General features: G+C 69.0%; 46 protein-coding genes and 2 pseudogenes (2 of these 48 running past the window's edge). 12 read left to right on the top strand and 36 right to left on the bottom strand.

All coding sequences use genetic code 11. The features are described 5' to 3' along the window. Both BpN12_RS04555 and BpN12_RS04550 read left to right on the top strand, forming a co-directional pair. Positions 1 to 135, top strand: partial view of a hypothetical protein gene (locus BpN12_RS04555; RefSeq protein WP_246794114.1) — the 3' portion only. 24 nt of this gene lie to the left of the window's left edge; 135 of the gene's 159 nt are visible here — the last part of the coding sequence; the start codon falls outside the window, past its left edge; the stop codon is at positions 133 to 135. 254 nt (positions 136 to 389) lie between these two features. Next, positions 390 to 2,252, top strand: a complete 1,863-nt coding sequence (locus tag BpN12_RS04550; protein WP_246794113.1) for a peptidoglycan D,D-transpeptidase FtsI family protein — start codon at positions 390 to 392, stop codon at positions 2,250 to 2,252. Positions 2,253 to 2,349: 97 nt separating this feature from the next. Here the strand turns inward: BpN12_RS04550 and BpN12_RS04545 are convergent, their stop codons facing one another. Beyond that, entirely contained in the window at positions 2,350 to 3,033 is a 684-nt protein-coding gene (locus BpN12_RS04545; RefSeq protein WP_246794112.1) for a DUF4336 domain-containing protein, read from the bottom strand. A gap of 134 nt (positions 3,034 to 3,167) precedes the next feature. Between BpN12_RS04545 and BpN12_RS04540 the strand changes: the two genes are divergently transcribed. Then, positions 3,168 to 3,704 carry a TetR/AcrR family transcriptional regulator gene (locus BpN12_RS04540; RefSeq protein WP_246794111.1) on the top strand — a complete coding sequence of 179 codons (537 nt, stop codon included), beginning with the start codon at positions 3,168 to 3,170 and terminating at the stop codon, positions 3,702 to 3,704. Positions 3,705 to 3,772: 68 nt separating this feature from the next. On the opposite strand, the pseudogene BpN12_RS04535 reads toward BpN12_RS04540, so the two are convergent. Both BpN12_RS04535 and BpN12_RS04530 read right to left on the bottom strand, forming a co-directional pair. Continuing rightward, a pseudogene (locus BpN12_RS04535) lies at positions 3,773 to 3,985 on the bottom strand (DUF3820 family protein); the annotation flags it as partial. A gap of 20 nt (positions 3,986 to 4,005) precedes the next feature. Further along, positions 4,006 to 4,320 carry a helicase gene (locus BpN12_RS04530; RefSeq protein ID WP_246794110.1) on the bottom strand — a complete coding sequence of 105 codons (315 nt, stop codon included), beginning with the start codon at positions 4,318 to 4,320 and terminating at the stop codon, positions 4,006 to 4,008. 449 nt (positions 4,321 to 4,769) lie between these two features. Here BpN12_RS04530 and BpN12_RS04525 point away from each other — a divergent pair. Next, positions 4,770 to 5,807, top strand: a pseudogene (locus BpN12_RS04525) (TolB family protein); the annotation flags it as partial. A gap of 220 nt (positions 5,808 to 6,027) precedes the next feature. On the opposite strand, the gene BpN12_RS04520 reads toward BpN12_RS04525, so the two are convergent. From BpN12_RS04520 to BpN12_RS04500, 5 genes are read right to left on the bottom strand one after another with little or no spacing between them, the layout of a single operon-like run. Continuing rightward, positions 6,028 to 7,308 (bottom strand): hypothetical protein, encoded by a 1,281-nt coding sequence (locus tag BpN12_RS04520; RefSeq protein ID WP_246794109.1) that lies wholly within the window; start codon positions 7,306 to 7,308, stop codon positions 6,028 to 6,030. 28 nt (positions 7,309 to 7,336) lie between these two features. Then, a complete protein-coding gene (locus tag BpN12_RS04515) occupies positions 7,337 to 7,906 on the bottom strand; it encodes a Biofilm PGA synthesis auxiliary protein PgaD (RefSeq protein ID WP_246794108.1) in 570 nt (189 codons plus the stop codon). Beyond that, positions 7,899 to 9,152: a poly-beta-1,6-N-acetyl-D-glucosamine synthase gene (gene pgaC, locus BpN12_RS04510; RefSeq protein WP_246794107.1), complete on the bottom strand. Its 1,254-nt coding sequence runs from the start codon at positions 9,150 to 9,152 to the stop codon at positions 7,899 to 7,901. Before pgaC ends, BpN12_RS04515 begins: the two co-directional genes overlap by 8 nt. Further along, positions 9,149 to 11,233: a poly-beta-1,6-N-acetyl-D-glucosamine N-deacetylase PgaB gene (pgaB, locus tag BpN12_RS04505; RefSeq protein WP_246794106.1), complete on the bottom strand. Its 2,085-nt coding sequence runs from the start codon at positions 11,231 to 11,233 to the stop codon at positions 9,149 to 9,151. The genes pgaC and pgaB overlap by 4 nt, the downstream gene beginning before the upstream one ends. Positions 11,234 to 11,257: 24 nt before the next feature. After that, the gene (locus BpN12_RS04500) at positions 11,258 to 13,522 is read right to left on the bottom strand and encodes a PgaA family protein (RefSeq protein ID WP_246794105.1); all 2,265 of its coding nucleotides are present in this window, start codon (positions 13,520 to 13,522) and stop codon (positions 11,258 to 11,260) included. Between the two features lie 828 nt (positions 13,523 to 14,350). Here BpN12_RS04500 and BpN12_RS04495 point away from each other — a divergent pair. Together BpN12_RS04495 and BpN12_RS04490 are read left to right on the top strand one after the other, a co-directional pair. Continuing rightward, a complete protein-coding gene (locus BpN12_RS04495) occupies positions 14,351 to 14,869 on the top strand; it encodes a hypothetical protein (protein ID WP_246794104.1) in 519 nt (172 codons plus the stop codon). A 121-nt stretch (positions 14,870 to 14,990) separates the two neighbouring features. After that, the gene (locus tag BpN12_RS04490; protein ID WP_246794103.1) at positions 14,991 to 15,554 is read left to right on the top strand and encodes a hypothetical protein; all 564 of its coding nucleotides are present in this window, start codon (positions 14,991 to 14,993) and stop codon (positions 15,552 to 15,554) included. A 252-nt stretch (positions 15,555 to 15,806) separates the two neighbouring features. Here the strand turns inward: BpN12_RS04490 and acnB are convergent, their stop codons facing one another. The 7 genes from acnB to BpN12_RS04455 all read right to left on the bottom strand — a co-directional run bounded on the left by acnB (position 15,807) and on the right by BpN12_RS04455 (position 24,143). Further along, positions 15,807 to 18,392, bottom strand: coding sequence for a bifunctional aconitate hydratase 2/2-methylisocitrate dehydratase (gene acnB / locus BpN12_RS04485; RefSeq protein ID WP_246794102.1), 2,586 nt, complete (start codon positions 18,390 to 18,392; stop codon positions 15,807 to 15,809). Positions 18,393 to 18,672: 280 nt separating this feature from the next. After that, positions 18,673 to 20,430, bottom strand: coding sequence for a cation:proton antiporter domain-containing protein (locus BpN12_RS04480; RefSeq protein ID WP_246794101.1), 1,758 nt, complete (start codon positions 20,428 to 20,430; stop codon positions 18,673 to 18,675). A gap of 134 nt (positions 20,431 to 20,564) precedes the next feature. After that, a complete protein-coding gene (locus tag BpN12_RS04475) occupies positions 20,565 to 21,311 on the bottom strand; it encodes an SIR2 family NAD-dependent protein deacylase (RefSeq protein ID WP_246794100.1) in 747 nt (248 codons plus the stop codon). A 102-nt stretch (positions 21,312 to 21,413) separates the two neighbouring features. Next, a complete protein-coding gene (locus tag BpN12_RS04470) occupies positions 21,414 to 21,800 on the bottom strand; it encodes a hypothetical protein (protein ID WP_246794099.1) in 387 nt (128 codons plus the stop codon). Between the two features lie 13 nt (positions 21,801 to 21,813). After that, complete coding sequence (locus tag BpN12_RS04465; protein WP_246794098.1) at positions 21,814 to 22,722, bottom strand: 5'-nucleotidase; 909 nt, start codon at positions 22,720 to 22,722, stop codon at positions 21,814 to 21,816. A 176-nt stretch (positions 22,723 to 22,898) separates the two neighbouring features. Continuing rightward, positions 22,899 to 23,918 carry a helix-turn-helix transcriptional regulator gene (locus BpN12_RS04460; protein WP_342346199.1) on the bottom strand — a complete coding sequence of 340 codons (1,020 nt, stop codon included), beginning with the start codon at positions 23,916 to 23,918 and terminating at the stop codon, positions 22,899 to 22,901. A gap of 81 nt (positions 23,919 to 23,999) precedes the next feature. Further along, the gene (locus BpN12_RS04455; protein WP_246794096.1) at positions 24,000 to 24,143 is read right to left on the bottom strand and encodes a hypothetical protein; all 144 of its coding nucleotides are present in this window, start codon (positions 24,141 to 24,143) and stop codon (positions 24,000 to 24,002) included. 214 nt (positions 24,144 to 24,357) lie between these two features. Here BpN12_RS04455 and BpN12_RS04450 point away from each other — a divergent pair, with 214 nt between their 5' ends. Then, positions 24,358 to 24,747: a hypothetical protein gene (locus BpN12_RS04450; RefSeq protein ID WP_246794095.1), complete on the top strand. Its 390-nt coding sequence runs from the start codon at positions 24,358 to 24,360 to the stop codon at positions 24,745 to 24,747. A gap of 41 nt (positions 24,748 to 24,788) precedes the next feature. On the opposite strand, the gene BpN12_RS04445 is transcribed toward BpN12_RS04450, so the two are convergent. The 10 genes from BpN12_RS04445 to BpN12_RS04400 all read right to left on the bottom strand — a co-directional run bounded on the left by BpN12_RS04445 (position 24,789) and on the right by BpN12_RS04400 (position 39,116). Continuing rightward, positions 24,789 to 25,205, bottom strand: coding sequence for an SMI1/KNR4 family protein (locus BpN12_RS04445; RefSeq protein WP_246794094.1), 417 nt, complete (start codon positions 25,203 to 25,205; stop codon positions 24,789 to 24,791). Positions 25,206 to 25,231: 26 nt separating this feature from the next. Beyond that, entirely contained in the window at positions 25,232 to 25,831 is a 600-nt protein-coding gene (locus BpN12_RS04440; protein WP_246794093.1) for an HNH/ENDO VII family nuclease, read from the bottom strand. Continuing rightward, positions 25,821 to 29,099: an ATP-binding protein gene (locus BpN12_RS04435; RefSeq protein WP_246794092.1), complete on the bottom strand. Its 3,279-nt coding sequence runs from the start codon at positions 29,097 to 29,099 to the stop codon at positions 25,821 to 25,823. The genes BpN12_RS04440 and BpN12_RS04435 overlap by 11 nt, the downstream gene beginning before the upstream one ends. 4 nt (positions 29,100 to 29,103) lie before the next feature. After that, positions 29,104 to 30,045, bottom strand: a complete 942-nt coding sequence (locus tag BpN12_RS04430; protein ID WP_246794091.1) for a hypothetical protein — start codon at positions 30,043 to 30,045, stop codon at positions 29,104 to 29,106. Between the two features lie 12 nt (positions 30,046 to 30,057). Continuing rightward, positions 30,058 to 32,307 (bottom strand): dynamin family protein, encoded by a 2,250-nt coding sequence (locus BpN12_RS04425; protein WP_246794090.1) that lies wholly within the window; start codon positions 32,305 to 32,307, stop codon positions 30,058 to 30,060. Next, complete coding sequence (locus tag BpN12_RS04420; protein WP_246794089.1) at positions 32,308 to 33,303, bottom strand: dynamin family protein; 996 nt, start codon at positions 33,301 to 33,303, stop codon at positions 32,308 to 32,310. Positions 33,304 to 33,978: 675 nt separating this feature from the next. Beyond that, entirely contained in the window at positions 33,979 to 35,031 is a 1,053-nt protein-coding gene (locus tag BpN12_RS04415; protein WP_425306285.1) for a FecCD family ABC transporter permease, read from the bottom strand. Further along, a complete protein-coding gene (locus BpN12_RS04410) occupies positions 35,032 to 35,991 on the bottom strand; it encodes an ABC transporter substrate-binding protein (protein ID WP_246794622.1) in 960 nt (319 codons plus the stop codon). It abuts the gene before it with no gap. Between the two features lie 55 nt (positions 35,992 to 36,046). Then, positions 36,047 to 36,832, bottom strand: a complete 786-nt coding sequence (locus tag BpN12_RS04405) for an ABC transporter ATP-binding protein (RefSeq protein ID WP_246794088.1) — start codon at positions 36,830 to 36,832, stop codon at positions 36,047 to 36,049. Positions 36,833 to 36,848: 16 nt separating this feature from the next. Beyond that, complete coding sequence (locus BpN12_RS04400; RefSeq protein WP_246794087.1) at positions 36,849 to 39,116, bottom strand: TonB-dependent receptor; 2,268 nt, start codon at positions 39,114 to 39,116, stop codon at positions 36,849 to 36,851. A gap of 876 nt (positions 39,117 to 39,992) precedes the next feature. Between BpN12_RS04400 and BpN12_RS04395 the strand changes: the two genes are divergently transcribed. Next, positions 39,993 to 42,074, top strand: a complete 2,082-nt coding sequence (locus BpN12_RS04395) for a putative bifunctional diguanylate cyclase/phosphodiesterase (RefSeq protein WP_246794086.1) — start codon at positions 39,993 to 39,995, stop codon at positions 42,072 to 42,074. A gap of 47 nt (positions 42,075 to 42,121) precedes the next feature. On the opposite strand, the gene BpN12_RS04390 is transcribed toward BpN12_RS04395, so the two are convergent. From BpN12_RS04390 to BpN12_RS04380, 3 genes are all read right to left on the bottom strand, one after another. Further along, positions 42,122 to 42,541: a VOC family protein gene (locus BpN12_RS04390; RefSeq protein ID WP_246794085.1), complete on the bottom strand. Its 420-nt coding sequence runs from the start codon at positions 42,539 to 42,541 to the stop codon at positions 42,122 to 42,124. Between the two features lie 218 nt (positions 42,542 to 42,759). Continuing rightward, positions 42,760 to 43,692 (bottom strand): carbon-nitrogen hydrolase family protein, encoded by a 933-nt coding sequence (locus BpN12_RS04385; RefSeq protein WP_246794084.1) that lies wholly within the window; start codon positions 43,690 to 43,692, stop codon positions 42,760 to 42,762. Between the two features lie 56 nt (positions 43,693 to 43,748). Next, a complete protein-coding gene (locus BpN12_RS04380) occupies positions 43,749 to 45,062 on the bottom strand; it encodes an MFS transporter (protein WP_246794083.1) in 1,314 nt (437 codons plus the stop codon). 97 nt (positions 45,063 to 45,159) lie between these two features. On the opposite strand from BpN12_RS04380, the gene BpN12_RS04375 reads away from it, so the two are divergent. Beyond that, positions 45,160 to 46,179, top strand: coding sequence for a LysR family transcriptional regulator (locus BpN12_RS04375; RefSeq protein ID WP_246794082.1), 1,020 nt, complete (start codon positions 45,160 to 45,162; stop codon positions 46,177 to 46,179). Positions 46,180 to 46,237: 58 nt separating this feature from the next. Continuing rightward, complete coding sequence (locus BpN12_RS04370; RefSeq protein WP_246794081.1) at positions 46,238 to 46,993, top strand: TrmB family transcriptional regulator; 756 nt, start codon at positions 46,238 to 46,240, stop codon at positions 46,991 to 46,993. 95 nt (positions 46,994 to 47,088) lie between these two features. Here BpN12_RS04370 and BpN12_RS04365 read toward each other — a convergent pair whose 3' ends face one another. Then, on the bottom strand, positions 47,089 to 48,300 hold the full coding sequence (locus BpN12_RS04365; RefSeq protein WP_425306284.1) for an MFS transporter: 1,212 nt from the start codon (positions 48,298 to 48,300) through the stop codon (positions 47,089 to 47,091). A gap of 65 nt (positions 48,301 to 48,365) precedes the next feature. Then, entirely contained in the window at positions 48,366 to 49,289 is a 924-nt protein-coding gene (locus BpN12_RS04360; protein WP_246794079.1) for an alpha/beta fold hydrolase, read from the bottom strand. Between the two features lie 196 nt (positions 49,290 to 49,485). Between BpN12_RS04360 and BpN12_RS04355 the strand changes: the two genes are divergently transcribed. Next, positions 49,486 to 50,397 (top strand): LysR family transcriptional regulator, encoded by a 912-nt coding sequence (locus tag BpN12_RS04355; RefSeq protein WP_246794078.1) that lies wholly within the window; start codon positions 49,486 to 49,488, stop codon positions 50,395 to 50,397. A 219-nt stretch (positions 50,398 to 50,616) separates the two neighbouring features. On the opposite strand, the gene BpN12_RS04350 is transcribed toward BpN12_RS04355, so the two are convergent. The 4 genes from BpN12_RS04350 to BpN12_RS04335 all read right to left on the bottom strand — a co-directional run bounded on the left by BpN12_RS04350 (position 50,617) and on the right by BpN12_RS04335 (position 52,974). Next, positions 50,617 to 51,282: a glutathione S-transferase family protein gene (locus tag BpN12_RS04350; RefSeq protein WP_246794077.1), complete on the bottom strand. Its 666-nt coding sequence runs from the start codon at positions 51,280 to 51,282 to the stop codon at positions 50,617 to 50,619. A 323-nt stretch (positions 51,283 to 51,605) separates the two neighbouring features. Continuing rightward, a complete protein-coding gene (locus tag BpN12_RS04345) occupies positions 51,606 to 51,950 on the bottom strand; it encodes a hypothetical protein (RefSeq protein ID WP_055140083.1) in 345 nt (114 codons plus the stop codon). Between the two features lie 122 nt (positions 51,951 to 52,072). Further along, positions 52,073 to 52,573: a hypothetical protein gene (locus BpN12_RS04340; RefSeq protein WP_246794076.1), complete on the bottom strand. Its 501-nt coding sequence runs from the start codon at positions 52,571 to 52,573 to the stop codon at positions 52,073 to 52,075. Between the two features lie 5 nt (positions 52,574 to 52,578). Beyond that, positions 52,579 to 52,974 carry an aggregation-promoting factor C-terminal-like domain-containing protein gene (locus BpN12_RS04335; protein ID WP_042627533.1) on the bottom strand — a complete coding sequence of 132 codons (396 nt, stop codon included), beginning with the start codon at positions 52,972 to 52,974 and terminating at the stop codon, positions 52,579 to 52,581. A gap of 388 nt (positions 52,975 to 53,362) precedes the next feature. Between BpN12_RS04335 and BpN12_RS04330 the strand changes: the two genes are divergently transcribed. Then, a complete protein-coding gene (locus BpN12_RS04330; RefSeq protein WP_246794075.1) occupies positions 53,363 to 54,547 on the top strand; it encodes an iron-containing alcohol dehydrogenase in 1,185 nt (394 codons plus the stop codon). Between the two features lie 102 nt (positions 54,548 to 54,649). Here the strand turns inward: BpN12_RS04330 and BpN12_RS04325 are convergent, their stop codons facing one another. Then, the gene (locus BpN12_RS04325; RefSeq protein ID WP_246794621.1) at positions 54,650 to 56,089 is read right to left on the bottom strand and encodes a cytochrome c; all 1,440 of its coding nucleotides are present in this window, start codon (positions 56,087 to 56,089) and stop codon (positions 54,650 to 54,652) included. Between the two features lie 101 nt (positions 56,090 to 56,190). Continuing rightward, positions 56,191 to 56,607, bottom strand: partial view of a GMC family oxidoreductase gene (locus BpN12_RS04320; RefSeq protein ID WP_246794620.1) — the final stretch only. The gene runs 1,362 nt beyond the window's last position; the window shows 417 of its 1,779 coding nt (coding positions 1,363–1,779); its start codon lies beyond the right edge, outside the window; the stop codon is at positions 56,191 to 56,193.

The raw sequence follows: 56,607 nt of genomic DNA, 5'->3' as shown, positions 1-56,607 counted from the left end.
CCGGACCTGCCCGCCGATCCGACTCGCGATCCGGCCCCCGACACCGGCGAGCCCGCGCCGCCCGGCCATCCGCCCGGCCATCGCGACAGCCCGCAGTTGCCGCGCGACGCGCCGCCGGACAAGGACCCGGTCTAGATCCACCGGCTTTCCGCGAGCCGCAGCGGCAAAGCCGCCGGTTGCGCGCGCGGCCGGCCTGCCCCGCACCGGTGATCGTTCGCATCCCTGACGATGCGAGGCACACCGCCCGTCGGCACGCCGCCACGCACGGCCCCGGCCGCATCGCAAGCCGTCGTGCGCCGCCGCAAGCCCGCTCCAGATTCGCATCGACATTCATTACAAATCACCTTATATTCCTTTCAAATACCCCCACCTCCCTTCCGCTCGCCTTCATGCCGCAACGAAACAAGCCGAAATCCGCCGATCCTTACGTCGCCGTCGCGCGCAGCCCGATGCTCGGGTCGAGCCTGCCGATGTGGCGTTCGAAGTTCGTCGTGATCGTCATGTTTCTCGCGTTCGCCGCGCTGATCGCACGCGCGTTCTGGGTGCAGGTCGCCAATCAGGACTTCTATCTCGGCCAGGGTGAGAAACGCTATCAGCGCACCATCGAGCTGGACGCGATGCGCGGGCGCATCGTCGATCGCAACGGCGCGATGCTGGCCGTGAGCCTCGCCACCTACGAGATCTGGGCCAACCCGAAGCAGGTCGATGCGGCCGCCTACGGGCCGCTCGCGAAGCTGCTCGACATGCCGCACGCCGAACTCGCGCGACGCCTGACGGCCGACAAGAGCTTCGTGCTGCTGAAGCGGCAGATCGATCCCGACACCGCCGCGAAGATCGGCAAGCTCGACCTCGAAGGCATCACGCAGATCGCCGATTCGAAGCGCTTCTATCCGGAAGGCGAATCGGCCGCGCACGTGGTGGGCTTCACCAATATCGAGGACCGCGGCCAGGAAGGCGTCGAGCTGGCCGCCAACGACCAGCTGCTCGGCACCGCCGGGCAGCGCGAGGTGATCCGCGACCGGCTCGGCCGGATCATCTCCGATACGCGCCCGCTCGTGCCCGCGCGGCACGGCGCCACCGTCGAGCTGACGATCGACCGCCGCGTGCAGCAGCTCGCCTATGCGCAGCTGAAGGCCGCCGTGCTGGCCAACCATGCGAAGGCCGGCAGCGTGGTGGTGCTCGAGGCGCGCTCGGGCGATATCCTCGCGCTCGCCAACTACCCCACCTTCGATCCGAACGACCGCAGCCGCCTGACCGGCGCGCAGCTGCGCAACCGCGCCGTGATCGACACGTTCGAGCCCGGCTCGACCGTCAAGCCGCTGGTCGTGGCGCTGTCGATCGACACGGGCAAGGTCGGGCCGCAGACGCTCGTCAACACCTCGCCCGGCACCTGGAAGATCGGGCCGGCCGTGATCCACGACACCTCGAACCACGGCGTGGTGACGGTCGCGCAGGCGCTGCAGAAGTCGAGCAACGTCGCGCTCGCGAAGCTGGCGCTGAACCTGCCCGCGCAGACGATCTGGGACAAGTATCAGGAATACGGCATCGGCCACGCGCCGGAGCTGACGTTTCCCGGCGTCGCCTCGGGGCGGCTGCGGCCCTACCAGCGCTGGCGGCCGATCGAGCAGGCCACCATGGCCTACGGCTACGGGCTGTCGATGTCGCTGCTGCAGATCGCGCAGATGTACACCGCCTATGCCGGCGACGGCACGATCCATCCCGTCTCGCTGCTGCGCGACGGCAACGACGCCGGCCGCCAGGGCCATCGCGTGACGCGGCCAGAAACCGCCGCCGCGATCCGCTCGATGCTGGAGATGGCCGTCAGCGAAGGCGGCACCGGGCGCGCGGCGCGCGTGGACGGCTACCGGATCGGCGGCAAGACCGGCACCGCGCGCAAGCAGGAAGGCGGCACCTATGCGAAGGGCAAGTACCGCGCCCTGTTCGCCGGCATGGCGCCGATGAGCGACCCGCGCGTGATCGTCGCCGTGATGATCGACGAGCCGGGCGGGCGCGGCTATTACGGCGGGACCGTGGCGGGGCCGGTGTTCTCGTCGGTGATGGGGGGAACGCTGCAGCTGCTGGCGGTGCCGCCCGACGCGCCGGTCAAGCCTGATGCGGTGAAACCGGCTTCGGCCGGGGCGGTGGCGAAGCCGTCCGCGCGCGCCGTCGTGCATGCGCCGGGCGCGAAGGAGGCACGGCCGCGCGTGATGGCCGATACGCAGGCCGACGCCGGAGGCGCGGCGCGCTCCTGACGATTCATTCGCGGGCGCCGGTTCATGCAGGCGCCGTTCGGCCTGCCACGTTCAGTGCGTTGCACGCGTGCGCCGCGCCAACGCACCCGCTACCTAATCAGCGCGGCGCAAACACCCGGAACGCCTGCTCGACCAAGCGATGCGCGTCCACCTCGACGATCGAATCGTGGGCCATGACGACCCGCGTGAACGGCAACGCGAGGATGCGCGCCGCGCTCGCGCCGGCCGCCTGACGGTCCTTGACCAGCATCCGGATCGTGCGCGGCACCGCGAGCCGCCCGCGCACGCCGGTCAGCGCCGCGAAGGCCCGCGTCGCGAATGGTGCCTCGTCCCGCCAGCACTGGCACAGGTCGGTCACGATCAGCGTACTCGATGCCTTGTGAAACCAGACCGTCTCGTTGCCGAACGGGATGCCGTCGAAGAAGACCTGTTCGAAATCGGCCGCCCAGGCCGGCTCGACGCTGCGCGTCAGCTCACGCAGGTTTGGCAGGTCCGGCCGCTTGGCCGCCAGCCCCGGCGCGCCGAACAGCATGGCCTCGGGAAAAAGCTTCAGACAATCCGCCACGAACAGATGGTGGGCCTTGCTCGGCGCCACGATGTAGCGCACCTCGCCCAGCGTGCGAAGCTGCGCGACGACCTCGGCCGACAACGGTACGGGAGAATGCAGCCACAGCGATGCATCCTGAAGGCGAACCACGGTCATGCGCGAGGACACGCGCAGGCCGCTCGCCACGAACGGATGCTGGAGATGCCAGATATCGGTTGTTATGGGTCTGAGCATGATGGTAGTGGGCCTGGAATCCACGAGAAGCCGCCGGGGATGGGCGGTGCCGGTCAGAGAACTCTCCATACCGAGTGGTATGGAGAGTCGCATTCGCGATTGCCAATGTCAATACCTTTCGGTATGGTGGCCCGATGGATGATCGAAAAAACCGCGAGGACTGGCTGCGCGCCGGCCTGCAAGCACTCGCCGAGGACGGCGCCGACGGACTGCGCGTAATGTCCGTCGCCAGGCGGCTCAACGTCACCAAGGGCAGCTTCTACTGGCACTTCGCCGGCCTCGACGCCTACCTCGGCGAACTCGCGCAGTATTGGGAACGCAGCCACACCCAGGACGCGATCGACTGCGTGGAACAGCTCGGCGGCGATGCGCGGACCAAGCTGCGTCACTGGCTGAAGGGGGCCGCCGCGTCGGATCTCGCGCTCGATCGCGCGATCCGCTCGTGGGCGCTGACGCATCCGCCGACCCGTGACGTGCAGTTGCGCGTCGACGAGCAGCGCACCGCTTACCTGACCACGCTGCTGCGCGGCGCCGGACGCAACAAGGCCGAGGCCGCGACGCTGGGCCGTTGGTCGTATTGGGCGTTCATCGGTTATTCGACGCTCGAAGGCGCGACGGTGACGGAGAAGGAAATCGACCTGATTCTGTCGGTTTTGATTCCGGGGGCGTAGGGGCTGGTGCCACCGGCGGCTGGCTTGTTTTTGACTGGTTTTTGGCCAGCTTCCATCCCGGCCCTCACCCCCCGCTTGCGCAGCGGCTCCAGCAGATCCTTCAGGCCGTTATGGTCCAGCTCGTGCATCAGCGCGAGCAGCCGCCCGATCTCGCCGCGCGGGAATCCCTCCCGCGCCATCCAGTTCAGGTAATGCCCGGGCAGATCGGCGATGAGCCGGCCCTTGTACTTGCCGAACGGCATCTCCAGCGTGACCAGGCGTTCGAGGTCGGGCGTCTGCATGCGATTCGCGCTCCCGCCGCTCAGGCGTCCTTCAACCAGGGCATCTCCACCGGCGACACCACCAGCTGCCGCCCCTCGCGCTTCAGATCGAAGATGAAACCGACCAGGATCATGGAGTCGGCGTAGGGAATCGGGAACACGTGCGGATTCTCGACGCCCTGCAGCGGATGCGCGGGCGTGTTCGCCGTCGTCGCGGCGTTCTCGCGGATGCTGTCCAGTTCCTCCGCCATGGGCCGCCCGCTGTCCTCGAGCACGCGGTCGCGCAAATCCTGGAACGGTTCGATGCGCGCCCCGTCCTCGTGGTACCCGGGCACTTCGTAGATGAACCAGCTCATAGGCCTCTCCCCAAAAAGGTCGTCATTCTAACGCCCCGCGCCGGTCCGTCGAAACGCGGCGGCCGGCGCGACCCGCCGCGCGCGCGGCGCACGACATCGCGCCAACGCGACGCCGCGGCGGCCAAGGTCGTCATGCGCATCGGCAAATGCTACCGATACGTCATACCAAACGGGCGAAATGCCATCGGATTCGCCCGCTACTCGCCGCATTGGCCGGGCGCTGTCTTTCATAGACTTGTCGATAGATTGTCGTGAGCAAAGGAACGGCATGCCGCCAGCACGCGGCACGCCCCACCCTTTCTCGCTCCAAGGCGCGGCTAACCAGCGTTCGCCGAGGCCGCCTGCGCCCGTGCCCGGACCATCCCGACTTCGACCCGGCGTCGAGGAAATGCCGGCCCGCGTCGAGAGCGCGGCGGCGTATTCGACTCCATCCATCAGGATAACGAATCATGAAATTCATCTGCCTGGTCGCCAGCATCGCGACCGGGGTAGCGCTCAACCTGCTCGGCAGCGGCCTCGCCGAAGCCGGTTGCGTCAGCAATCCACGTGCGCAATCCAGCGCTTCGTTCCCCGCCACGCTCACCGGCAAGCTCGTCTATCACAGCTACGTCAACTACGGAGACGGCACGAGCCAGATCTACCTCTACGACTTCTCCGCCCACACGCTCACGCGCCTGAGCCAGCCCGCCTGGGGCATCACGGATCCGATGAACGCGGCGTTCAGTCCCGACGGCAAGTGGCTGACGTTCATGGGGATCTCGAACAACGCCTGGAACCTCTTCATGTATGCGCTCGGCGGCAACGGCGCGCCGGTCAACATGACCAACAGCACCGGCGCCACCCGCAACGAGGATCCGAAGTTCAGCGCGGACGGCAAGGGGCTGGTGTTCAAGCAGAACGGCGACGTCAAGCTGGCCACGCTGTCGTACACCAGCACCGGCCCGGTCTTCACCTCGGTCACGAGCCTCACCAACGTGCCGGCCGGCGGCGAATACTCGATGCCGTTCCTGGCGCCGGACGCGAGCGCCGTCTACTACGCGAGCGGCACCGGCGCGAACATGAAGGTGATGAAGCACGCCATCACCACCGGCGTGACCACGGCCTTCGCGCATCCCGCCGGCATGCAGGCCTACTATCCGATCGTGCGCGCGGACGGCATGGTGTTCTACGTGCGCTGGAAGAGCAACAGCCAGCTCGACCAGATCTACGCGAAGGCCGCCGAGCCGGGCGCGACCGCCAGCCAGCTGGCGCTCAACGACTGCATCAGCAACAACTCGGACCCGGCGCCCGTGAGCGGCACCAACTATCTGTTCTTCTCGTCGACCACCGCAGGCGGCTACCAGCTCTATCTGGGCGACGTGACGAACGGCCGGCGCTGGAGCCTTTCGCAGTTCGGCGTCAACGCCGACGCCAGCCGCGCCAAGCTCGGATCGAGCTACTATGCCGGCGCCACGGCGAGCCAGACGACCTTGCTGGCGGCGCATCGTTGAGCGTGGCTGTCGGCGCGTGACACCGCGCGCGTGACGGCTCGCCGAGCCCCCCAACGTGCCCATCTCGCGCCCGCCTCGCGCGGGCGCGCAACGGCAGCCGCACGTCAGGACGCATGCGGCGTCGCGCTCGAATCCGGCCCGCGCCGCGATTCGAGCGCGACATCTCCGTTCGACTCCTCCACTCCCCATCCTTCCCGCCTGACCGCGAGAACGCGTCTCAGGGACCGCACTGATCCGAGGCGACGGGCGCCGCTTCCGCGCGCGCGTCGAAATCCGCTTCCCGCAGGCCGACCGGCGAAAGCGACACGAAATGCATCGAATCCGGCCCGCCCGCGATGCCGACCGCCCCCGTGTTGCCCCAGGCGAACGGCGCACGGGAGAGCCCGCGCAGGCGGATCGTAGCGCCGCCCAGCGCGAGCGCCATCAGGCGGCCGTCGCGGGTGGGCACGTAGGCGGTCGCGCCGTCGACGCCGATGCTCGCCTCGCGCACCGAGGCCGGCAGGCAGGCGAGCCGCGCCGTCACGCGCCCCGTCTCGTCGATCAGCATGATCGAGGTGCGGCCGTCGGCCAGCGTCGCCTCCAGCACGAAGCGACCCACCGCCGGCACCCATGCGACCGCGTAGGTGTAGTACTGCACGAGCAGATCGTCGAGCGAGCCCGGCGCGCTCGCGAACTCGCCGGTCCGCGGATCGAGCACCGCGTAGCGCAGGCGGGCGATGGTGTCGCCCGGAATGTATTTCTGCCAGACCAGCAGCGCGCGCGTCGGCGAGCCGGCGATCATCGGCCACCATTCGCGCCCGTGCGCCATCACCGTGACGCGCCGCAGCGCCTTGCCGGCGCCGTCGTAGATCTTCGCGAACACGCCGTCGCCGCTGCCGAGATTGTCGACGCCGCCGCCCTGCACCCAGCCCTGCGAATAGAACACCACGAAGCGGCTGCCGACGGCGGCCACGTGGCCCGAATGGCCGCCCGACTCGACGTCGTTCGGATAGGGCACGAGCGGCGAGAGATCGGCGCGATAGACGCCGAAGCGCTGGCTCACCACGCGCGGCGCGTTCCAGCCGTCCTCGAAGGTGACGAACAGGTTGCCGTCGGTGTTGCGCGCGACCGACACCGGCTCCTGCGCCTCGGGACGGCGGATGAAGACATGCACATCGCGCAGTTGCCGGCTGCCCGGCGACCACTGGCCCACGTAGACGTCGTGCGGCCAGCTGCCGTCCGCGTTGGCGCCGCGCGGCGGCAGGCCGGAGCTGCTGAAGAATACCCAGTCGCGGCCCGCGCCCGCGTCCACCGCCGCGATGCCGTGCATGAAGCGCCGCTCGTCGCCGAAACCGGGCGCCGGCACGGCCACCACCGCGCCGGCCGGCGCGCGATGGGCGTCGATGGCGGAAGCCGGCCGCGCCAGCGCCATCAGCACGAGCGCCGCGCCCAGGCAGGCGCGCGCGACCGGCCCGTGCCGACGTTCCCGCCTGCGGGCCCGCACGAGCCGACCGTTCATCGCCACCCCCGCGTCAGGAACCGGCATCTCAACGGCGCGGCCCACGCGGCACCGACGTGCCCATGCGGTATGCCACGCGCGCCTGGTAGGCGCTGGCGGGGAACACCACGCGATCCTCCTCGTCGCCGTCGGCCGTCACGGCGACGGGCTGCGCACGCAACGCCGCGATCATGCCGCGCGAATCGTGGGAGGCCACCAGCACGCGCGCGTCGGCGTCCCAGTCGCGCGAGGCGGTCTCGGCGAACGGCTCGGGCTCGACCGTGATCCCCGCCTTGCGTCGCAGCAGACGCTGCATGCGCGACTTCGAGGTGAACGGGTGGGCCACGTGCGCGACGATCATCCACGTCGTCAGCACCGCGCCCATGGTCGCGATCGCGGCCACGTACGAAATCAGCTCCGGCCACGACAGGTCGCCCTGATCGAACGGCAGCAGATAGCGGAACGCGTAGAGCGTGATGGCCGCCCACATGGAGCCGACGCAGGCCGGCCGCACCAGACGGAACCACAACACCAGCAGGCTGCCGCGCAGCTTGCCCTGATCGGCGATGACGAGCCGCGGGTCGCGCAGCGAGAGGTCGATGACGGGGGAATTATTCATGTTGAATACCTCGATCAGGGCTGGTCCACACCGCGCGCTTGCCACGCCGTCCGAGGACGATCGTGGGCAGGGCCACGACGGTGGTGATCATGTTGATGAGCCAGAACGCAATCGGATACCAGACGGCGTCCATCAGATACAGCAGCAGCTTCTCGTCGTAACGCCTGTCGATCAGGCAGCCGACGAAGATCTGCAGCACGCAGGTCGCCACCAGCAGCATGCCGTGCCATCTCGGGACCAGCGAGACGTGCCAGTCGGGCGGCAACGGGACGAGCGCGTTGACGAGCGCCAGCAGCAGCACCAGCGACATCGAGTAGGCCCAGCAGATGCCGAGCAGGTACTCGATGAAGATCGGCCACATCATCAGCTGCGAGCGCCGCAGCAGACGCGGCGCGTACTTGAGCAGCACCTGGATGCCGCCCTTGGCCCAGCGCAGCCGCTGCTTGTAGAGGCCCTTGAGCGTCTCGGGCATCAGGATCCAGCTGACCGCGTGCGGCTCGTAGGCGACGCGCCAGTCGCGGCACTGCAGCTTCCAGCTGATGTCGATGTCCTCGGTCAGCATGTCGGCACTCCAGAAGCCGACGTCGGCCAGCGCGCTCTTGCGGAACATCGTGCTCACGCCGGACACCGTGAAGATGCGTCCGTACACCTGCTGGGTGCGCTTGATGAGCCCGATGATCGACGAGAACTCGCCCACCTGCATGCGCCCGAGCAGCGAGGTGCGGGTGCGGATGCGCGGATTGCCGGTCACCGCGCCCACGCTCGGGTCGGCGATGAAGTGCTCGAGCATCCAGCTGATCGCGTCCTTGTCGAGCAGCGAATCGCCGTCGATGCACATCAGGAACGGGGCATCGGTCACCACGGTCGCGGTGGTCAGCCCGATCGCCTTGCCCTCGTTCCTGGCGTGATGCACGACGGTCAGGTTCCGGATCTCGGCGGCGAGTTCGTTGAGCACCTCGCCGGTGCGGTCGCGGCTGCCGTCGTTGACGGCGATGATCTCGTAGTTCGGATAGTCGAGCGTCGCCAGATGGCTCAGCACGCGCCGCGCGTTCGCCTCCTCGTTGTAGCACGGCACGATCACCGCCACCTTCGGCATGCCCGCCCGGACCAGCGCGCCCGGCGAACGCTCGCGCCCCTGCTCGAGCACGAAGAAATGCACCGTTCCGCCGATCATCCAGAGATACGACATGAAGAACGGATAGAAGAAGATGAAGTCCTGCAGCCGGTTGATCAGGATAGGGATCATCGCGCTCCCGGGGCCTTGGCGCTGCTGAGCAGCGCGTTGATCGAACCCGGATCGAGATTCGCGCGCATCGACATCACGTCGCGCATCGCGATCGCCTCGGGCTTGTCGTGCGCGAAATCGTCGGGGTAATAGCCGTAGCTCACGAGTCCGGTCTGACGCAGATAATGCATTTGCGCGGCGAGGCGATCGGCCGGCACGCGCGCCGAGGTGCGCGAGTCGATGGCCTCCAGCATGAACACCGTGCGGCGCGGGCCGTCCGGCGCCGCCTTCACGGTCTCGCCGAGCTTGCCGAGCCAGCCGTCCACCGAGGTGATGCCCTGCCGCGACGGCAGCGCGAGCAGCCCGACGAAGTCGTAGGCGCCGAGAAACGCCGTGTAGTCCTGCGCGTAGCGCCGCCCCGCCTGCGGATCGATCACGGCGTCGGGGAAGATGGTGCGCACGGTCAGCACCTCGCCGCTGCTCTGGCTGTCGATCACGATCTTCTGCAACTCCTTGGTGAAGTCGATCAGGTGGCGCGTCTTCAGATCGCCCCAGCGCTGGGCCAGTTGCGGATTGGCGCGGATCTGCGCGAGGTCGCGCGGCAGGTTCCAGCGCGCGTAGGCATCGCTCGCGTGGCGTCCCGCGTCCTCGTCGTCGCCGAGCATGGCGTCCTCGCCGAACAGCACGCCGGAGAACGCCGAATAGCGGCCGAGATCCTCGTACATGTCGCGCACGAACGCGCGTGCCAGCGGATCGAACGGGCTCAGCCGGCGCACGCCCGACGCGCCCGGCGGCAGCGCGCCGCCGGCGGCGCTGGTGACGAACTCGACGCGCCCGCTCAGCTTGCCCGGCACCGCGAACGACAGCACCGGCAGCCACGCATAGACGGACACCCGCGCGCGCGTACTCAGCTGCCACGCGGCGCGGCTGAACAGATCGGAGCGCATCGGCAGGTGCCGGTTCGGAAAGTACACGGCCTGGGCGAGCCCGGAGCGCGACGGATCCGAGAACGCCTGCAGGTAGACCGAACTCGGGCGCAGCCGGTAGATGCGCTCGATCAGGTCGCCGAGCTTCTTCTCCTGCCGATCGGGCGACGGATCGTAGACGTCGTCGAGCGACACCACCACCGCCCGCTCCACAGGATTGACGCGGCCACGATTCTCGGCCGGCTCGCGCATCGAGCGCTCCAGCCCGCCCACGTCGATGTCATACGTGGCGAGAATCCGGCGCAGCCGGTCGAGCGGCACGTCGCGTGTGTTCGAACCGGACTCCAGCGTGAACTGCGTATGCATGCCGAGGCTCGTCGAGACCTCGCGCACGGTCTGATTCTGGGCGCCATACGGCCACACCATCGAGCGGATCGAGAAACCGGTGCGCGCCTTGACCTGCCGGATGCAGCGGCTCAGATCCTCGCGCACGCGCGTCTCGAATTCGGCGTCGGTCTCGTAGCGCTGCTGGTCCTTCAGATACAGATGCGAGGTGGCGGCCGGCAGCTCGTTGCCCTGCGGATTGGCGATCGCGCCGCGGTGCAGGTCATGCGTGTGGCAAGCGATCTCGACCAGACCCGAGTCCGCCACGTCCTTCACCTGCTCCCACGACATGAAGGTGTCGCGCGGCACGACGAGGCTGTCCGAGAGACGCACGCCGGTATCGGCAGGCGTGTCGATCCACGACGTGACGATCGCCATCACCGCCGGATAGTTGAACTGCTTGAGCAGCGGCAGGACTTTCTCGTGATGGCTGCGGAAGCCGTCGTCGAAGGTCAGCAGCACCGAGCGCGGCGGCAGCGGCTTGCCGCCGTTGCGCGCGGCCAGCATCGCGCTGAACGTGACCGGATGATAGTCGTTCACCTCCAGCCACGAGAAGATCGAGGTCAGCGTACCGGTATCGACCGCGTACGGATCCTCCACGTCGTTGGTGTTGAATTCCGCTTGCAGGTTGTCGCGCACGTCGTGGAAGCAGAGCGCGCGGAACGTCACGCCGTCGGCGGCGTCGGCGGGCGGCAGGATGTCGATCAATCGCGCGGGCGCGAGCGAGGGAAACAGCGTGCAGCCGGCCATCGCGCCCAGGCAGCCGCAGATGAACCGTCGTCGGGATGGCATCGTCGTTCTCCGTTCGAAAGGCGATCAGAAAGGCACGGTGAGGGAGCCGTAGGCCGTCTCCGACAGCTCTCGCGATCCGTCGTAAGCGTGGCTGAGGAAACCGATACCGTAGGTCAGGGCAATGTTGTGGCTGAAGCTCCAGACGTGCTCGATGCGCGCGCCAAGCTCCGGGCTGGTCCCGAAGCCGCGCTCGTTGTACGCGCCCGCCGTCAGATAGATCCGCTGCTGCAGGCCCTTGTCGCCGCTGCGCCAGAGCGACCACTGGTGCATCGCGACCAGCTCGGCGGTGTAGTCGCGTCCCGGTGCGTAGTAATCCGCGTTTCGAATCGTGTTGCTGCCGGTGCTGAGATTCATCGACAGGTTGACGAACTGGTTGGCCGCCGAGAACACGCGCTGCGTGCCGCTCAGGGCGATTTCCTGGTTGAAGTTCGAATCGCTGTAGCGCGAGGCCGAGTATGAAAGCGACGCGGAGCGACGATCGGTGTCGGTGTAATTGAGGCTGAACTGGGCGGTCTTGCCCCACAGATGATCGAGGTAGGCCTTCCACGGCAACGCGTTGGAGTCGCTGTCCACCGACGCGCTCGCCGACAGATAGTCGTTGAACGCGTAGCTGATCTCGCCGTTGCCGCCCATGCGGCCGTCGCCGCCGAGCGAGCGCGTCGCCTCGCCGGTGATCGTCAGCGGGCCGTTGCGATAGTCGCCGCCGACACCGGTGCGGGTGCGCGTCAGGTTGCCGACGTCGGTGTTCGCATGGCCGACGAAGGTGTGCTGGAACACGCGCCAGTTGTCCATGATCGGCGGCGAATACAGCATCGTCTCGACGCTGAACTCGTTGTCGGCCAGGGCCGAGTTGCCGTGCTCGCCATTCACCTCGACCGACAGCACCGGCGCGCGATAGGCGGCGTAGTCGCGCTCGAAGCCGCGCACGGCGCCATTCTCGGGGAAGGTGCTGCCGAACGTATCGTAGGTACGGTGCGCGGCCGCGTAGTCGCCCAGCGCCAGCTGCGCGCGGCCGAGCCCGGCCAGCGTCTCGACGTCGTCCGGGTGATCGGTCAGCGTCGAGGCATAGCGGTCGCGCGCGCGGCGCGTCTGCGAATCGCCGAGCATCGCGTCGGCCTGGGCGTTGCGCACTTCCGCGCTGAACGGCACCTGATCCTCGAGGCTGCGCAGGCCCGCCATGCCGGCCTTCGTCTGCCCGATGTAGATCCGGTATTGCGCGAGCAGCCGGTAGTAGCGCAGGTAATCGTCGTTGGCGGGATCCCACGGCTTCATCCGGGCGGTGGACGGCAGCGCGCGCCGCATGTCCTCCAGCACCTGCCGCGCTTGGTCGTAGTGGTTCTGGTCGGTCAGCGCGTAGAACAGCCCCTCGCGCAGATCGATCAAGCGCGTGTGCGCGCCGTACTGGTAGCCGAGCGTGGCGGCGTCGGGCGTCGCGGCGCTTTCCTGCTCGATGGCGCGGCGATAGGCGTGCTCCGCCTGGTCGGGCTGCTGCAGATAGGAATAGGCGTCGCCGACCGCCGCGAGCGCGTCGACCGAGATGTCGGCCCCAGGCGGAATCGTCTCGAACATGGCCACGGCCTCCTTCATGCGGCCGCGCGAGGCGCAGGCGACCGTCCGGTCGCCCGCCAGCGAGGCGCGAATCGACGCGTAGTCGGGCGTGTCCGGCAGGCGCCGATCGAAGGCGTCGGCCTCGCCGATCGCGCGGTCGAGCGCATCGAAGCGGTCGGGGCCGGTCATTTCCCGCACCTTGGCGCGGCCGCCGCGGACTTCCTGGCGGATGCTGAGTTCCTCGATGCGCGCAATGTCGATCGGCGAGAACACGTCGGGCCGGGCCTTCGCTTCCTCCAGCGCGCGCACCGCGCCGCCGCCCGTCGCCAGCAACAGCACCTGCTTGCGCAGGTCCGCGTCGGGCGAGGCGGCATTCTCGGACGGATCGAGCAGATGGGCCGCGGCGGCTTGCGCCGATGCGGCGTCGGTCGCCGCGGACGGCGGGTTGGCCGGCCCGCCGGACGGGCTCGCCGCCGCGTGCCGCACCGGCGCGGGGCCCAGGCTGCCCGGTGCGGCGTTCGCTTCGGCCGGCACGGCATCGGACGGCGCCGGCACGGCATAGACGACGGCCGGCGCGCTACCCCGCGCGCCGGCGCCGCCCGATACCGGCTGGCCGACCGGCACCGGACTCGCCGGGTCATCGGTGGGCGAGACCATGTAAATCACCGGTTTGCCGGGCGGCGCCGATTGCGCGCTGGCCTCGCCGCTTTCGAGCGCCGCATACGCCGACAGCAGCACCATCGGTACCACCGTTGCGGGCGCACAGGCACCCAGCGGCCACCGGTGCGGCGGCACGCACAAACGCTTGAGTCGAACCATCGATGCGAATCCCCTGGTGAGCGTCCATCGAAGAAAAACGGGTACGCCGCGGCGTCTTTTCCCGGCCGATCCGAATCGGCCATTCACGCCATTCAATCAATAATCAGTCGGGATTCAATATATCCTCGAAAATAATCAAATCGCATCGCTCAACATTGAACGATCATCACGACAGTCGCTTTCACGAATTTCCGCGTTCAGGAGTCGTCGTGATTAACGTCACGATTAAACCTCGTGACAAGATATTCATCGAACTGTCACCTCACGCTTTTAAAAGACAAATAGAGCCCGGCGCCGATTCAAACGAATTGCGATCGGCGCAATCAAGCCAATATCTGGAAAGCCGAACCCGCACGGCATGCCATCCGCCCGCCGGCTCGGCCCGAACAACGTCAGAACCTTGCCCAGCCTGGCTTCAAGCCTTCGATGACCCTGCAGATCCACGACAGCCGGCAGCGAATCATTACAAATTAATTTCTCAGCTTATTTAAAAATCATTTAAAGCCATCCATGCAGAGACATGCCCCTCACCGAGGCACCTATGCATTCTAAACGCCGGCATTCCCGGCAGTGTCGCGACGTTTCATCTCGTTACTCTCGTTACAAAACGAGCCGCCATGCACCGAATCGCAGCTTAATCGGTCAATCTTCCTTGCAGCAGCACGGGATTAGAAATTTCGACTGAAATGGATAAGGAATTTGCATTTCACTCTACTGGTCCGTATGCTGATTGCACTTTATCCAGAGGGGATGAAAACGATGGTGACTTTAAATACGCGGAATGGCTCGATGCGTTGGGACAAGCTCAGTGTCGCAACCGCATTGGGCGCCGCGCTGGCCGCCTTCGTCGCAAACGCCGACGCGCAGATCACGAACCCCGTGTCGCAGGGCGCATCGGCCCCCACCGCGGTCGCGGCGCCGCCCGCGCCGGCTCCCTCTCCGGCGGCACCGACCGCCCAGGCACCGCGCCCGATGCTCTATTACGTCTGCGGAAATGCCGGCATCGATACGCAGATGACTTCGCCCGATCCGCGGCATCCGTTCAACCTGGGCGTCAGCTTCGTTTCCGCCAACGCCGCTTCGCCGCCGTCCGATGTGGCAGTCAAGGTGCGGCGCCACGGCCGCGTGTTGATGGAGTTCGTCGCGGCCGGACCGCACTGCCTGTTCTCGGTGCCCGACGGCGAATATCGCGTCGAGGGCACGGCACACGGTGACATGAAGTTCGAGATCGTCCAGACCGGCAATCTGAACGCGCAGATCAAATGGTAGGCATGGCGGCCCTGCCGGTTTTTCCGGGCCGCGCACGACGTGGCCCGTTCATGGAACAGGCCGCGAAACGGCCTCGCCCACTCCGTCCGCATTACGGACCTCTCACCTTCCAGCGACAACCATGAGCACACCGGAATCCAAGTACGGCTCGACCGTCGGCGCACCACGAATCGGCTGGACCGTCGCGCTGAGCCTCGTGTTTTATCTGATCGCACTGGCAGCAGGCCTGGACGGCCACCCCACCCTCCGCTTCTGGCACGCGAAGTCCAGCGCGACCACGACGCCTCACGGTGACACGATCGTCGGCGCCGTGCGCCTCTCGCCGAACTGGTTGAAGGCCGACGAGCCGTCCGACGTGCTGATCAGGCAGGCGCACGACTGCGCGCTGGCGGGACGATGGGATTGCCTGAGCGAGGCCAGCGACGCGGCGCTCGCGCTGCGTGGCACCGAACCCGACACGATCGCGACGCCGGTCGAGCAATCGGCCACGCCGGTCTGGGCGTCGGCGAACCTGCCACCGTCCGTCGCGCCGAATCGCGCGCGGGACCATGCCGTGAGGGTGTCGGCACGGACCCGCTTCCTGCCGCACCATCGCGCCCAGCCGGCCGTCTACCGTCTGGCCGCGCAGCCGATGCCGGTGCCGCGTGCGTCCGATGCCTACCTCGCGGAACTGTATCGCCACTGAAGGTGAACGGGCGCCCCCGCGAAAAGGCGCGGATTTGACGATCCGCGCCGTTCTGTTTTCATGACGAGCCGGTTTTCCAGGCGCCGGCCCGCTTTCAGCACTGAAAGCGACTGAATCGCGCGTCGCATGACATCCATCCAGGCCCAACGCCGATTCGTCCGGATTCAAAAAGAAAAACGCCGCGGGCATCCGGCCCACGGCGTTTTTTTCGATACCGGGCTGGCCGCGACGCATCGCGGCCAGCCCCTGCATTTACATCTGCACCGTATCCGCCACTTCCTTGAAGTCCTCGATCTGGTCGAAGTTCATGTACTGGTAGATCTTGTCGCCGTTCGCGGTCAGCACGCCCATGTCGGCCATGTACTCTTCCTTGGTCGGGATCCTGCCCAGACGCGAGCAGATTGCCGCCAGTTCCGCCGAGCCGAGGTACACGTTGGTGTTCTTGCCCAGACGGTTCGGGAAGTTGCGCGTCGAGGTCGACATCACCGTCGCGCCTTCACGCACCTGCGCCTGGTTGCCCATGCACAGCGAGCAGCCCGGCATTTCGGTGCGCGCGCCGGCCGTGCCGAACACGCCGTAGTGGCCTTCCTCGGTCAGCTGCTTCTGGTCCATCTTGGTCGGCGGCGCGACCCACAGCTTGACGGGGATGTCACGCTTGCCTTCGAGCAGCTTCGACGCGGCGCGGAAGTGACCGATGTTGGTCATGCACGAGCCGATGAACACTTCGTCGATCTTGGCGCCGGCCACGTCCGACAGCGTCTTCACGTCGTCCGGATCGTTCGGGCAGGCCACGATCGGCTCGTGGATGTCGGCCAGGTCGATCTCGATCACGGCGGCGTAATCGGCATCGGCATCCGGCGACAGCAGCTGCGGGTCGGCCAGCCACTGCTCCATCGCCGCGATGCGGCGCTGCAGGCTGCGCGGATCCTGGTAGCCCTGCGCGATCATCCACTTCAGCAGCGTGACGTTGCTGTTGAGGTACTCGATGATCGGAGCCTTGTTCAGATGCACCGTGCAGCCGGCGGCCGAACGCTCGGCGGACGCGTCCGACAGCTCGAACGCCTGCTCGACCTTCAGGTCCGGCAGCCCTTCGATCTCGAGGATGCGGCCCGAGAAGATGTTCTTCTTGCCCTGCTTGGCCACCGTCAGCATGCCCTGCTTGATCGCGTAGAGCGGAATCGCGTTGACGAGGTCACGCAGCGTGACGCCCGGCTGCATCTTGCCCTTGAAGCGCACCAGCACCGATTCCGGCATGTCGAGCGGCATCGTGCCGGTGGCGGCCGCGAACGCGACCAGGCCCGAACCGGCCGGGAAGCTGATGCCGATCGGGAAGCGCGTGTGCGAATCGCCGCCGGTGCCGACGGTGTCGGGCAGCAGCATGCGGTTCAGCCAGGAGTGGATCACGCCGTCGCCGGGGCGCAGCGCGATGCCGCCGCGCGTGCTGATGAAGTTCGGCAGCGTCTGGTGCGTCTTCACGTCCACCGGCTTCGGATAGGCGGCCGTGTGGCAGAACGACTGCATCACGAGGTCGGCCGAGAAGCCGAGGCAGGCCAGATCCTTCAGCTCGTCGCGCGTCATCGGTCCGGTGGTGTCCTGCGAACCGACCGAGGTCATCTTCGGCTCGCAGTAGGTGCCCGGGCGCACGCCCTGGCCTTCCGGCAGGCCGCAGGCGCGGCCGACCATCTTCTGCGCGAGCGAGAAACCGCGGCCGCTGTCGGCCGGCTGGTGCGGCAGGCGGAACAGCGTCGACGGGGCCAGGCCCAGCGCCTCGCGCGCCTTGGCGGTCAGGCCGCGCCCGATGATCAGCGGAATCCGGCCGCCGGCGCGCACTTCGTCGAACAGCACGTCGGACTTGACCTGGAATTCGGCGATCACGGCGCCGTCCTTCAGCGCGCGGCCTTCATAGGGGCGCAGCTCGACCACGTCGCCCATTTCCATCTGCGACACGTCGAGTTCGATCGGCAGCGCGCCGGCATCTTCCATCGTGTTGTAGAAGATCGGGGCGATCTTGCTGCCCAGGCACACGCCGCCGAAGCGCTTGTTCGGCACGAACGGGATGTCCTCGCCGGTGAACCACAGCACCGAGTTGGTGGCCGACTTGCGCGAGGAGCCGGTGCCGACCACGTCGCCCACATAGGCGACCAGATGGCCCTTTTCCTTCAGCGATTCGATGAACTTCACCGGGCCGCGCTTGCCGTCTTCTTCCGGCGTGATGCCGGGGCGCGCGTTCTTCAGCATCGCCAGCGCGTGCATCGGGATGTCGGGGCGCGTGGTGGCGTCCGGCGCCGGCGAGAGATCGTCGGTGTTGGTTTCGCCGGTCACCTTGAAGACGGTGATGGTCAGGCTCTGCGGCACTTCCGGGCGGCTCGTGAACCATTCGGCGTCGGCCCAGCTCTGCAGCACGGCCTTGGCGTGCGTGTTGCCCTGGTCGGCCAGTTCCTTGACGTCATGGAACTGGTCGAACATCAGCAGCGTCTTCTTCAGCGCGTCGGCGGCCACGGCGGCCACGGCCTCGTCGGACAGCAGCTCGATCAGCGGCTGGATGTTGTAGCCGCCCAGCATGGTGCCGAGCAGCTCGGTCGCGCGCTCGCGCGAGATCAGCGCGCAGGCGGTCTCGCCCTTGGCCACGGCGGCCAGGAAGCCGGCCTTCACGCGCGCGGCTTCGTCGACGCCGGCGGGCACGCGATGCGTGATCAGGTCGATCAGCGTCTGCTCTTCGCCGGCGGGCGGATGCGCCAGCAGTTCCACCAGCTCGGCGGTCTGCTGGGCCGTCAGCGGCAGGGGCGGGATACCAAGCGCGGCGCGGGCGGCCACGTGAGCACGAAAGTTTTCAAGCATGGGGAACCTGCTGGTATGCGTTTCAGGGGATGGTGCGTCAGGCACGCCGGAACGGCTGCGGGTGCTGCTTCGGCCACGATTCTAATCGCATTGTGGCGAAACATCAAACATCTTATATCTTATATAAGAGTTGAACGGCGATGCGCGGGCACGAGGCCAGTCCCGTGGGGACGACGCGGTCGTCGTCATGATTTTGAAAGACCGGGAATCCGGTGCCGCGAAGGCCGGCGCGACGCCGGGCACGGCTGGCGGCCCCGCCCGGGCGCGGCCGGCCGCGCCGTCAATGCGAATGCGATGGCGAGGCCGCCGCCTGCGGCCGCGCGGCGCCCATCCGCGCCAGCACGTGCTCGGTCATGCCGCGCGCGAGTTCCGTCTCGCTGATGAACACGGTGCCCACGCCCTCGCTCGTCAGCAGCGCGGCCTCGTCGCCGCTGTTGGTGCAGAGCGCGATCTCGATCGCCGGATTCAGGGTCCGCGCGATCTCAACGATCTGCCGCACGTCGAACGTGTCGGGCAGCGTCACCACCAGCATCCCGGCGCGCGCGATGTGCGCCTGCACCAGCACCACCGGCTCGATCGCGTCGCCGGACACGGCGGCGGCGCCGTCGGCGCGCAGCTTCTCCACCGTCTCGCGGTTCTGCTCCACCACCACGCAGGCGATGCCGCGCTCGTCCAGCGCCTGCGCGATGCGCGCGCCCACGCGGCCGTAGCCGACGATCACCACCTGCCCGGTCAGGTGCGTCTGCGGCGTGGACATCGGCAGGGCGGCGAGCGGATCGTCGCGCGCCTCGAGCCGCCGCGCGAACGCGGAATGGCGGCGAATCCACACCAGCGCCGGCTCGATCGCCGCGAACAGCAGCGTGTTGGTGGAGATCGAGATCAGCGCGACGGCCAGGATCAGGCTCTGCCCGTCGGCCGACAGCAGCCCGAGCGAGCGCCCGAGCCCGGCCAGGATGAACGAGAACTCGCCGATCTGCGCAAGCCCGGCGCCGACCGTCAGCGCGGTGTTGAGCGGATAGCGGAACGCCAGCACCAGCGCCACGGCCGCGAGCGTCTTGCCGATCACCACCACCAGCGCCACTTCCAGCACGTGCAGCGGCTGCTCGACGAGGATCGCCGGATCGAACAGCATGCCGACCGAGATGAAGAACAGCACCGAGAACGCGTCGCGCAGCGGCAGCGTCTCGTCGGCGGCGCGCCGGCTGAACTCGGACTCGCGCATCATCATCCCGGCGAAGAACGCGCCGAGCGCGAACGACACGTCGAACAGCTTCGCGGCGCCGAACGCGACGCCCACCGCCGCCGCGATCATGCAGAGCGTGAACAGCTCGCGCGAGCCGGTGCGCGCGACCAGCCAGAGAATCCGCGGGAACACGCGCTTGCCCACCACCAGCATCAGCGCAATGAACGCGGCCACCTTCAGGAACGTGAGCCCGAGCGCGGCCCACAGGCCATCGCCCGGCGCCGCCGCGTGCGTGCCGCCGGCGCCGGCCAGGCCGTCCGGCGCGCCGCCGAGCAGCCCAGCGAGCGGCGGCAGCAACACCAGCACCAGCACCATCACGAGATCCTCGACGACGAGCCAGCCCACCGCGATGCGCCCGTTCACCGACTCGACGAGCCCGCGCCCTTCCAGCGCGCGCAGCAGCACCACGGTGCTGGCCACCGACAGCGCGAGCCCGAACACCAGCGCCGCGCCGAGGCTCCAGCCCCAGGCCAGCGCGAGCGCGCCGCCGAGCACGGTGGCCACGGCGATCTGCACGACCGCGCCGGGCAGCGCGATCTTGCGCACCGCGAGCAGATCGCCGAGCGAGAAATGCAGGCCCACGCCGAACATCAGCAGCATCACGCCGATCTCGGCCAGCTGCTGCGCGAGCGCGAGATCGCCGACGAAGCCCGGCGTGCCCGGGCCGATCACGATGCCGGCCAGCAGGTAGCCGACCAGCGGCGGCATCTTCAGCAGCGACGCGAGGTAACCGAAGATCATCGCGAGCCCGAAGCCGGCCGCGAGCAAGGCAATCAGACTGACGTCATGCGGCATCCGCCCCCCAATCCAATGTAAACAATCAGAAAGGTTTCAGGATAAGGGAAACTCGCCGGGAGCGGCGCGCACGACAAGGAAAAAATGCGCGGCCGCGCGGGCCGGCGCGGCCTCGCCCGCACATCGGCCGCCCATCACCCGTCCATCAACGCCTCGATGCGCGCCTGCAAATTCCGCAGCCCGACGCTGGCCGACACCGCCTCGACGGTGCCGAAGCATTCGGGGCGGCTCGGCTCGGGATCGACCAGGAAATTGCGCGCGTGGCCGAGGCGCCGCTCGCGCGGCAGCAGGCTCTCGGGCCCGACCACCTGGAACGCGGTGCCGATCGCCACGAACAGGTCTCGCTCCGTCATCTCGAGCTGCATCCGCTGCAGCGTCACGTACTCGGGCGCGGCCTCGTTGAAGAACACCACGCCCGGCTTGACCCCCTCGACTTCCCCGCAGGCCGGGCAGGCGGTGTCGATCCGGTAATGCTCGCCGTCGTTCGGGAAGCGGCAATCGCAGGCGGTGCAGAGCAGCGAATGCACGTCGCCGTGCAGATGCACGACGTGCCGCGCGCCGGCGCGCTCCAGCAGGTCGTCGATGTTCTGCGTGACGAGCCGCACGCGCCCGGTGCCCCAGGCGTCCTGCCAGGCGGCCAGCATGCGGTGCGCGTCGTTCGGAACGGCGTCGCGCTTCTCGGCGATCCGCGCGTTGTAGAACGCGAACACGGCCTCGCGGTTGCGGCGCCAGGTGAGGAAATTGCAGACCTTGTCGATGTTGGCGCTGGACCAGATCCCGTCGCCGGTGCGGAACGTGGGAATCCCGCTCTCGGCGGACAGGCCCGCGCCCGAAAACACGTAGAGCCGCGGCGGCCGGCCATGCGATACGGATGACATCATCCCTTCTCCGGTTGAGGAAACGGTCGGACGCCGGGCGACGGTAATCGCCGCGGCGCCGGTGCCGACATTGTAGGTGGGGTGTGGCGATCGACGGCGCCGCCGTCATGCCAATACGTAACGCTCCGCCGTCGCGCAGGCCGGGCACAGCGTGCGCACGCGGCCGTCGGGGTGCCCGCGCAGCGTGGCCGCGCGGCCGCGTCGCTCGCAGGTGCGCTGGCTGGCGCGCCCTGCCGCGGCGAGCCAGCGGTCCACGGTGTCGGTCACGTCGCCGCGCACGCGGAACCGCAGGCTGCCGAGCCGCTCGCGCACCTCGATCGCGCGCAGCGCCGAACCGCGCGCCTGCGATTCGAGCCGGCGCGACAGCGCGTCGATCAGGCGATACCAGCCGTCGTCGCATTCGAAGCGGCTGCCACCGGAGCAGCGCGGCTGCAGCAGCCGATAGACGTTCGGACAGGCGGCCACCAGCGCGGTTTCGAGTTGTGGGTGCATCGCGGGCCGCCGTTCAGTGCAGCGCCGCGCGCGGCTCGTTGTTGATGCCATACGGCACGTGCCCGGTGGCCACGCATCGCGCGGCCGATTCGCAGTTGCGCGGATGATCGTCGAAGAAGATGTCGGGCATGAACTCGGCGAGGAAACGCGTCTTGTCCTTGCCGCCCAGAAACATCGCCTCGTCCACGGCCACGTTCCAGGCCATCAGCGTGCGGATCGCGCGTTCGTGCGCGGGCGCGCTGCGCGCCGTGACCAGCGCCGTGCGCACGCGGATGCCGGGTCGGGCACGACCGCGCAGCGCGCAGAGCGCCGACAGGAACGGCTTGAGCGGCCCGGCCGGCAGCGGCAGGTGCGCGTGGCGCGCCTCGTGGTCGTTGAATTCGCTCAGCTGCCACTGGCGGAACACGCGCTCGGCCTCGTCGCTGAACAGCACCGAATCGCCGTCGAACGCGATGCGCAGTTCGTCGTCACCGCGCCCCGCCGGCAGCCCCGGGACCGGGTAGACGCACGCGGCGGGAAAGCCGGCCGCCATCGCCTCGCGGACGTCGCGCGCATGCGCCGACAGGAACAGGTTCGCTTCGAGCGGCGCGAGGTAACGATGCGGAGGCGCGCCGCTGGTGAAGATGGCGCGGCTGATCGCCAGCTGGTGATGGCGCGCCGACGCGAACACGCGCAGGCCGGTGACGGGATCGTTGCGCGACAGGATCGCCAGCTCGACGTCGTGCTCACCGGTGCCGTTGAAGGCGAGCAGCTTGCGCACCAGCGGGAACGCGACGCCGGGGTTCGCGGGAACGTCGAGCCGCGCGGCTTGGAACGCGCGATACGCGGCCGGATCGTCCTCGCGAAACACGAGGTTCTCCGCCTCGAAATCGAACAGCGCCCGCGCGGAAACGGCGATGATGATTTTCGTGTTCGATGTCATGGGCCTCTCTCCTGTGATCGAACACGATGATCGCGCGACGTCGGGACAAAACATGTCCGGTTCGGCGCGATATCGGCCAAGGCGCGTGCGCGCCGATGCGAAGCAATGCGTCGCGAAGCCGTGACGCGAGCCTTGGTCTGTCGCCTGCCGAGGTCAGCGGTGCGCGCGCCGGCGCTTCACGCCCCGTACATCCGCGCCAGCCGCCGCGCCTCGTCCGCCAGCTCGGTCCGCAGCGACGCCGGCCCGATCACCTCGACGTTCGGCCCGAACGCGCGCAGCCACCAGCGCAGGCGCTGGCTCAGCAGCACGGTGCCGCGCACGAGCAGCGCATCGCCGTCGCGCGAGGCGGCCTGGTCGGTCGCCATCGGCGCTTCGAGCAGATGCTCGCCGGCGCCGTGCAGGAACTTCAGTTCGAGCGCGATCTCGGCCTCCACCATGAAATCGAAGCTGCGCTGCTGCTTCACGTAGGTGTCGAGCGAGAACGTGGACGGATAGGCGAAGGTTTCGGCGAGCGCGCGCGCCTCGCGCAGGCGGTCCATCCGGTACATTGTCGGGTCCTGCTTGCCCGGTGTGCCGCCGACCAGATACACGAGGCCGCCCACCTCCACGAGCCCGAGCGGCAGGATCGTGCGGGCGCGGTCGTCGGCGGCGCGGTGGCGCGGGTGATAGACGATGTCGAGCTTGCGCTCCTCGAACAGCGCGCGCGAGACGATCGCGAACAGCTCGCGGTCGATGGCCGGATACTGCAGCGCGAAGGCGCCGCTCTCCACGGCGACCTTGCTGATCCAGCGCGAGTAGCGGCGTTCGCGTTCGTCGTTGGCGCGCTGCAGGCGCGCCTCGGCCACGCTGAACATCGGCGAGAGCGCGTCGGCCACCAGTTCGGGAATCTGGCGCGACGAGAACTGGCGCAGCGTCTGCAGCGCGAGCGCCTCGTCGAACGTCATCATCGCCCCGGCCCGCGCCGCCATCCCGCTCGCGCCGGCGCACTTGCGCCAGACCAGCGCCGTGCCGCGCGGCAGCACCTCCACCAGCCCGTTCTGCTCGAGCTTCGAGAGCCGCCGGTTGATGGTGCGGATCGACGGCACCTCGAGCGCGTCCTGCGCGAGCCGTCGATGAATCTCGGGGGTGCTGAGGTAATCGCCCTGCGTCGCCGCGTCGGGCAACACGCGCATGATGTCTCGATCCAGATCCGACATGAAGGTCAACCAGATTCCAAAAAAAGAACTGCCGTTGCTATCGGCAGGCCCCGAAGCATTCTTGAGGACGCGCGTCGCGCCTCAGCTCGCGCGCGCGGCGGCGCGTACCGCGTCGCGCTTCACCTTCTCGACGTAGAGGCGCAGCGCGACGTTCGTCAGGACGCCGACCGCGAAGGTCAGCGCAAAGGCGGCGAGGTGTTCGAGCGGCGAGTTGTTGTTCATCATGGTGGTCGGTCCTTGGCAGGGTTGGCGCGACGGTCGCATCGGACTTCGCGCATCGCAGGTTCGACGCCACTATGCGGCGTGCTTGGGACAAACCGTGTCGCGAAGCTACGCCACCGCGTTTCGTCCCGCCGGTTCGCCACGTCGCCCGGCCCGGGCGCGTTTTGTCCCAAGCGGCCGACACCATACCGGTATCGCCACCGCCCACTCGCCAGCCATGCCGACCGTCGCCCTGCCTCACCGCCATCCCGAACACATGACGATCCGGGAACTCGCCCGGCTGCGTCTGCTGAACGATCGCCTCGCCGAAACCGAACACCGGCTGCGCGAGCGCATCGCGGCCTGCACGCGCGCCCCGGCCGACGTCGTCGTCAAGGTCGAAGCCTATGACGACCACTCGGGCCGGCTGCTCGCGTTCGAGACACACGACGCCGGCCACCGCGAGAGCGCGCCGCTCGCGCCGCCGCTCGCGGACATGCAAGGCTGCGCGCTCTTCACCGACCTGCACCGCCACCTGAACTTCGACTGGGACGCGCTGCTCGACGTCGATCGCGTGCATGCCGAGATCTCGGTCGCGCCACATCGCGACGCCCGCGCCCGGGACTGAGCGAGGCGCGACAGCACCCGCTCAAGCCACCTCACACGCCCTCAGGCCGCCTCGTCGCCGAACACCTGCTCGACGAGGAACGGCTCCAGGTGCCCGGCGAGCGTCTCGACCACGCCGCCGTTCGGCGTGGCCCAGTGCAGCACGGCTTGCGCCGCGTTGTCGTAGAGCCAGTAATGGCCGTCGCCGATCTCCAGCAGCGGCACCGCCCGCGCCGGATAGGCCGGATCGCGGCTCAGGTCGCGCCAGGCGTTCACCACGTTCAGGTAATAGTCGTCGGGCACGCCGAGGCCGTAGACCTCGCTCGCCTCGTGGACGATCACGCCGAACGTCGACAGATAGGCGCGGTATTCGTCCGACAGCGCGAAGCCGAGCTGCCGTTCGGCCTGCTCGATCGCGGCGGCGTCGGCGGGGCGCGTCTGCGCGCCGGTGCGTTCGACGAGTTGCTCAAGTTTCTGCATCACATCTCTCCTGGTCCGGCCTGATCTCAGGCCTGGCTCTTGATCTGTTCGGCTCGCGCCTTCCAGTGATCCCTGCGTTCCTTGCCGAAGTCGTCCCTGTCGATTTCCGACTCCTTCAGCTTGTTGTGCAGCACGTTGTCGTTGCCTTCGCCACGGTGTTCGCCGCGCGTCAGTTCGGCGAGCGGCGAATCCTGCCGTTGCCCGATATGATGCAGCTCGATCGGCTGACCATGCCGGTCGAGCGGCGCGAGCCCCTTCTCCATGCGCTGGAGGTTGGTGCTGCCGAACAAGTCCTGCTGATCGTAGTCGATGTCGGTGCGAAGCAGCGCATCCTTGCCGCTCACCTGCCCCGGCTCCAGATTCGCCTCGAGGTACAGGTTCGCCTCGGCATCGCTGCCGATCGCCTCGATCACGCTGTCCGGGTAGTCCTTCTGCTTCATTTCACCGAGCGTCGCGTCGCTGACGGGCGGCAGCTCGTGGCGGCTTTCCTGCGTCACGAACAGCGGCTTGTCGAGTTCCTCGAGATTGCCGGACAGGTGCCGCCATTTCTCCGTGGTCTCGGCGGTCAGCAGTTCCAGCGGCGTGCGCAGTTCCGCGCCCGCGCCGCCAAACGATTCAAGATTCAAGGCGAGCCTCCTGTTGTGCGTGGGTGCGCCATGCCGCGTAGACGTCGCGGTGGCTTTCCTTCTGAACGCTGTAGTCCTTCATCAGGCAATGCTGCGTCGACAGCGCGAGATCGGCCTGCAGGCCGCCCGCGTGCGTGTCGATCAGGCGCGCGAGCCGCTCGCCAAGCATCGCGAAATCGGTGACTTCGCGCGCCGTGTCCAGCACCTGGCGGCGGCAGCCGAACAGGTCCACGACGAGCGCGGCGAGTTGCCCGAACGCCTCCTGCCGCCGCAGCGCGAGCGGCGTGCCGGCGCGCGCCTGCGCGAGCGCCTGATAAAGCGGGATCTTGCAGCGCGCGAGCAGCGGCAGGCGCGCGAGCCCGGCCTCGATCAGCGCGAGGTCGGCGGCCACCGGCGTGCGCACGCGCCCGGCCAGCAGCAGCTTGAGCACCTCGCGGTTGAACGCCGGTGCCGTCACCGCCGCCTCGCCCTCGCCGCGATACCGGTACGGCGTCTCGTGGCCGGCGAAGCGCGTCACCTGGCACTGCACCGGTTCGAGCCAGTCGTTCTGGTAGACGATCGCCACGCCGCGCGGCAGCCGCGCGATCTCGTCGAGCTGCTCGTCGCGCAGTGCGATCGACTTGCCGATCAGGCGCCGGTCGGTTTCCTCCGGCAGGCGCAGGATGATCTTGGTGTTGGTGTTGCGGATCGCGGCGATGTCCACGGCATGCGGCGACTGGTCGACGATGATGAAGCCCTCGCCGTAGGTCCGCATCTCGGCGATGCCGTTCACCAGCATCTCCACCGACTTGCCGACCAGATTGCCGCCTTCGGCGCCCTCGCCCGAGGCGCGCCGCAGGATGTTGTGCGCTTCCTCCAGCACGGTGACGTGGCGCAGCGGATGGTTCATGCCGCCGCCGGCCATGCGGTGCTCGTTCAGGCGCATCACCAGCACGCCCATGATCAGCGCCTTGGTCTCCGCCGAGCCGATCCGGCTCAGGTCGACGATCACGTTGCTGTCGAACAGCACCGCGCTGTCGATCTCGTCGGCGGAGAACAGATGCCCGTTCAGGCCGTTGGTCAGCGAGCGGATCCGCGTGGCGAGCGAGCCGAGATAGTTGCCCTTCAGCTCCTGCGACCAGGCCGAATCGGCCAGCACCTGTTCGAGCGCTTCGAGCAGGTCGGCGAAGGTCGGGAACAATGAATGATGATGGCGGTTGGTGGACGCCGACAGATCCCAGCCGCACTGCGTATAGGCGTGCAGGATCGCGTCCTTCAGCACCGCCGGCATAGCCGCGTACATCGGCCAGCAGACGTTGAAGATCTCCACCAGACGGTCGACGTGTTCGAGTACGTGGATCGCTTCGGGGAAGCGGAACGGATTGATCCGCAGCAGCGCCGAGTGGACCGGATGCGTGCCCAGCACGGTCACGTCGTCTGCCTGGCCGAACACGTGCTTGTACTCGCCCTTGGCAGGCTCGATGACGAGGAACGGCACGCGCGCGGCGCGCAGCTGATCGAGGATCGCATAGAGCGTGTTGCTCTTGCCGGCGCCCGTCGAGCCGCTGACGAACACATGGCTGGACAGCTGGTCGAGGTTCAGTTCGATGGTCTGCGACAGGTTTTCCCACAGATGGCGCACGTTGCCGAGCGTCAGCGTGCGGCCCGGCGCGGCCTTGTCGATGGTGCCGTCCAGGCGCTGCACGCGGCGCCCGAAGGTCTGCGTCTCGACCACCGCCACCGTCGAGGTGGAGCGGCGCGGCAGGCCGAGCTGGATCGCCATTTCCTTGCCGGACACCAGCGTGGCCGGCGTGAGGTGCGCCACCGGAATGCGTTGAGCGAAATCCGGATGCAGGCGCGGATGGCTCAGCGCGCTCAGCCAGTCCACCACCGCCTGCTTGCGGCCGGTGCGCCAGGTGGTCAGCGCGAAATCCTCGTGGCTCGACTTGCTGCCGCGAATCAGGCCGAGGAACACGCTGGCGAGCGACTCGGAGCTGGCCACGCTGTCGCCGATGAAGTAGGCGGCCGAGTTCCAGCCGCCGTAGGTCTTCGCCTCGTCGATGCGCGCGAGATGGTGATCGATGCGCGCGATCAGCTGGCCGATGGTCTTGTCGGTCGATTCGATCGCGATCTGGCGGCTCGCGCCGACGGTGCGATTCTGCGAACGCGTATCGGTGACACTGCTGGTGTCGGTGCGCGAGCGCGTCTGCGAGACTGATTCGCCGGTGCTGACGGTATGACTCTCGTTGCGGCTCTCGGACACCGAGTGGCTGGTGCCTTCGCTGTGCTGCTCGTTGAACAGCGCGGCCACCGAGCTGCCGATCTGCGCGCCGATCATCGCGCCGGCCGGGCCGCCCGCAAGCGCGCCGACGCCACCCAGCACGGGGCCGAGGAACGACGCCAGCTTGCCCTTGGTGCTCTGCGTGCTGGTGCCCGTCGAGCTGCCGCGCGAGTCGCTCGTCGAAGTGCCGGTGGTGTCGGCGGTGCTGCGCGTCTCGGTCAGCGCGAGGCTTTCGCCGAGCGACTCGCTCAGGCCCTGGCTGATGCTGAAGCCCACGCTGTCGCTGTCCTGCTGGCCGAACGTGACGTGCTGCTTGAGCAGCGGCGAGAGCTGCGTGGCCACCTGCTCGTAGCCGGAGCGGATCAGGTCGAGGTTGCCCGAGGTCAGCGGCTCAGCCAGGATCAGCGCCTGGTAGACGCGGTTCTCGGCCGCGTCGATGAAGCGTTCGAGCCCCTGCATGAAGTGCTCGCGGTTGTCGGTGGACAGCGCCGGCACGCCGGTCACGGCCGTCACGCTCGCCGTGCTGCTCTCGCCTTCGGCCTGCATGCCGTCGAGCAGCGCATCCACCTGGCGCGCGCCGAGCGGCAGCAGCGAGCTGCCGGCGAAGTGGCCGCGAAACGTCTCGCGCAGCAACTCGCCGGCGTTCTGCCCGAGCATCCGCCCCGGCGCGCCGCGCGTGCCGATGAACAGCTCGGTTTCGCTGCCGTTCGAGCGCAGGAACAGGAACACCGCGTAGCCGGCCGCGCCGAGTGCCGTGTAGGACGCCGTGGTGCTTTCCAGCACCGACTGCTTGTTGCTCTGCACGAGCCGCTCGACGCGGAAGATCCGCACGTCGCTCGCGCGGTTCAGCGCCACGCCGCTCTGCGCGAACGCCTCGACGCGGTATTGCGGCAGCTCGGACAGGTAGCTGCGGTTGATCAGGATCCGCGCGGCGTCGAGCGACTGCAGCGCATGGCCGCGGATCTCCTCGGCTTCGCGCACGGAAGGTGCCAGGGTTCGGGAATTCATGCGCTTATTTCACGAGAGTCAGCAGGATCAACGCGGCGGCCAGCGCGCCGCCCACCAGCAGGGCCAGCTTGAACAGCGAAGGGCTGCTGCGGCCCGATTCCGGCGGCACGCCGGCGCGCGGCGCGCGTGGCGCCTGCGCCGGCACACCCGCGGCCGTGCGCTCGCGCGTGCCGGACCCGGCCGGCTTGCCGCCCTCGTGGACCTGCCCCACCGCGTTGTCGGTCGGCACGAAGCCGGCCACGCCGCGCTCGCGCAGGTCGATACGCACGTCCACCAGATGCGCGTAGCGCTCGGCCGAAAAGTTCGTTTTCAGGTAGACGGTCTGCGCATCGTAGTAGTCGGCCGTCCAGTGGCTGCGATCGGCATCGAGCGCATTCGCGAACTCCTTCTCCTCATACGGCACGCACACGCCCTCGACACGCGCGCGGACCCAGTCGAGCACAGCGAGCAGATGCGCGCGGCTCAGGCGGTTGTCGTTCAGCTCGAAGCGCAGCGCCGCGCGGATGGTGCGCAGATCGCCGCTCTCCACGAACTTGCGCAGGTTCTCGGACGGCTGGTAGGTGGACGCGTCGTTCGCGGCGGCGGGATTGCGGGGATGGGAGTTCATGTCGGCCTTGGGAGGGGCGGCGGGGCGAACCGCGGCAAAGCCCCGGACGCCCTGCGTCCGGAGATGATCGCGAACCTCGATCAGATGCAGCAGCCGTTCGATCGAGAAATTGCGTTCGGCAAAAAACTTCTGGCGATCGAAATAGGCGCCGCTCCAGCGCAGGCGCTCGGTCTCGACCGGCTCGCAGGTCTCGTCCTCGTGATACGCCTGCAGCATCTCGACCTTGGCGCGCAGGCCCTCCACCAGCGCGCGCAGCGCGCCGGCGTCGAGCGCCGCGTCCTGGAAGGCCGCAAGCACTTCCTTGCGGGCCGCGGCAATCAGCTTGTCATCGTTCGTCATGGCGGGCTCCGGTCAGACGGCGAGCGTCTCGTCGAGCCGCGTCTTGAAGCCGGCGATGGTGGCCTGCAGCGCGCGCGCCTCGGCAACCGCTGCCTCGCGCGTCTCGCGCTCGGCGAGCTTTTCCTGCAGCTCGGCCAGCATGGTCTTGAAGCGCGCGTCGAACTCCAGCCCGACGAAGTCGACGAACTGGTTCGTCAGCTTGCTCTTCATCGCGTCGATCTCACCCCTGGCCCGCTCCACCAGTTCATCGAACGCCGCGTCGACGATCGTCTGGCGTTCACCCCAGAAGTCCTCGAGCTTGACCTGCTTCTCCCAGCGCACCACGTCCACGTATTTTTTCTTGCCCCACGAGAACGGGTTGTACCAGCGACTGTCGCTGACCTCCTCGGTGCCGACCACCACGCGGCGCTCGCGGATCTCATCGCCGCGGATCGCCAGATCGACCGACATGTCCACCGCCTGCTTGAGGAAGCTGTCGAACACCGGCAGGTTCAGCGCGCCGCAGTCGGCGAACAGCGCCGTGATGCGGCTCTGGTATTCCTCCTGCAGCCTGCGCGAGATCCAGCCCTGGCAATGCTCGAACTCGTTTTCATAGGCGTTGATCAGCGCGTTGAACTCGGCGCGCAAGCTCTTCTCGGCCAGCTCGATCTTCGATTCGGCGGTCGCGACGGTCACCTCGCCTCTCAAGATCTCGGCCATCTCGCGCAACATGGTGCGCGGGCGATTTTCCTGCGCCTGCAGCTTCTTCTCGATCTCGGCCGGCATGCGCAGCCCCTCGCGGATCATCCGCTCGCGGAACTCGTTGACCTCGAAGCCCTTTTCCTGGTTCGCCTTGAGCACCACGATCTGCTGCTCGATCGTGCGCAGCATGGTCTCGTCGAGATCGAGCTGGCGGTTGACCTCGGCCTCGTTCAGCCCGCTCACGATCGCATGCATCATCGCGTCGTAGGCGCGCTTCACGCGGTGCGGGAAGTTGTACTTGTCGATGTACTCGTCGATCACCGACTCCACGGCCGGCAGCCCGCTCCTGAGCATCAACGGCGAGAGCTGCTTCTGCTCCAGGTTGCGGCGCACGCGCGAGGTGATCGGCATGTACTGCAACAGGTCCATCGACGGCTCTTCCTCGAAGATCTCCGCCTTCTCCTTGAAGAAGTTGCGGTCCACGCGCGTCTGCTGGTCGGCCGGCATGCGCATCACGCGCGTCAGGTTGGCCGACACCGGGTAGATCAGCGGCGCCGCGATGCCGTTCTTGTTCAGGTAGTCGGTGACGCGCCTCAGCACGCCGGGGATGTGCTCGCGCTCGGGATCGAACACGTCCATCTTGTTGATCACGAAGATGAAGCGGTCCTTGCTCTGCTTGCCGCCCTTGGCCATCGCCTCGGCCACCAGGCGCAGCAGGTGCCGGTCGTCGTTGATGCCGATCTGCTGGGCGTTGAGCACGTAGAGGATCAGCGGATTGCGCTTCGAATCCTGGATGTAGCTCATCGTGGTGCGCTGATGGTCCTCGTCCTGGCTGTTGTTCGGCCCGGGCGTGTCGGTCAGCTTGAGGCGCACGTCGGCGCGCTCGCGAATCCCCTTGATGTCGCCTTCGATGTCGATGCGATAGGTGTCCGCTTCACCGTTCCAGCGCTGGATGTCGGTCAGCACGGCGTCGTCGACGCGCTCCAGCTCGCGCTCCTGCTTGTCGAGACGCGCGGCGGCGAAGCGCGTGCCGATCGATTCGTTGTCGGTGATGGTCGCGATCGAGGCCGTGGTGGCCTCGTTGCCCGAAGGCAGCAGGTCGCGCCCGAGCATCGCGTTGATCAGCGTCGATTTCCCCGACGACATGGTCGCCACCACGTAGACGTCGAAGTTCTTGTCGAAGGCTTCCTCGAACGAGCGGCTCGCGGCGTCGCGCTCGATGAAGCGCTTGAAATCGACATGCGCCTGCGCGTCCTGCCGGAGCTGGCGGATCGCCGCGAGGCGGCTCTCGCTCGAAGCGGTCTCGTGCCACTTCAGCGTCACCTCGGCGCCGCGCGCGATCGCGGCCTGCGCCGCTTCCTCGATGTCGAGGTAGTCCGATTCCACGCCGGTGAAGACGATCTCGTAGCGCTCGTCGCCGTTGAAGAGCTGCGCGAGTTCGTCGAACAGCTTCTCGACCCAGGTCTGCAGGCGCGATTCCTTGTAGCCGAGCAGCTTGCAGCCCGGCGCGGGTTCCTCGCCGTTCAGGCGGAATTGCGTGTCGACCGTGAACGGATTGTGAATGATATCGATGCGGTTCATTTATTGTCCAAGCAGGCTGCGTCGGTGTTGGATGAGCGCCTCGGCGGTACGAATCCCGCTGCGGGCGACCAGTTGTTCGAGCGCGTGGCGTTCGGCCGAGCGGGCATCGCCCGGCGGCACGGTGGCGTCGCGTTCGTGGCGATCGAGTTCGCCGGAAATGGTGGCGCGGACCGGGTCCGGCACGATCGCGGCCTCGGCCACGTCGCGCTTGCCGACCTCGAACGCGTCCAGCGCGTTTCGCAGGCGCCCGCGCTGCACGCGGGTGAGCGCATGGCCGTTCAGCGCCTTGCGCGCGTAGAGCGCCGCGTCGGCCACGGTGGGAATCACGATCGCGTCGTCGAAGCCGGCGCCGGCCAGATAGCGGCGCGCGTTGCCGACGTGGGTGGCGAGATCCTCGCCCTTCTCGGCGTCGAGCAGATCGATCTTGTTGAGCAGGAAATACGGCTGGCTCGCGCGCGCCTCGCCGCGCAGCAGGTCGAGGCAGGCGCGATCGTCGGTGGTGCCGAGCTGGCCGGCGTTGAGCACGTAGAACAGCGCGTCATACGGAATCGAGCGCAGCGCCTTGCGCGCCACCTGCGCGTGCCGGTCGTCCTGGCTGTTGTTCGGCCCCGGCGTGTCGTAGAGCACCAGGCCCGACGCGAGGCGCGGCACGCCCTGGAAGCGGCCGGTCAGCGCGATGCGCTCGACGCGGCTGTCGGCGTTCCACTGCCGGAGCAGTTCCGGCGTGGCCTCGCGGCGCGGGGCCAGCACCGTGCCCGAGCCGCGGTAGCAGACGCCCGTGAACGACTTGTGGTCACGGCGATGCTCGACGCGCGTGATGCAGGCGGTGGTGGCCTCGTTGGCCGCGTGCAGCAGTTCCTGCCCGATCAGCGCGTTGATGACCGACGATTTGCCCGCGCTGACCGTGGCCATCACGAGGATCTCGAACGCGTCCCCGGCGGCGGGCGCGCCGGCGCGGCGGTACGTTCTGGTTTCCCGTACAGGTGCTTTCTTCATTGATTTCCACTTGCAAAGAACGGCCGCTCCCCGGCGAGTCCCCGGGCCGGGAGAAACGGCAACAGCGAGGCGCGCGAACCCGGTCGATGCGCGATCGACGGACAACGCGTCCCCATCCGATATCGGCTCCTTTCCATGAATCTTTAACATGGCTTGCAATGTATGCGCCGCTTCGGACATTTCGTGGCGCAATGGATGCGCGATCGAATCGGCCATTCAAAAAAAAGCGAATCGTTCGGGATTTCCAGCCATTCGGACAGGCAAACGATTGCGTCGCCGCCACCGGCCGGCGAACGGAACGCAACGCGAGGTGGGGAACAGAAAAGCCCTGCGTGCAAGGCTCCGGCGTGCAACCGTGAGTGGCCGCATGCCGTTCGCGGGGATCGCGCGCGGGCATGCATGGTCGGTGGCGTGGCAATGCGGTAACGGTTAATGCCGGACCGGTAATCAGGGAAAATGCGTTTGGCTCGCATCTGGAATCGATGTCAATTGATCCCGGATGCGCATTGATCCGGGCAGTGCGCACGACATCATGGCATTACGATGAATGGCCGTGATTCACGCAATTGACGCCCGATAAACCGGTGGAAATTCATCGAATCCGGATCGGTAAAAAAGTGCCTCGCCGGATTGAAGCGAGGGGATCGCACGCGCGGTTCTCGTGCGGCCCCCGCCCTAGCCTCGCCGCACCAGCCCCACCAGCAGCGCCCCGCCGATCAGCGCGGTGATCACGCCGATCGGCAGATCGTCGGGCGCGATCAGCGTGCGCGCGAGCACGTCGGCCCAGACTAGCGCGAGCGCGCCGCCGAGCGCCGCGAGCGGCAGCAGCCGGCCGTGCTCGGCGCCGGACAGGCGCCGGCACACATGCGGCACGACCAGGCCGACGAAGCCGATCGCGCCGCTCACGGCGACGCAGGCGGCCGTCAGCAGCGAGCCGACCACGAACAGCTCGCGGCGCCGCGCCGACACGTCCACGCCGAGCGCCGCCGCGGCCGCGTCGCCGCTCGTCAGCGCGTTCAGCTCGCGGCGCCGGCCGATCAGCAGCAGGCCGCCCGCGACGAGGCAGGCCGCCGGCGCGCCGAGCAGGCTCCAGCGCGCGAGCCCGAGGCCGCCCAGCATCCAGAACAGCACCGACTGGGCCGCGCGCGGATCGCCGAGATAGATCAGCAGGTTCGCGAGCGCCATCAGCGCGAACGAGACGGCCACGCCCGACAGCAGCAGCCGCGATGAATCGAGCCGCCCGGCGCGCGCGCCGAGCGCGATCACGAGCGCGGTGGCGCCGAGCGCGCCGCCGAACGCGAAGCCCGACAGCGTGAGCCAGCCGAACGCGGCGCCGAACCAGACGGTGGCGGCCACCGCGCCGAGCGAGGCGCCCGCGCTGACGCCGAGCAGGTGCGGATCGACCATCCGGTTGCCGGTGGCCGCCTGCAGCGCGACGCCGACCATCGCCAGCGCCGCGCCCACCAGCGCGCCGAGCAGCACGCGCGGCAGGCGGATCAGCCAGACGATCGTATCGAGCCCGGGCGCGACGCCGGCCGCCGCATGGCCGGCCAGATGCGCGGCCAGCACGCGCGCCACGGTGCCCGGCGCGATCGCCACCGGGCCGAGGCCGGTCGCGACGAGCATCGACCCGACCAGCAGCAGCAGGCCGATCACCACGGCACGCCAGGGCCGCACGCGCTGCACGCCGCGCGTCCCCGCGTTCCACTCGCCGTCGGCGCGCCGCATCTATCGCGCCCCGTCCGGCCGCGTCGCGAACGCGTCCGGATGCAGCGCGCGCGCGATGGCCTCGACCGCCTCGGCGTTGCGTACGCCGGGCGTGGCCTCGTCGTAGGGGATCACCACGAAGCGCCGCGCGCGGATCGCGTCGATCGTGGCCAGCGCCGGGTTGCCGGTCAGATAGCGGATCTTCTGCTCGGCCGTCTCGGCGCCGTAATCGACGATCACGATCGCCTGCGGATTGCGCGCCACCACACTCTCCCAGCCCACCGCGGCCCAGCTCTCGGCCAGGTCGTCCATCACGTTGACGCCGCCCGCCGCGCGGATCAGCGCGGTCGGCATCGCGAGCCGGCCGGCCGTAAACGGCTTGTCGCCGCCGCTGTCGTAGACGAAGGTCCGCACCGGCGCGACGCGCGGCCCGAGCGCGCGCGCCACCGCGTCGAGGTGCGTGCGCATCGCGGCGATCCGCTGTTCGGCGCGCGGCGCCACGTCGAAGATCGCGCCGAGGTTGCGCAGGTCGGCGTAGACGTCGTCGAACGACGCGGCCGGGCGCGGCATCACGTGCGAGCACGACTCCGTCAGCTCGTAGGACGCGATGCCGAAGCGCGCCAGCGACTCCGGCGTGACGGGGCCGCCCACGCGCATGCCGTAGTTCCAGCCGGCCACGTAGAGATCGGCGCCGGCCGCCACCAGCGTCTCGAGCGCCGGATACTGGCGCGCCAGCTCGGGCAGCCCGGCCAGTTGCGCGCGCAACGCGGGCGTGGCGGTCTTCCAGCCGCCGATGCCGGTGTAGCCGGCCATCCGCTCGCGCAGGCCGAGCGCGAGCATCATCCCGGTCAGGTTCACGTCGTTGCTGACCGCGTGCGCCGGCGCGCGATCGAACCTGACGCTGCGGTTGCAGCTGTGGATGGTGACCGGGTAATGGCCGGCCGCCAAAGCGGGCATGGGCATGGCCAGGCTCATGATCATCGAAAGTCCGGGCAGGCCGGACAGGATTCGCGGCGGAATGCGTGGCTTCATGCGCTCAGGTGTCCTCATCGACGAGCAGCGTGACGCGCGGATAGCCGCCGACTGGATGCCGGTCGACGATCGCCTCCACGCCATAAACGGATTTCAGCAGCGGCGCGGTCAGCACCTCGTGCGGCGTGCCGCTCGCCACGATCTCGCCGTCGGCCAGCACGAACAGCCGCGCGCAGAACGCGGCGGCGAGATTCAGGTCGTGGATCGTCGCGAGCGTGGTGATGCGCAGGCGCCGGACCAACGCGAGCAACGCGAGCTGATGGCGCGGGTCGAGATGGTTGGTGGGCTCGTCGAGCATCAGCACCTCGGGCCGCTGCACCAGCGCGCGCGCCAGCAGCGCGCGCTGCCGCTCGCCGCCCGAGAGCGTCGCGAACGGCCGCTCGCCGAGCCCGGCGAGGCCGACTTCGGCCAGCGCCCGCGCCACGCGCGCGAGGTCCTCGGCGGTGTCGCCGTCGAGCATCCGCTTGTGCGGCGTATGCCCCATCGCCACCATCTGCTCGACGGTCAGGCCGAACTCGTCGGGCGGGTCCTGCAGCACCACCGCCACGCGCCGCGCGGCAAGCCGCGGCGAGAGCCGCCAGACGTCATCGTCGCCGACACCGATCGTGCCGCCGTGCGGGCGCTCGTAGCGAAACGCGCAGCGCAGCAGGCTGGTCTTGCCGCTGCCGTTCGGCCCGATCAGGCCGACCAGCTCGCCCGGCCGCGCGTCCAGCGTCACGCGCCGCAGCAGCGCGCGGGCGCGGCGCCCGGCGGGGCGCCAGTCGAGTTCGGTGATCTGCAGGCGGCTCATCGCAAGATGTGATGGATCAGAACGTGATGGTGGCGGTCACGCCGCCCGAGCGCGGCGCGCCGAGCAGCCACTCGCCGCCGTCGTTCTGGCTGGTTTCCGCGTAGAGGCGGTTGGTCAGGTTGTGCAGGTACAGCGACAGCGTCAGGTGCTTCGAGGCGCGCCACGAGGCCGACGCATCGACCAGCGTATACGACGGGATCCGCACCGTGTTGGCGGTGTCGCCATAGGTCGAGCCCACGTAGCGCAGCCCGGCGCCCGCGCGCCAGCCCGGCGCGAATGCCCAGTCCACCCACAGGTTCGCGGTCTGCTGCGGAATGTTGATCGGCACGTTGCCGTTGCGCGAGACGCTCACGCCGCCCACCGACTCGTCGAACGCATCGTAGCGCGCGCGCAGCAACGCCGCGTTGGCGTCGATCGACCAGCCGCCGCCGAGCCGCAGCGCGCCGGTCCACTCGACACCGCGCGAGGATTGCCGGCCGACCTGGATGGTCTGGTCCGGATGCTGCGGATCGGTGGTGAGCAGGTTGCGCTTGACGATCTGGTAGAACGCGAGCGTCCACGCACCGCGCCCGCCGGCGAACGCCTGCTTGATGCCCGCCTCCCACTGGTCGCCGGTGGACAGCGTGAACGCGCTGCTCGACTTCGACAGCGTGATCAGCGAGCCGACGCCGTCGGTGCCGGTAGTGGTCTGGCCGTACAGCGAGATGTCGGGCGTCAGCGAGAACACCAGGCCGGTGCGCCAGCTGGTGTGCGCGAAGGTCCTGTCGAACGACGCGGCGCCGGCCGTCGGCGTCGCGAAGGTATCGCGGTGATAGTCGAGGTAGTCGTAGCGCAGGCCCGAGATCCACGACAGCCGGCTGCTCAGCTCGATGCGGTCCTCGGCGAACACGCCGGCCTGGTGCGTATGCGTGCGGAACACCGGCACGGTCGGATCGGGGCTCGAGAACACGCCCGGATCGAAGCCGAACGCGGGTACCACCGACTGGCCGTCGAACGGCGAGTTGCTGGTGTCGACGAAGGTCACGTCGTTGAACTCGGCGCCCACCACGAGCCGGTTCTGGCGGCCCAGCAGATGGCCGTCGAAGGTCGTGTCGAGCCGGTCGCCCACCTGCCGCTCGTGATGCAGGATCTCGATGTAGTCGCTGCGCAGCACGCTGCCGTCGCCCTGCAGCGCGTAGCTTTCCGAGTCGTGCCAGTGGCGGTCGGTCAGCATCGCGTAGAGCTGGTTGCGCACCGTGATGCCGGGCGTCGCGCGCCAGGTCGTGTTCAGGCGCGCCCAGCGGTCGTAATAGGCGATCGACGCGTTGCCGACGTTGTAGTTCTGCCGCGCGAGCGCGGTGTCGAGCACGCCGTCCGCGACCGGCACGCCGAAGTAGGTCATCGGCTTCTGGCGCGCGAAATCGTAGTCGAGCGTGAACGACAGCGACGGGTTCACGTCGAGCTTCAGCGCGCCGCCCACCGAGGTCATATGCGACTCGCCGCGCGGCACCCAGCCGTTCTGGCGGTCGTCGTTCACGTAGAAGCGATACGACAGCATCGGCCCGAGCGCGCCGGTGGTGTCGAGCGCGACGCGCTTCTCGCCATGGCTGCCGGCGCCCACCAGCAGCGTGGTCGAGCGCTCGCGCTGCGGCGCCTTCGGCACCACGTTGATCACGCCGCCCAGCCCGCCCTCGCCGTACAGCACCGAGGCCGGTCCGCGCAGCACCTCGATGCGCTCGACCGACCAGGTGTCGGCCGGGAACGTCACGGTGCCGGCGCCCACCAGCATGCGCGTGCCGTCGTAGAGCGTGGTGACCGACTCGGGGCCGCTGAAGCCGCGCACCGATACCGCCGTGCCGCCGTTGCCGGGCGCCGCGGCGGCCGCGAAGCCGGCCGCGCGCGTGACGGCCTGCGTGACGGTGGTGTCGCCGCGTTCGCGCACGCGCTCGCCGTCGAGCGTCTCGACGCTGGCCGGCGTGTCGAGGCTCGACAGCCCGAGCCGGCTGCCGGTGGCCACCGGCGCGCTCAGGTCGGCGGCGCCGGCCGCGCCGTTTGCACGCGTGGCGCCGACCGCGATGGCCGGCAGCGCGGTGGCCGTGCCGCCCGCGCCCGCTGCCGGCGCGGCGGCCGTGGCGGGCTGTGCGGCGGCGTTGGCGGCGGCGGTGGAATCGGGCGACGCGGCGGCGGCGGCCAGCACGACGCGCGGCGCGCCGAGCAGCGAGGCGACGGCGACCATGCCCGCGCAGGCGCGGCGACGCGTGGGACGCGCGGCGCGCGGGCGAAGGGGGTTCGAGCGGTGTGTCATGTCGTGGGTCGAATGCGTGTGGCGAAAGCGGATGGCGTATCGCGGGCGGCAGCCGTCACGGCCGGCTCGGCCGGCGCAACCGGCGCAACCGGCGCGAGCGGCGACACGGCGGCTCGGACGGCTGGTCGGGCAACGGCCCGGGCCACGCCTCGCGCCAACATCGAATCAACCTCGAGCCGACAGCCGCCCGGCCCGCGGGCAAGGCGCCCGCGCGCGAGCGGCGCCGCCATCGGCAGCGGCCCGCGCGCCGACGCGCCCGGATCAGGCGGAAACGCCGGACCCGGCAGGACGCGAAAACGGCACGATCGAACTCGCAGGACCACAAGCGACGCGCTCGACCCCGGCGCGGCAAGCGCGCAGCGTGATCGAGGCAAGCGAGGCAATTGAGGCAAGGCAGGCGACGGCACGGCGCGCGCACAAGCGGCCGGCGTCCCGGAATCGGACGGAATCAGTCACGCGGAGATCTCCTGGGGTTTCGCGCCCCGTCTGGCGAATGAGGATGCCGAACCCAGGTCTGACTTCCGGCGCGGCCGTCGAACGACGGCGAAACCGGTCACAGTGGCGCGACCGCGCGGGATTTCCACCCGCTTCCGAGCTTGGCGGCGGCAATTCTATCGTGAAAATTGCCGGGAACCGCAACAATTGCCGTCCGGCAATCCGTGACGAGACTGTCGTATCGGCGCCCCACGATGGCCGATCGCGACCCGATTGACACCGCATTGACGCCGGTCGGCGCTATGATGCGAAACCCCCGGGGCCACGCGCCCCGGTCGTCGTTCCCGCCCCGTTTATTTCGAATCGCCCCTCGTGTTTCGTTGCGGATGGGGCGGCCGCGTGCCGCCAACCCGCGCACGCCCCTGCTCCCGATTTTTCGACATGCACGGCTCGTACAATTTCTTCCTGGTGGTGGTGTCGTTCGTGGTGGCGACGCTCGCGTCCTACACCGCGCTCGACCTGACCGGCCGCATCGCGCTGCTCGGCCGTTCGCCGCAGCGCCACACGTGGCTCGCCGGCGGCGCCGTCGCGATGGGCACCGGCATCTGGTCGATGCACTTCATCGCGATGCTCGCGTTCACGCTGCCGATCCCGCTCGGCTACGACCTCGTCGAGACCGGCTACTCGCTCGCGCTCGCCATCGTGGTGTCGTATCTGGCGCTGTTCGTCACCACGCGCCGGCGCGCCAGCTTCGTCCATCTGGCGGCAAGCGGCACGCTGATGGGGCTCGGCGTGGCCGGCATGCACTACACCGGGATGGCGGCGATGCGCATGGCGCCCGGCATCGACTACCGGCCGGGCTGGTTCGCGGCGTCGATCGTGATCGCGATCGGGGCCTCGATGGCGGCGCTCGCGATCGCGCGGCGGCTGCGCAGCGAGAGCCGGCACGCGGTGGTGCGCGCCCGCGCGGGCGCGGCGCTGGTGATGGCCGCCGGCATCAGCGGCATGCACTACGCGGGCATGGCCGCGGCGATGTTCCTGCCGGGCAGCATCTGCGGCGCGGCATCCGGCATCAATTCGGCGTGGCTCGCCACCACCGTCGCGCTGTTCACGTTCGTGATCCTGATCGTCACGCTGCTGCTCTCGCGCATCGACGCGCGCAACAGCCGGCTCGCCCACGCGGTGACCAACCTGAACGGCGAGATCGTGCGGCTCGCCACGCTCGACACGCTGACGGGGCTGCCCAACCGCAGCACGCTGACCAACCGCATCGTCGAGGCGATCGACGACTCGCGGCGCCGCAACACCGGCTTCGCCGTGCTGTTCATGGATCTCGACGGCTTCAAGGCGATCAATGATTCGCTCGGCCACTCGATCGGCGACCAGGTGCTCGTCACGTTCTCGCAGCGGCTGCGCGGCTGCGTGCGTTCGTTCGACACGGTGGCGCGGCTCGGCGGCGACGAGTTCGTGGTGCTGGCCGAGCGGATCGACTCGGCGCCCGAGGCGCGCGTGATCGCCGAGACGGTGCTGGAGCGCACCCGCGACGGCGCCTGGAGCGTGGACGAGCCGCTGCAGGTCACGCCGAGCATCGGCATCGCGCTCTATCCGCGCGACGGCGAGACCGTCGACACGCTGCTCAAGCACGCCGACGCGGCGATGTACGAGGCCAAGCGCGGCGGGCGCGGCACCTACCGCTTCTTCGAAGTGGGCATGAACGACGCCGCGCTGCGCACGCTGCAGATCCAGCAGGCGCTGCACGAGGCGCTCGCCAACGGCTATTTCTCGCTGCACTTCCAGCCCAAGTTCCGCAGCGACACGCGCGCGCTGACCGGCGCCGAGGCGCTGATCCGGCTGCGCCACCCGAAGCTCGGCGCGCTCGCGCCGCTCGACTTCATCCCGATCGCCGAACGCTCGGGGCAGATCGTGGCGATCGGCTACTGGGTGGTGCGCGAAACCTGCCGGCACATTCGCGAATGGATGCAGGCCGGGCTGCCGCCGCTGAAGGTGGCCGTCAACCTCTCCACGCGCCAGCTCGCGCAGCCGGAACTGGCCGCGGCGATGCTCGAGATCGTCCGGCAGGAACAGGTCGCGCCGCAGCAGATCATCTTCGAGATCACCGAGACGATGGCGATGCAGGACGCCGAGCGCACCATCGTCGCGATCCGCGATTTCCAGCAGAGCGGCTTCGAGATCGCGATCGACGATTTCGGCACCGGCTATTCGAGCCTCGCCTACCTGCAGCGCTTCCGCGTCAAGCAGCTGAAGATCGACCGCTTCTTCACGAGCGGGCTCGACCGCCACGGCCAGGAAGGCGCGGCGATCGTCTCGGCGATCATCGCGCTCGCGCATTCGCTCGACATGGACGTGGTGGCCGAGGGCGTGGAAACCGTCACGCAGCGCGACAAGCTGGAGACGCTGCGCTGCGACGAGATGCAGGGCTTCCTGCTCGGCCAGCCGCTCGAGGCCGACGCGTTCGCGCAGCTCGTGCGCGAACGTTCCGGCTCGGACGAGACGCTGGCCTGAGCGCGTCCGGCCGGCGTGCTCAGCCGGCGTTGTTCAGCCGGCGTTGTTCAACCAGCCTTGGCGGCCGTGTCGTAATCGAACTCGAGGCGGATGCCGCCCGGCTCGTAGATCATCGTGTGGCGCTTGGTGCCCTTGCCCAGTTGCTCGGGCGCGAACTCGACGCGCACGCCGGGCCATGCGGCCACGCGCTCGTACAGCGTGTTCAGCGCCGCCTCGCTGGCCACGCGCAGCGCCAGATGATGCAGGCCGATGTTGCGCTTGCGGTCGAACTCCACCACTTCGGGGTCCTTCACCTGCCAGAGCGTGAGCGTGACGTGGCCGTCCGACACGAACGCGGCCGGATATTCGGGCCGCTCGCCGAGCAGCTTCCAGCCCAGACAGGTTTCGAAGAACGCGCGGGTCTCGGACAGGTCGCGCACGGTCAGGCCGAGATGATCGATACCGCAGGTCAATGCGCTCTCTGACATCGCTTGGGTTCCTTTCAAAGTCATGAACAAACGGGGAAAGCCGGCAGGCCAGGACGACAACTATATGACGGCCGCGCCGATCGTGTCGTCCGGCCTCGGTCGATCGGGTCGCGAAGGCGTGACGACGCGAGCGGATGCGACACGAGCCATTTTCCATACCCTCATGACGAAGCCATGGCCGCCCCGAACGCACCGGCGTGCGCCGCTCAATCCGCCGCTCAATCCGCCGATAGCGTGACCGGCGGCATCGGCGCCGTATTGACGCCGAGGTGGAAGATGTCGGGCCTCGAGTAATGGCCGACCACGTCGAAGTCGAGGTTGCTCGCGTGGCCCACCGCCGTGTCGATGTCGGCGTAGAGGATCGTCTCGGTGTCGAACACCGGGCCGGCCAGCACCTTGCCGAGCGGATCGACGATCATGCTGCCGCCGTGCATGATGTAGTCGGCCTCGCCCGCCTCCAGATGGAAGTCGTCGCGGAAGAACGCCGGATACGCGTCGAGGCGGATCGCCTGGCACGCGCTCAGCACGTGGACGCGGCCTTCCAGCGCGATGTGGATCATCGACGGCGCCCAGGTGGCGCGATCGTCGGCGGTCGGCGCGCAGTAGATCTCGGTGCCCTGCGCGAACATCGCCTGACGCAGCGCGGGCATGTAGTTCTCCCAGCAGATCACCGAGCCCACGCGCCCGAGCGGCGTGTCCACCGGCGCGATCGTCGAGCCGTCGCCGAAGCCCCAGATGATGCGTTCCTGGCCGGTCGGCATCAGCTTGCGGTGGTGGCCCGCCACGCCCTTGCCGGGCGAGAGCGTCACCGCCGTGCAGTAGAGCGTGCGGCCCAGCCGCTCGATCACGCCGATCACGACGTGGACGCCGGTCTCGCTCGACACCTCGGCGAGCAGCGCCAGCTCCGGGCCGTCGAGCGTCACGGCGCCGTTGAAGTAGTGCTGGAAGTGGGCGCGCCCGCCGTCGGTGCGCTTGCCGACCAGCGTGCCGAACGAGGCCCCCTTCGGATAACCGCCGAGAAACGCCTCGGGGAACACGGCCAGCGCTGCGCCCTCGCGCGCGGCCTCGCGGATCAGCACGGCGGCCTTCTCGGCGGCCTGCATCGGTTCGAACGGCACGGACGCGGCCTGTACCACGGCAGCTTTGAACATGGCGACTCCAGGAAATGGGTAATGAGCGGTTGAGGTGATGGGACCGGCACGCGGCGTCAGCCGTTCGTGATGTCCCGTTCCTTCGTCTCCGGCAGCGTGAAGAACAGGATGACGAAGCAGATCAGCGAGATGCCCGCCAGATACCAGGCGGGAAGGTTCGGATCGCGGGTCCAGCGGATCAGCGCGGCCGCAATGAACGGGCCGGGGCCGGCCAGCACCGCGAGCGCGAGGTTGTGGCCGATCGCGGCGCTGCTCGAACGGATCGAGGCCGGGAACACTTCCACCAGCAGCACCACGTCCATCACGGCCGTGACCGCCACCAGCGCGGCCAGCACCACGAGGCCGAGCAGGATCAGCAGTTCGTTGCCGGTGTTGAGCAGCAGGAACACCGGATAGGCGAGCAGCGCGAGGCCGAGCGCGGAGGCCAGCACCAGCGGGCGGCGGCCGACGCGATCGCTCAGGCGCCCCACCAGTGGCTGGAACAGCGTGTAGAGCACCAGCGCGAGGCTGCAGAGCCAGAGCGAGGCCGTCTTGGTCAGGCCTACCGTCTGCGTCAGATGGTTGTTCGCGTAGGTGATGAAGTAGTAGAGCGACACGCCGAACAGCGCCGAGAACGCGAAGGTGGTCACCATCGCGCGCATGCGCTCGCCGCGCGGCACCGCCTCGACGCCGCCGCCGGCGCGCTTGCGGCGCACCGCTTCGTAGACCGGCGTGTCGCCGAGCCGGCGGCGGATGTAGAGCGCCACCATCGTCATGAAGATCGAGGCGACGAACGGCAGCCGCCAGCCCCACGCCGCGAGGTCCGCTTCCGACAGCAGCATCGACAGCACCGCGGCGAGGCAGGTGCCGATCAGGAACGCCGCGCCCGCCGTGCCGGTGATCACGCTCGCGGCCAGCGCGCGGCGGTGGCGCGGCGCGCTCTCGACGATGTAGATGCCGGCGCTCGACCACTCGCCGCCCACCATCATCCCCTGCAGGAAGCGCAGCGCCACCAGCAGCGCCGGCGCGGCGAGGCCGAGCGTGGCGTAGCCGGGCAGCAGGCCGATCAGCGTGGTCGACACGCCCATCCCGAACACCGTCACGATCAGCACCGCGCGGCGCCCGAGCCGGTCGCCGATCGGGCCGAGCACGAGCGCGCCGACCGGGCGCGCGAGAAAGCCCACCGCGAACACGGCCAGCGCCGACAGCAGCGAGATGCCGGGCGCCGCCGACGGGAAGAAGGTCCGGCCGATGATGCTGGCGAAGTAGCCGTAGATCGCGAAGTCGAACCATTCCATGAAGTTGCCGATGCCGACCGCGAGCGAGCGCTTGCGCAGGTCGATGCCGGTGGCCGGGGACGCTTCGTCGTGCGTGGCGGTAGCGATGTTCATACGATTGCCCGAGTGAGAGTTGAGGCACGCGCGGTTGCGAAACGTGACGGGCTCAGTGTAAAAATGAGGCCTGAATTTAATCAAACGATTGATAAAAATGACCATCATCAATGTGGCTAATATCAGCCGGATGGACCTGAACCTGCTCGTGGTGTTCCAGTGCGTGATGGGCGAGCGCAGCGTGACGCGCACCGCCGAGATCCTGAATCTCACGCAGGGCGCCGTGAGTTCGTCGTTGAAGCGGCTGCGCGAGCACTTCGACGACGAGCTGTTCGTGCGCGGCGCGGGCGGCATGGTGCCGACGCGGCGCGCGCTCGAACTCGCGCCGAAGGTCACCGAGGCGCTGGCCGCGATCGCGACCATGCTCGACGGCAACACGCAGTTCGCCGCCGAGACCTCGGGGCGCGTGTTCAACATCGCGCTGTCCGACGACATCGAGAGCTGCGTGTCGCCGCTGCTCGTCAACGAGGCGCAGGCGCGCGGGCTGTCGGTGGGCTTCGCGTTCCATCAGTCGAACAGCTCGCTCTGGAAGACGGCGCTGGCCGACCCGGAGATGGATCTCGCGCTCTGCTCCGAGCCGAAGGCGTTCAGCTCGCACTACTCGTCGCAGATCCTGTTCTCGTCGTCGTACTCGTGCCTCTACGACGGCGCGCGGCTCAACCTGAAGAGCCCGATCACGCGCGACGAATACCTCTCGCATCCGCACGTGCGCGTGTCGTATGACGGGCGACGCGGCTTCGTGGACGACCTGCTCGACAACGAAGGGATCCCGCGCAAGGTGTCGGCCTCGTTCACGCATTTCTCGGGCGCGCTCGCGGCGCTCGTCTACAGCGACGCGATCGCGACGCTGCCGAGCTTCGCGGCGCATGCCTACGCGCGCATCGCGCGGCTCACCGTGAGCCCGGTGCCGATCAGCGTGCCGGCGTTTCGCGTGTTCATGATCTGGAAGGCCTCGCGCAACGAGGACGCGCAGAACGCATGGCTGCGCAACTTCATCGTCGGCACCACGCGCGAGCTGCAATACGAAGGCGCGCGCGTGGTGGCCGCGCCGGGCGCGCGCGGCGCCACGCGGGCACGCGGCCGCGCCGGCGGACAGGTCAAGGCGCGGCGCCGGTGACGGCGCTTCCCGACTCGATCCCATCATCGACGCATCAGGCGCCGTTCAGGAGAACCGCATGAATCTGGTGGACATGCTGCGCGCGGCCGGCATCGACGGCCACAAGGCCGACTTCTATCTGGCCTCGCTCGAACTCGGCGAGGCGACCGTGGCCGCGATCGCGCAGAAGGCCGGCATCGGCCGCACCAACGCCTACGAAGTGCTGGACCGCCTGCTCGCCGCGGGGCTCGTGGCCACCGTGCGCAAAGGCGCGCGCAGTCACGTGATCCCGCAGGATCCGATCATGCTGCTGCGGCGCGCCGAGGCGCAGCGGCAAATGGTTCACGAGATGCTGCCGCAGCTGCGCGCGCTGCACAACGCGGCCGGCGGCAAGCCGACGGTGCGCTTCTTCACCGGCCTGGAGGGCATCAAGACCGTGCTGGAGGACATGCTCGACTGCCGCTCGCGCGAGCTGCGCGCGATCATGTCGAACAGCGAGCTGTTCCGCATGCCCGGCTACGAGACCATCGCGAGCGTGGTGGCCAGGCGCGTGAAGTCGGGCGTGTCGCTGCGCATCATCCGCTGCGGGCCGGCCGACGCGCGCGACCTCTGGCGCAGCTCGCGGCGCGAGCGGCGCACGCTGCGCTTCGCGCCCGAATCGTTCGACACCGGCATCACGACCTATCTCTACGACGACACGGTCGCGTTCATCTCGTCGAAGGCGGAGCACTACGCGCTGTCGATCCAGAGCGCCGAAATGACGGCGTTCCAGAGCGGGCTGTTCGAGGTGCTGTGGGAAGCGAGCACGCCTGACGCGGCGCCCGGGGAAGCCTGAGCCGCTTCGCGCGGAGGGCGCATCCGGCGGCGCGAGGAAGCACGCGCGGGCGCGCCGTCATGAAAGCCGGCGCGCGCACCGCTATCGGCTCAGGCTCACGATGCCGCCGAGCCGCCGCGCGCGAGGCGCGCGCCACGGCGGCGACGCAGCGCGATCTGCGCGATCACGAGCGCGAGACCCGCGACGCCGATCAGCGCGCCGGCGCGCGGCACCGCCGCGTAGCCGAAGCCGCCCGCGATCACCGCGCCGCCGGCCACGGCGCCGAGCGCGTTGCCGACGTTGAACGCGCCGATGTTCATCGACGAGGCGAGCCCCGGCGCATCGGCGGCCGCCTGCATCACGCGCGTCTGCAGCGGCGAGACCATCGCGAACACCGCGACGCCCCACACGAACACGGCCAGCGCCGCGCCGCCATGGGTGGTGGCAAGCCACGGAAACGCCAGCATCATCGCGACCAGCAAGCCGAGCGCGGCGGCCAGGCAGCCGTCGAGCGAACGGTCGGCGAGCCGGCCGCCCGCCGCGTTGCCGAGGCAGAAGCCGGCGCCGGTCAGCACCAGCATCGCCGTCACGAAGGCGGGCGAGGCCCCCGCCAGCGTCTCGAGCACGGGCGCGACGTAGGTGTAGAGCGTGAAGGTGGCGGCCGCGCCGAGCACCGTGGTGGCGAGCGCGACCAGCACGGCCGGGCGCGCCAGCACCACCAGCTCGCGGCGCAGGTCGGGCCGCGCCTGCGCGCCGCCGGCCGGCAGCGCCAGCATCGCGACCAGGCCCAGCACGGCGGTGGCGGCGAACGGCGGCCGCCAGCCGGACAGCGCGCCGAGCCACGCCGCGGCCGGCACGCCGAACAAGTTCGCCACCGTCAGCCCCGCGAACACCGTGGCCACGGCGCTCGCGCTGCGCCGCGGCGGCACCAGGCCCGCGGCCACCACCGCGCCGAGGCCGAAGAACGCGCCGTGGGCGAGGCTCGTGACCACCCGCGCGACCAGCAGCGCCTCATAGCCGGGCGCCAGTGCCGACATCAGGTTGCCGAGCGTGAAGATGCCCATCAGCACGATCAGCGCGAGGCGCCGCGGCCAATGCGAGAGCGCGGCCGTGATCAGCGGTGCGCCGGCCATCACGCCGATCGCATACGCGCTCACCAGCAAGCCGGCGGCCGGAATCGTCACGTGCAGGCCGCTCGCGATCACGGGCAGCAGCCCCATCGGGGCGAACTCGGTGGTGCCGATGCCGAACGCGCCGATCGCGAGCGCGAACAGCGACAGGCCGGCGTGCGACGGCACGCCGGAAACATTGGATGATTTCAAGTCCACTCCGGAAGGAAAACGCCAGATTGCCGGGACCGCGCGCGGACTTCATCGCGAGCCCGGGCGCGCGCTCACGCGTGCTCGTGCCGTTCTAGCATGAACTCGCGCAGCGTGTCGGCGAGCCGGTGCTCGGCCTCCAGCGCGAGGCTGTGCCCGCAGCGATCGAACACCTCGCTGCGCTCGACGTTCTCGGCGAACTGGCGCATGTGTTCGGCGATCAGCGGGCCGAAGAACTCGGTCGCGCTGATGGTCAGCACCGGCAGCGTCAGCTTCGTCTTCGTCAGTTCCTGGTTGATGCGCGCATTCTTCAGTCCCGCCCGGTAACTTTCGAGGCAGCCGCGCAGGCCGCCCGGCGCCTTCAGGCAGCTGATCCACTCGTCGATCGCTTCCTCGGCGATGCTGTACGGGTTGTAGGTCTCGGCCTTGATCCAGTATTCCCAGAACTCGCGCTCGCGCCCGGCGATCAGCATCTCCGGGATGTGCGGCAGCCAGAAGAACGGCGGATGCCAGATCCAGATCCCCTCGCCGCGCGAGCGCGCCGCCACGTGTTCCGGCGTGAAGTGGGTCCAGTCCTCGAAGCCGTGGCCCGACAGCAGCATTTCGCAGAACGAAAGAGTACGGACGCGCTCGGGATGGCGGGCGGCCAGCACGTAGCCGTATTCGGCGCCGCGGTCCTCGCCGTGGACGTGATAGGTGTCGTGGCCCAGCTGCGCCATCAGTTCGGTCAGGTCCCGCGCGCTCGTCAGGCTGTCGTAGCCTTCCTCGGCGGGCGGCTTGTCGGTGTGGCCGAAGCCGCGCAGGTCGGGCGCCACCACCGTGAAATGCGGCGTGAGCAGCGGGATCAGCTTGTACCAGTAGTAATGGTTCTTGGGCGTGCCGTGCAGCAGCAGCAGCGGCTCGCCCCGCCCCGCCGTCACGTAGTGCATGCGGATGCCGTTGACCCAGGCGCGGCCGTGCGTGACGGGATTGCCCAGGTGATCGTAGATTTCAGCCATCGTCGTTCCTTTGCGCTGTCGGAGTCCTCGATACCGGCGCGCGGCGGTTCCGACGCCCGGCGCGCAAGGCTGGCGCGCCGCGCCGCGATCCGTTTCGCGGCACGGGCCCGGCCCGTGGCGAGACTATGCACTTTCACCGAGCGGAATATAATCCGTCTGCTTTGCGAACCACCTTCATGGATTCCGGGAAGATGCGATGGACCGTATCGAAGGCATGACGATGTTTCTGCTGGCGATCGAGCGCGGCAGCTTCTCGGCCGCCGCGCGCGAGCTGCGCCTGCCGGTGCAGACGGTCAGCCGCAAGATCGCCGAACTGGAGACGCATCTCGGCGCGCGGCTGCTCACGCGCACCACGCGCCGGCTCGCGCTGACCGATGCCGGCGAGACCTACGCGGCGGCGGCAAGACGCATCGTCGAGCAGGTGGAGGACGCCGAGCGCCAGGTGGCCGGGGAATTCGTCGCCCCGCGCGGCGACCTCGTGATCACCGCCCCGCTGCTGTTCGGGCGGCTGCACGTGCTGCCGATCGTGTCCGATTTCCTCGCGCAGTTTCCCGAGATCAACATCCGGCTCGTGCTCGGGGACTGGAACGTCAACCTGCTCGACGACCAGATCGACATGGCGATCCGCATCGCTCGCCTGCCCGACAGCGCGATGATCGCCACGCGCGTGGGCGCGGTGCGCGGCGTGGTCTGCGCGAGCCCCGCGCTGCTGGCGCGGCACGGCGTGCCGCGCGCGCCCGACGAACTGCGGCGCATGCCGTGCATCTCGCCGGAGGGGCCGGCCTCGACGGCGGCCTGGCGGTTTCGCGATCCGCTCAAGGGCAGCGGCTTCGAGGTGCCGATCGTGCCGCGCCTCGTCACCTCGGCCGAGGCGGCGATCGAGGCGGCGGTGCGCGGCACCGGGCTCACGCGCCTGCTGCATTACCAGGCGTGGGACGCGCTCGGCGCCGGCACGCTGGAGATCGTGCTCGCGCCCTACGAACTCGAACCGTTCCCGGTCCATCTGATGCATGCCTCGCGCGGGCAGATGCCGCTGAAGCTGCGGCGCTTCCTCGACTTCGCCGCGCCGCGCCTGCGCGAGGCGCTCGCGCCGCTCGCGGCGGCGTGATCGGGGCATGGGCAGGCCGATCGGGGAGATCGGCCGGCGCCGGGCCACGGCGGCCCGGCGGTGTACCAGGGCCGGGCCGCTTCGGGTCGTGCTCGTCGGCGGCCATCCCCGAAGCGTTGCACCGGCGCACGCCGTATCGCTTCGCACATGCCATGCCGGCTCACGGCCGCCGACCCGGCATCGACTCGCCCGCCCACGTCAGGCCGCCCGCCGCGCCGCTCAGCCCGGCGGCGGCTTCACGCCCATCAGCGTCAGCCCTTCCTGATCGAGCGCGCGCTGCACGGCCGGGCGCTCGCCAAGCCGCAGCGCGTGAGCATGCGAGGCCGGATAAAGCCCGGCCATGTCGATGCCGATCCGCACGCCCCAACGATGAATCGCGAGCAGATACGGATCGGCGACGCTGAAGCGATCACCCACCGCGTAGCCGCTGCCGGCCGCCAGCTTCGTGTCGATCGCGCGCGCCGATTCGTCGATGATGCGCCGGCCGTTGCGCATGATCGCGTCGTACTGCTCGGGCTCGCCGATGAAGCGATGCGGGCGCCAGAGTTCGGTCCAGCCCATGCCGTGGACCCAGCCCGCGAGCCACGACAGCCATTCGTGGCAGCGCGCCTCGCCGATCGGCTCGGCTGGCGCGAGGCCGGCCTCGGGATGGCGCCGCACCAGATAGGCCATGATCGCGGGCAATTCGGTCAGCACGCTCGCCTCGCCCTCGACATGCAGCGCGGGCACCCGGCCTTTCGGATTCACGGCGAGGAACGCCGGCGATTGGGTGGCGCCCTGCGCGATCACGGCCGGCGCCAGCGTGTAGGGCGCGCCGATCTCCTCGAGCACGATGTGAACGGCCAGCGAACAGGCGCCGGGCGAGTAGTGAAGTCGATAAGTCATGTCGGACGTGGAAACGGAAACCGGTCGTGGAACGGCGCGCCGCCGCGCGAAGCGCCTCGCCCGCCGATGGTAGCGAGGCGCGCGGCGCGCTCGGGCGTCCACGCGAAAAGATCGCGCCGCGATCCGCCAAGCGACTGATTTCAAAGCAAGCAACCTGTACCATCGTGGCGAACGAAAAGCGTTCGGCCGGCACGGTGCAGTGGAGGTGACTGGCGGGAATTCGCGACGACGGTGCCGTGTGGTTCGGGGCGGGATCGGCGGGAAGCTTGGGCGGGGATCGACGAGAAACGGCAGGAGGAATCAACGAGAAGCAGCGGCGGCACTCAGAGCGCTTCCTGACACAGCGCCATCATCCGCTGCACCATCGTGGACGCCTCGTTCAATTCCATCTCGCTCGTAAACAGCGCGGCCACGCTCGACAGGCGCACGGCGATGCCGGCGCCCAGCAGGTCGCGCCGCGCGATCTTCAGCGCGAGCTGGCCGATCCGCACGCGGTCGAGCCACTCCATCGTCACGCGCTGCTTGTCGAGCCAGCGGCGGCAGCATTCGACCACGTGGTCGACGCGCCATTCCTCGGTCAGCGCATACGAGGCGGCGGCAATCGCAACCAGATAGCACAGCAGGTCCGGCCGTGCGCTGGCGGTGTCGCTGAATTCAGGTTTCGTCATGGCGGGTCGCCTTCGGTGTGATGCGGGACGTCGGCGGTAAGTATGAACGAATGCCGGAAAATCAACCCGGGAATCATCGGCGCCGCCGGCGGACGGTCCAGCCCGGCCCGCCCGCGCCGCGTTCAGTTGCCCGATTTCTTCACCGGCTGCTCCTCGCCGCGCAGCAGCGTGAAGCGGTGCTGGTCGAACAAGTAATAGTAGATGCCGTTGCCGGTTTCGTCGCGGCTGCCGCGCACGATCACGAGCTTGCTGTCATGCCGGTACGCCACCGGCTCGCGCACGTCCGCGTCCCAGCAGCAGACCGTGAACGGCAGCCAGACGGTGTCGCCCGTCTTCACGTCGACGGCCACCGCCATCGTGCAGGCCGCGCCGCAGCCCCACGAACTGAGCGCGTAGTGCCCGGCGAAGTTCGGCTTCTTGCCGCTCAGCTCGCGCAGGCGCTCCGCGAACCGATGATCCTGCTCCGACTGCAGCACGGTGGGCGCCACCTTGCCGTGCCAGGCCTGCGCCACCGGAAAGTTGTCGAATTCCGGCACCGGTCTCGCGGCCCGCGCCGGGCCCGCCGCGCCACCGAATCCGGCCGCCAGCACGATCGACACGACCGTGAAGCGCAAGGAAATCATCGCGTTCAATACCAGCGGTTTCTTTCCCAGAACTTCCTGGCCTGGTACGCCGAATGGTAGCGGCCGTAAATGTAGCGCAAGCCGCCCTGCGCTTCCTCCACCGCAATGCCGAATGATTTCTCGCCGTTCGGATTCAATCCGTATTGCGCACGCAGCAGTTGAAACAGGCCGCGCGCGGTCGAGTCCGGACGATGCGCGTTGACCACGCCGCTCGACTGCTGGGCCATGATCCACAACAGGTCGCTGTAATCGGTGGCCGGCTGCTTCTCGAGTGCGATCGCATCGCGCAGCGCCTTCTGCGACGCGGGCGGCACCACCGAGGGATCGATTGCCACCCAGCCCTGCATGGGCGCCGGGCGCGGATAATGTTGCGCTGATCGGGTATTTCTGGATTCGGTCATCGTGATTTTCCTTTATCGATGATGGCCAGCCGGCATTGCCTTGCCATCGCCGCCGAGTCAGCCGACGGCGACTATAAACGCTGCGCCCGCGCGCGTAAACGCAAGGCACGCAATCGATTTCCGCTTCAGATTAATTCGGTAATATATCGGGAAAAAATTTCCGCCGAATTAATTACGATATCGGTGATCGGTAATTTTCACAGTGAGACCGAAAGCGCGGTGTGATTCGCTGCCGGATTCACGATCGGGCTTGCCGTCGCCGGGTCACCTGGTTCGCATCCGACACGGTGCGCCGGACCTGCGCGATCGCCGGGCCGCCGGTATCATGGCCTGACGCCGGCGGGGGCCACGCCCGCCCCGCCTCACGAAACCTGCCGGGGGAGACACCATGCAAGCGTTTTCGTTTCAGACCGTCCCGCACGTCGTACTCGAAGCGGGCGTCGCCAAACGTCTCGGCCAGGCGCTGCGCGAGCGCCATGCGGGCCGCCGCGCCTGCGTCGTCACCGACGCGTTCCTTCATCGCGGCGGCACGCTGGCCCCGGCGCTCGCGAGCCTCGACGCGGCGGGCTGGGAGGTGCTGGTGATCGACGACGTGGTGGCCGATCCGCCCGACGACGTGGTGCGCGACACCGCGCGCCGCGCGCGCGAATTCGGCGCCGATCTCGTGATCGGGCTCGGCGGCGGCTCGTCGATGGATGTCGCGAAGCTGGTGGCCGTGCTCTGCACGAGCGAGCAGCCGCTCGAGCAGATGTACGGCGTCAACCGCGTGCAGGGCACGCGCCTGCCGCTGGTGCAGATCCCCACCACGGCCGGCACCGGCTCCGAGGTCACGCCGATTGCGATCGTGACCACCGGCAGGACCACCAAGAGCGGCGTGGTGGCGCCGCAGCTCCATGCCGACGCCGCCTACCTCGATCCCGAACTGACGGTCGGGCTGCCGCCCGCCGCGACGGCCGCCACCGGCGTCGACGCGATGGTCCACGCGATCGAGGCCTACACCAGCAAGCGGCTCAAGAATCCACTGTCCGACCACCTCGCCGGCAAGGCGCTGCAGCTGCTGAGCGCGAACCTGCTGCCGGCCTGTCGCGACGGCGGCGATCTCGCGGCGCGTTCGGCCATGCTGCTCGGCGCGATGCTGGCCGGGCAGGCGTTCGCGAACGCACCGGTGGCCGGCGTCCACGCGCTCGCCTATCCGATCGGCGGTGTGTTCCATGTACCGCACGGACTGTCGAACGCGCTGGTGCTGCCGCACGTGCTGCGCTTCAACGCGCGCGTGCCCGCCGCCGCGCAGGCCTACGCCGAGCTGGGCCAGATCATCGGGCTCGAACCGGTGGGCTCGTTCGACGAGCAGGCCGAGGCGTTCATCGCGCATCTGGTGCGGCTCGCGCGCGACGCGGGGCTGCCGTCGAACCTGCAGGCCGTGGGGATCGGCGTGGCCGATCTGGGCGGCCTCGCGGCCGACGCGATGAAGCAGGAGCGGCTGCTGATCAACAACCCCTGCGAGATCGACGAGCCGAGCGCGCTCGAGATCTACCGGCAGGCGTTCGAGCATACCTACGACGAAGTGGCCTGAGACCGGCGGGACGCGCCGGCTCGCGCCCGCTCCCTTCATGACGACAAAGCCGCGTGGCCATTGCGGCTCACGCGGCTTCGTCCCATGACACAACGGCGGCCCTCAGTGTGCCGCCGGCCTCGCGTAGCTCGCGCCCGGCGGCGCGTCGGGCCGCGTGCCGGGATAGGCGCGGCGCAGCTTCGCGACCTGCGCGGCCGTCACCGGCGAGCCCGTGTTGCCCCAGCTCGTGCGCACGAAGCTGGCCACGTCGGCGATCTCCTGGTCCGACAGCCGCCAGCCGAACGGCGGCATCGTGAACGTGGACGGCGCCGCCTGCGTGCCGTGCAGCGCCGCGCCTTCCAGCACCACGTGGATCAGCGAGGTCGGATCGGCGCCCTGCACCACCGGGTTGCCGCCCAGCGCCGGGAACACGCGCGTGTAGCCGCGCCCGTCGCTGCGATGGCAGGCCATGCAGTTGTCGACGTAGACGGCCGCGCCGGGCCGCCGCTTGCCGTCGCGCAAGCCGCCGCGCAGGGCATGCGCCGCCGCGTCGTCATAGGCATAGGGCGTCTCGTCGGCCGCGCGCGGCGGCAACGCCTTCAGGTAGCGCGCAATCGCGGCGAGGTCGGCGTCGTCGAGATACTGCATGCTGTGATCGACCACGTCGGTCATCCCGCCGAACGCGGCCGTGCGTGCGTTGCGGCCCGTCTTCAGGAACTGCACGAGCTGCGCCTCGGACCACGTACCGAGCCCCGTGCGCGGCTCGCCGCGCAGGCTGGTGGGCACCCAGCCGTCGATCGCCGCGCCGCCGGCGAGGAACGCCGGGCCGTCCGCGTCGGTCAGCGCGCGCTCCTGCATGGTCGGCGCGCGCGGCGTATGGCAGGCGCCGCAGTGGCCGAGCCCCTGCACCAGGTACGCGCCGCGCGCGAGCACCGGATCGGCGTAGTGGCCGGGATCGAACGGCGCGGGCGCCGGCGCGAACAGCTTGCGCCAGAGGCCGAGCGGCCAGCGCATCGACAGCGGCCAGACGATGTCCACCGGCCGGTTGGCCTGCTCGACGGGCGCCACGCCGCGCGTGAAATACGCGTACATGGCGCGCACGTCGTCGTCGCTCAGGCGCGCGTAGGACGGATACGGCATCGCCGGATAGAGCGTGTCGCCGTTCCTGCGCACGCCGCTGCGCAGCGCGCGATCGAAATCGGCCAGCGTCCAGCCGCCGATGCCGGTCTTCGCGTCGGGCGTGATGTTGGTCGAGTAGATCGCGCCGATCGGCGTGTCGAACTTCAGGCCGCCCGCGAACGGCTTGCCGCCCGGCGCCGTGTGGCAGGCGATGCAGTCGCCGGCGCGCGCCAGATATTCGCCGCGCGCGAGCCGGTCGGCCGCCGTGCCGTCGTGGCCCGGCAGGCTCGTCACGGCAGCGGCGGCCGCGAGCGCCGCCGCATGCGTGCGGGTGACGGCGGTGGCCGACGACGCCGCCATTGCGTCGAGCGCCGGCAGCGCAGCCGAAGCCGGGGCCGGCGCGGCCGGGCGCGAGGCCGCGCCGCCGGCCGCCCCTTGCGCCATCGCCATCCCCGGCACGCCGGCCATCGCGCCCAGCAGCACGGCCGCGGCCATCCAGGCGGACGCACCGCGCGCCGCCGTCGAGATCGAAAACAGATGCGACGTCATACGCTCATCAGCGGGCCGGGGTTCTTCAGATACTGCGTGCGGATCGCGCGCGCGGACCAGTACGCGAGCGCGGCGACGAGCCCGGTCGGGTTGTAGCCGGTGCCCTGCGGGAACGCCGAGGCGCCCATCACGAACACGTTGTGGACGTCCCAGCTCTGCAGGTAGCGGTTCAGCACGCTGGTGCGCGGATCGGTGCCCATCACGGCGCCGCCGGCAAGGTGCGTGGTCTGGTACTGGCGCGCGTCGAAATGCTTGCCGAATTCGCGCGTCGCCACGCTGATCGCCTTCGGTCCCATCGCTTCGGCGATCCTGCGCATCTGCGCCGTCACGTAGCGCGCCATGCGGATGTCGTTGTCCTTCCAGTCGAACGTCATGCGCAGGAGCGGCTGCCCGTAGGCGTCGCGATAGGTCGG

This window comes from Burkholderia perseverans, assembly GCF_022870505.1.
In the GTDB taxonomy this organism is placed as follows: domain Bacteria; phylum Pseudomonadota; class Gammaproteobacteria; order Burkholderiales; family Burkholderiaceae; genus Burkholderia; species Burkholderia plantarii.
Note: the sequence above shows the minus strand (reverse complement) of the source record. Positions and strands in the feature narration are given on the sequence as shown.

What these genes read in the sequence shown, in the direction of transcription:
- BpN12_RS04395 (WP_246794086.1), top strand. Translation starts at nt 39,993, where the DNA reads ATGCACGGCTCGTACAATTTCTTCCTGGTGGTGGTGTCGTTCGTGGTG.
- BpN12_RS04425 (WP_246794090.1), bottom strand. Translation starts at nt 32,307, where the DNA reads ATGAACCGCATCGATATCATTCACAATCCGTTCACGGTCGACACGCAA.
- BpN12_RS04410 (WP_246794622.1), bottom strand. Translation starts at nt 35,991, where the DNA reads ATGATCATGAGCCTGGCCATGCCCATGCCCGCTTTGGCGGCCGGCCAT.
- BpN12_RS04550 (WP_246794113.1), top strand. Translation starts at nt 390, where the DNA reads ATGCCGCAACGAAACAAGCCGAAATCCGCCGATCCTTACGTCGCCGTC.
- BpN12_RS04450 (WP_246794095.1), top strand. Translation starts at nt 24,358, where the DNA reads ATGCCGACCGTCGCCCTGCCTCACCGCCATCCCGAACACATGACGATC.
- BpN12_RS04490 (WP_246794103.1), top strand. Translation starts at nt 14,991, where the DNA reads ATGAGCACACCGGAATCCAAGTACGGCTCGACCGTCGGCGCACCACGA.
- BpN12_RS04375 (WP_246794082.1), top strand. Translation starts at nt 45,160, where the DNA reads ATGACCATCATCAATGTGGCTAATATCAGCCGGATGGACCTGAACCTG.
- BpN12_RS04430 (WP_246794091.1), bottom strand. Translation starts at nt 30,045, where the DNA reads ATGACGAACGATGACAAGCTGATTGCCGCGGCCCGCAAGGAAGTGCTT.
- BpN12_RS04475 (WP_246794100.1), bottom strand. Translation starts at nt 21,311, where the DNA reads ATGATGTCATCCGTATCGCATGGCCGGCCGCCGCGGCTCTACGTGTTT.
- BpN12_RS04480 (WP_246794101.1), bottom strand. Translation starts at nt 20,430, where the DNA reads ATGCCGCATGACGTCAGTCTGATTGCCTTGCTCGCGGCCGGCTTCGGG.
- BpN12_RS04455 (WP_246794096.1), bottom strand. Translation starts at nt 24,143, where the DNA reads ATGATGAACAACAACTCGCCGCTCGAACACCTCGCCGCCTTTGCGCTG.
- BpN12_RS04470 (WP_246794099.1), bottom strand. Translation starts at nt 21,800, where the DNA reads ATGCACCCACAACTCGAAACCGCGCTGGTGGCCGCCTGTCCGAACGTC.
- BpN12_RS04520 (WP_246794109.1), bottom strand. Translation starts at nt 7,308, where the DNA reads ATGAACGGTCGGCTCGTGCGGGCCCGCAGGCGGGAACGTCGGCACGGG.
- BpN12_RS04400 (WP_246794087.1), bottom strand. Translation starts at nt 39,116, where the DNA reads ATGACACACCGCTCGAACCCCCTTCGCCCGCGCGCCGCGCGTCCCACG.
- BpN12_RS04445 (WP_246794094.1), bottom strand. Translation starts at nt 25,205, where the DNA reads ATGCAGAAACTTGAGCAACTCGTCGAACGCACCGGCGCGCAGACGCGC.
- BpN12_RS04465 (WP_246794098.1), bottom strand. Translation starts at nt 22,722, where the DNA reads ATGACATCGAACACGAAAATCATCATCGCCGTTTCCGCGCGGGCGCTG.
- BpN12_RS04545 (WP_246794112.1), bottom strand. Translation starts at nt 3,033, where the DNA reads ATGCTCAGACCCATAACAACCGATATCTGGCATCTCCAGCATCCGTTC.
- BpN12_RS04530 (WP_246794110.1), bottom strand. Translation starts at nt 4,320, where the DNA reads ATGAGCTGGTTCATCTACGAAGTGCCCGGGTACCACGAGGACGGGGCG.
- BpN12_RS04495 (WP_246794104.1), top strand. Translation starts at nt 14,351, where the DNA reads ATGAAAACGATGGTGACTTTAAATACGCGGAATGGCTCGATGCGTTGG.
- BpN12_RS04370 (WP_246794081.1), top strand. Translation starts at nt 46,238, where the DNA reads ATGAATCTGGTGGACATGCTGCGCGCGGCCGGCATCGACGGCCACAAG.
- BpN12_RS04335 (WP_042627533.1), bottom strand. Translation starts at nt 52,974, where the DNA reads ATGACCGAATCCAGAAATACCCGATCAGCGCAACATTATCCGCGCCCG.
- pgaC (WP_246794107.1), bottom strand. Translation starts at nt 9,152, where the DNA reads ATGATCCCTATCCTGATCAACCGGCTGCAGGACTTCATCTTCTTCTAT.
- BpN12_RS04350 (WP_246794077.1), bottom strand. Translation starts at nt 51,282, where the DNA reads ATGACTTATCGACTTCACTACTCGCCCGGCGCCTGTTCGCTGGCCGTT.
- BpN12_RS04330 (WP_246794075.1), top strand. Translation starts at nt 53,363, where the DNA reads ATGCAAGCGTTTTCGTTTCAGACCGTCCCGCACGTCGTACTCGAAGCG.
- pgaB (WP_246794106.1), bottom strand. Translation starts at nt 11,233, where the DNA reads ATGCCATCCCGACGACGGTTCATCTGCGGCTGCCTGGGCGCGATGGCC.
- BpN12_RS04380 (WP_246794083.1), bottom strand. Translation starts at nt 45,062, where the DNA reads ATGAACATCGCTACCGCCACGCACGACGAAGCGTCCCCGGCCACCGGC.
- BpN12_RS04405 (WP_246794088.1), bottom strand. Translation starts at nt 36,832, where the DNA reads ATGAGCCGCCTGCAGATCACCGAACTCGACTGGCGCCCCGCCGGGCGC.
- BpN12_RS04345 (WP_055140083.1), bottom strand. Translation starts at nt 51,950, where the DNA reads ATGACGAAACCTGAATTCAGCGACACCGCCAGCGCACGGCCGGACCTG.
- BpN12_RS04360 (WP_246794079.1), bottom strand. Translation starts at nt 49,289, where the DNA reads ATGGCTGAAATCTACGATCACCTGGGCAATCCCGTCACGCACGGCCGC.
- BpN12_RS04355 (WP_246794078.1), top strand. Translation starts at nt 49,486, where the DNA reads ATGGACCGTATCGAAGGCATGACGATGTTTCTGCTGGCGATCGAGCGC.
- BpN12_RS04415 (WP_425306285.1), bottom strand. Translation starts at nt 35,031, where the DNA reads ATGCGGCGCGCCGACGGCGAGTGGAACGCGGGGACGCGCGGCGTGCAG.
- BpN12_RS04385 (WP_246794084.1), bottom strand. Translation starts at nt 43,692, where the DNA reads ATGTTCAAAGCTGCCGTGGTACAGGCCGCGTCCGTGCCGTTCGAACCG.
- BpN12_RS04340 (WP_246794076.1), bottom strand. Translation starts at nt 52,573, where the DNA reads ATGATTTCCTTGCGCTTCACGGTCGTGTCGATCGTGCTGGCGGCCGGA.
- BpN12_RS04325 (WP_246794621.1), bottom strand. Translation starts at nt 56,089, where the DNA reads ATGGCGCAAGGGGCGGCCGGCGGCGCGGCCTCGCGCCCGGCCGCGCCG.
- BpN12_RS04515 (WP_246794108.1), bottom strand. Translation starts at nt 7,906, where the DNA reads ATGAATAATTCCCCCGTCATCGACCTCTCGCTGCGCGACCCGCGGCTC.
- BpN12_RS04435 (WP_246794092.1), bottom strand. Translation starts at nt 29,099, where the DNA reads ATGAATTCCCGAACCCTGGCACCTTCCGTGCGCGAAGCCGAGGAGATC.
- BpN12_RS04420 (WP_246794089.1), bottom strand. Translation starts at nt 33,303, where the DNA reads ATGAAGAAAGCACCTGTACGGGAAACCAGAACGTACCGCCGCGCCGGC.
- BpN12_RS04540 (WP_246794111.1), top strand. Translation starts at nt 3,168, where the DNA reads ATGGATGATCGAAAAAACCGCGAGGACTGGCTGCGCGCCGGCCTGCAA.
- BpN12_RS04390 (WP_246794085.1), bottom strand. Translation starts at nt 42,541, where the DNA reads ATGTCAGAGAGCGCATTGACCTGCGGTATCGATCATCTCGGCCTGACC.
- BpN12_RS04460 (WP_342346199.1), bottom strand. Translation starts at nt 23,918, where the DNA reads ATGTCGGATCTGGATCGAGACATCATGCGCGTGTTGCCCGACGCGGCG.
- acnB (WP_246794102.1), bottom strand. Translation starts at nt 18,392, where the DNA reads ATGCTTGAAAACTTTCGTGCTCACGTGGCCGCCCGCGCCGCGCTTGGT.
- BpN12_RS04500 (WP_246794105.1), bottom strand. Translation starts at nt 13,522, where the DNA reads ATGGTGCTGCTGTCGGCGTATGCGGCGCTCGAAAGCGGCGAGGCCAGC.